Origin of the sequence: Sphingomonas baiyangensis, assembly GCF_005144715.1 — a bacterium.
Classification (GTDB): domain Bacteria; phylum Pseudomonadota; class Alphaproteobacteria; order Sphingomonadales; family Sphingomonadaceae; genus Sphingomonas; species Sphingomonas baiyangensis.
In genome coordinates, this window is the sequence record NZ_SWKR01000002.1 from 397,236 (window position 1) to 448,889 (window position 51,654).

At 64.2% G+C, this 51,654-nt stretch carries 80 protein-coding genes (2 of these 80 running past the window's edge); 44 read left to right on the forward strand and 36 right to left on the reverse strand.

All coding sequences use genetic code 11. The annotated features are described in order from the left end of the window. From FBR43_RS04985 to FBR43_RS05075, 18 genes are all read right to left on the reverse strand, one after another. A protein-coding gene (locus tag FBR43_RS04985; RefSeq protein WP_136942122.1) for a tyrosine-type recombinase/integrase crosses the window boundary here: on the reverse strand, positions 1–952 show its 5' portion. The gene continues 92 nt to the left of window position 1, outside the view; 952 of the gene's 1,044 nt are visible here — the first part of the coding sequence; its start codon is at positions 950–952; its stop codon lies off the left edge, out of view. Between the two features lie 219 nt (positions 953–1,171). Next, entirely contained in the window at positions 1,172–1,438 is a 267-nt protein-coding gene (locus FBR43_RS04990; protein ID WP_136942123.1) for a hypothetical protein, read from the reverse strand. A gap of 165 nt (positions 1,439–1,603) precedes the next feature. Further along, the gene (locus tag FBR43_RS04995) at positions 1,604–2,017 is read right to left on the reverse strand and encodes an A1S_2505 family phage non-structural protein (RefSeq protein ID WP_212611888.1); all 414 of its coding nucleotides are present in this window, start codon (positions 2,015–2,017) and stop codon (positions 1,604–1,606) included. Positions 2,018–2,172: 155 nt separating this feature from the next. After that, positions 2,173–2,811: a Lar family restriction alleviation protein gene (locus tag FBR43_RS05000; RefSeq protein ID WP_136942124.1), complete on the reverse strand. Its 639-nt coding sequence runs from the start codon at positions 2,809–2,811 to the stop codon at positions 2,173–2,175. Next, positions 2,801–3,178 carry a hypothetical protein gene (locus FBR43_RS05005; RefSeq protein WP_136942125.1) on the reverse strand — a complete coding sequence of 126 codons (378 nt, stop codon included), beginning with the start codon at positions 3,176–3,178 and terminating at the stop codon, positions 2,801–2,803. The genes FBR43_RS05000 and FBR43_RS05005 overlap by 11 nt, the downstream gene beginning before the upstream one ends. Continuing rightward, positions 3,168–3,521, reverse strand: coding sequence for a hypothetical protein (locus FBR43_RS05010; protein ID WP_136942126.1), 354 nt, complete (start codon positions 3,519–3,521; stop codon positions 3,168–3,170). The genes FBR43_RS05005 and FBR43_RS05010 overlap by 11 nt, the downstream gene beginning before the upstream one ends. Positions 3,522–3,785: 264 nt before the next feature. Further along, complete coding sequence (locus FBR43_RS05020; protein ID WP_136942128.1) at positions 3,786–4,223, reverse strand: hypothetical protein; 438 nt, start codon at positions 4,221–4,223, stop codon at positions 3,786–3,788. Continuing rightward, positions 4,216–4,596 carry a hypothetical protein gene (locus tag FBR43_RS05025; protein ID WP_136942129.1) on the reverse strand — a complete coding sequence of 127 codons (381 nt, stop codon included), beginning with the start codon at positions 4,594–4,596 and terminating at the stop codon, positions 4,216–4,218. Before FBR43_RS05025 ends, FBR43_RS05020 begins: the two co-directional genes overlap by 8 nt. After that, positions 4,596–4,862 carry a hypothetical protein gene (locus tag FBR43_RS05030; protein ID WP_136942130.1) on the reverse strand — a complete coding sequence of 89 codons (267 nt, stop codon included), beginning with the start codon at positions 4,860–4,862 and terminating at the stop codon, positions 4,596–4,598. The genes FBR43_RS05025 and FBR43_RS05030 overlap by 1 nt, the downstream gene beginning before the upstream one ends. After that, the gene (locus tag FBR43_RS05035) at positions 4,862–5,560 is read right to left on the reverse strand and encodes a hypothetical protein (RefSeq protein ID WP_136942131.1); all 699 of its coding nucleotides are present in this window, start codon (positions 5,558–5,560) and stop codon (positions 4,862–4,864) included. Before FBR43_RS05035 ends, FBR43_RS05030 begins: the two co-directional genes overlap by 1 nt. Before the next feature lie 11 nt (positions 5,561–5,571). Then, a complete protein-coding gene (locus FBR43_RS05040; RefSeq protein ID WP_136942132.1) occupies positions 5,572–6,324 on the reverse strand; it encodes a hypothetical protein in 753 nt (250 codons plus the stop codon). Then, positions 6,321–6,545: a hypothetical protein gene (locus FBR43_RS05045; RefSeq protein WP_136942133.1), complete on the reverse strand. Its 225-nt coding sequence runs from the start codon at positions 6,543–6,545 to the stop codon at positions 6,321–6,323. The genes FBR43_RS05040 and FBR43_RS05045 overlap by 4 nt, the downstream gene beginning before the upstream one ends. Beyond that, positions 6,542–6,796: a hypothetical protein gene (locus tag FBR43_RS05050; RefSeq protein WP_136942134.1), complete on the reverse strand. Its 255-nt coding sequence runs from the start codon at positions 6,794–6,796 to the stop codon at positions 6,542–6,544. The genes FBR43_RS05045 and FBR43_RS05050 overlap by 4 nt, the downstream gene beginning before the upstream one ends. Continuing rightward, positions 6,789–6,998 carry a hypothetical protein gene (locus FBR43_RS05055; RefSeq protein ID WP_136942135.1) on the reverse strand — a complete coding sequence of 70 codons (210 nt, stop codon included), beginning with the start codon at positions 6,996–6,998 and terminating at the stop codon, positions 6,789–6,791. The genes FBR43_RS05050 and FBR43_RS05055 overlap by 8 nt, the downstream gene beginning before the upstream one ends. Then, the gene (locus tag FBR43_RS05060) at positions 6,995–7,318 is read right to left on the reverse strand and encodes a DUF6197 family protein (RefSeq protein ID WP_136942136.1); all 324 of its coding nucleotides are present in this window, start codon (positions 7,316–7,318) and stop codon (positions 6,995–6,997) included. Before FBR43_RS05060 ends, FBR43_RS05055 begins: the two co-directional genes overlap by 4 nt. After that, positions 7,315–7,590 carry a hypothetical protein gene (locus FBR43_RS05065; RefSeq protein WP_136942137.1) on the reverse strand — a complete coding sequence of 92 codons (276 nt, stop codon included), beginning with the start codon at positions 7,588–7,590 and terminating at the stop codon, positions 7,315–7,317. Before FBR43_RS05065 ends, FBR43_RS05060 begins: the two co-directional genes overlap by 4 nt. A gap of 105 nt (positions 7,591–7,695) precedes the next feature. Continuing rightward, the gene (locus FBR43_RS05070; RefSeq protein WP_136942138.1) at positions 7,696–7,968 is read right to left on the reverse strand and encodes a hypothetical protein; all 273 of its coding nucleotides are present in this window, start codon (positions 7,966–7,968) and stop codon (positions 7,696–7,698) included. Next, positions 7,961–8,278 carry a helix-turn-helix domain-containing protein gene (locus FBR43_RS05075; RefSeq protein ID WP_136942139.1) on the reverse strand — a complete coding sequence of 106 codons (318 nt, stop codon included), beginning with the start codon at positions 8,276–8,278 and terminating at the stop codon, positions 7,961–7,963. The genes FBR43_RS05070 and FBR43_RS05075 overlap by 8 nt, the downstream gene beginning before the upstream one ends. 92 nt (positions 8,279–8,370) lie before the next feature. On the opposite strand from FBR43_RS05075, the gene FBR43_RS05080 reads away from it, so the two are divergent. The 10 genes from FBR43_RS05080 (at position 8,371) to FBR43_RS05120 (ending at position 12,682) form a co-directional block, all read left to right on the forward strand. After that, positions 8,371–8,610: a hypothetical protein gene (locus FBR43_RS05080; RefSeq protein ID WP_136942140.1), complete on the forward strand. Its 240-nt coding sequence runs from the start codon at positions 8,371–8,373 to the stop codon at positions 8,608–8,610. Continuing rightward, entirely contained in the window at positions 8,607–9,224 is a 618-nt protein-coding gene (locus tag FBR43_RS05085) for a GIY-YIG nuclease family protein (protein ID WP_136942141.1), read from the forward strand. Before FBR43_RS05080 ends, FBR43_RS05085 begins: the two co-directional genes overlap by 4 nt. Then, positions 9,221–9,793 (forward strand): hypothetical protein, encoded by a 573-nt coding sequence (locus tag FBR43_RS05090; protein WP_136942142.1) that lies wholly within the window; start codon positions 9,221–9,223, stop codon positions 9,791–9,793. Before FBR43_RS05085 ends, FBR43_RS05090 begins: the two co-directional genes overlap by 4 nt. Then, the gene (locus tag FBR43_RS05095) at positions 9,790–9,978 is read left to right on the forward strand and encodes a hypothetical protein (protein ID WP_136942143.1); all 189 of its coding nucleotides are present in this window, start codon (positions 9,790–9,792) and stop codon (positions 9,976–9,978) included. The genes FBR43_RS05090 and FBR43_RS05095 overlap by 4 nt, the downstream gene beginning before the upstream one ends. Continuing rightward, entirely contained in the window at positions 9,968–10,423 is a 456-nt protein-coding gene (locus FBR43_RS05100) for a hypothetical protein (protein WP_136942144.1), read from the forward strand. The genes FBR43_RS05095 and FBR43_RS05100 overlap by 11 nt, the downstream gene beginning before the upstream one ends. Positions 10,424–10,568: 145 nt before the next feature. Next, on the forward strand, positions 10,569–10,931 hold the full coding sequence (locus tag FBR43_RS05105) for a hypothetical protein (protein WP_136942145.1): 363 nt from the start codon (positions 10,569–10,571) through the stop codon (positions 10,929–10,931). Beyond that, positions 10,928–11,788: a DNA cytosine methyltransferase gene (locus FBR43_RS05110; protein ID WP_136942146.1), complete on the forward strand. Its 861-nt coding sequence runs from the start codon at positions 10,928–10,930 to the stop codon at positions 11,786–11,788. Before FBR43_RS05105 ends, FBR43_RS05110 begins: the two co-directional genes overlap by 4 nt. Next, positions 11,785–11,952: a hypothetical protein gene (locus tag FBR43_RS16060; RefSeq protein WP_169542498.1), complete on the forward strand. Its 168-nt coding sequence runs from the start codon at positions 11,785–11,787 to the stop codon at positions 11,950–11,952. Before FBR43_RS05110 ends, FBR43_RS16060 begins: the two co-directional genes overlap by 4 nt. Next, complete coding sequence (locus FBR43_RS05115; RefSeq protein WP_212611889.1) at positions 11,949–12,365, forward strand: hypothetical protein; 417 nt, start codon at positions 11,949–11,951, stop codon at positions 12,363–12,365. Before FBR43_RS16060 ends, FBR43_RS05115 begins: the two co-directional genes overlap by 4 nt. Beyond that, entirely contained in the window at positions 12,362–12,682 is a 321-nt protein-coding gene (locus FBR43_RS05120) for a GIY-YIG nuclease family protein (RefSeq protein WP_136942147.1), read from the forward strand. The genes FBR43_RS05115 and FBR43_RS05120 overlap by 4 nt, the downstream gene beginning before the upstream one ends. Here the strand turns inward: FBR43_RS05120 and FBR43_RS16280 are convergent. Continuing rightward, a complete protein-coding gene (locus tag FBR43_RS16280) occupies positions 12,679–12,831 on the reverse strand; it encodes a hypothetical protein (protein ID WP_212611890.1) in 153 nt (50 codons plus the stop codon). The genes FBR43_RS05120 and FBR43_RS16280 overlap by 4 nt on opposite strands. Positions 12,832–12,987: 156 nt before the next feature. On the opposite strand from FBR43_RS16280, the gene FBR43_RS05125 reads away from it, so the two are divergent. The 21 genes from FBR43_RS05125 to FBR43_RS05225 all read left to right on the forward strand — a co-directional run bounded on the left by FBR43_RS05125 (position 12,988) and on the right by FBR43_RS05225 (position 28,511). Then, entirely contained in the window at positions 12,988–13,236 is a 249-nt protein-coding gene (locus FBR43_RS05125) for a hypothetical protein (RefSeq protein WP_136942148.1), read from the forward strand. Between the two features lie 84 nt (positions 13,237–13,320). Beyond that, the gene (locus FBR43_RS05130; RefSeq protein ID WP_136942149.1) at positions 13,321–14,793 is read left to right on the forward strand and encodes a bifunctional DNA primase/helicase; all 1,473 of its coding nucleotides are present in this window, start codon (positions 13,321–13,323) and stop codon (positions 14,791–14,793) included. A gap of 171 nt (positions 14,794–14,964) precedes the next feature. Further along, complete coding sequence (locus tag FBR43_RS05135; RefSeq protein ID WP_136942150.1) at positions 14,965–15,540, forward strand: hypothetical protein; 576 nt, start codon at positions 14,965–14,967, stop codon at positions 15,538–15,540. Between the two features lie 245 nt (positions 15,541–15,785). Continuing rightward, complete coding sequence (locus FBR43_RS05140; RefSeq protein WP_136942151.1) at positions 15,786–16,193, forward strand: terminase; 408 nt, start codon at positions 15,786–15,788, stop codon at positions 16,191–16,193. Continuing rightward, positions 16,190–16,366 carry a hypothetical protein gene (locus tag FBR43_RS16065; protein WP_169542499.1) on the forward strand — a complete coding sequence of 59 codons (177 nt, stop codon included), beginning with the start codon at positions 16,190–16,192 and terminating at the stop codon, positions 16,364–16,366. Before FBR43_RS05140 ends, FBR43_RS16065 begins: the two co-directional genes overlap by 4 nt. After that, positions 16,363–17,706, forward strand: a complete 1,344-nt coding sequence (locus FBR43_RS05145; protein ID WP_212611891.1) for a phage terminase large subunit — start codon at positions 16,363–16,365, stop codon at positions 17,704–17,706. Before FBR43_RS16065 ends, FBR43_RS05145 begins: the two co-directional genes overlap by 4 nt. Before the next feature lie 46 nt (positions 17,707–17,752). Continuing rightward, positions 17,753–19,690, forward strand: coding sequence for an anti-CBASS protein Acb1 family protein (locus FBR43_RS05150; RefSeq protein ID WP_169542500.1), 1,938 nt, complete (start codon positions 17,753–17,755; stop codon positions 19,688–19,690). A gap of 86 nt (positions 19,691–19,776) precedes the next feature. Continuing rightward, the gene (locus FBR43_RS05155; protein ID WP_212611892.1) at positions 19,777–20,637 is read left to right on the forward strand and encodes a hypothetical protein; all 861 of its coding nucleotides are present in this window, start codon (positions 19,777–19,779) and stop codon (positions 20,635–20,637) included. Between the two features lie 804 nt (positions 20,638–21,441). Beyond that, positions 21,442–22,590, forward strand: coding sequence for a DUF2213 domain-containing protein (locus FBR43_RS05160; RefSeq protein WP_136942153.1), 1,149 nt, complete (start codon positions 21,442–21,444; stop codon positions 22,588–22,590). Next, on the forward strand, positions 22,590–23,030 hold the full coding sequence (locus FBR43_RS05165; RefSeq protein WP_136942154.1) for a structural cement protein Gp24: 441 nt from the start codon (positions 22,590–22,592) through the stop codon (positions 23,028–23,030). The genes FBR43_RS05160 and FBR43_RS05165 overlap by 1 nt, the downstream gene beginning before the upstream one ends. A 16-nt stretch (positions 23,031–23,046) precedes the next feature. Next, on the forward strand, positions 23,047–24,003 hold the full coding sequence (locus tag FBR43_RS05170) for a DUF2184 domain-containing protein (protein ID WP_212611893.1): 957 nt from the start codon (positions 23,047–23,049) through the stop codon (positions 24,001–24,003). A gap of 69 nt (positions 24,004–24,072) precedes the next feature. Then, a complete protein-coding gene (locus FBR43_RS05175; RefSeq protein ID WP_136942156.1) occupies positions 24,073–24,399 on the forward strand; it encodes a hypothetical protein in 327 nt (108 codons plus the stop codon). Continuing rightward, the gene (locus tag FBR43_RS05180) at positions 24,392–24,658 is read left to right on the forward strand and encodes a hypothetical protein (protein ID WP_136942157.1); all 267 of its coding nucleotides are present in this window, start codon (positions 24,392–24,394) and stop codon (positions 24,656–24,658) included. The genes FBR43_RS05175 and FBR43_RS05180 overlap by 8 nt, the downstream gene beginning before the upstream one ends. After that, positions 24,655–25,029 (forward strand): hypothetical protein, encoded by a 375-nt coding sequence (locus FBR43_RS05185; RefSeq protein WP_136942158.1) that lies wholly within the window; start codon positions 24,655–24,657, stop codon positions 25,027–25,029. Before FBR43_RS05180 ends, FBR43_RS05185 begins: the two co-directional genes overlap by 4 nt. A 323-nt stretch (positions 25,030–25,352) precedes the next feature. After that, entirely contained in the window at positions 25,353–25,568 is a 216-nt protein-coding gene (locus FBR43_RS16420; RefSeq protein ID WP_249276683.1) for a hypothetical protein, read from the forward strand. After that, the gene (locus FBR43_RS05195) at positions 25,568–25,975 is read left to right on the forward strand and encodes a DUF4054 domain-containing protein (RefSeq protein WP_169542501.1); all 408 of its coding nucleotides are present in this window, start codon (positions 25,568–25,570) and stop codon (positions 25,973–25,975) included. The genes FBR43_RS16420 and FBR43_RS05195 overlap by 1 nt, the downstream gene beginning before the upstream one ends. A gap of 23 nt (positions 25,976–25,998) precedes the next feature. Then, positions 25,999–26,337, forward strand: coding sequence for a hypothetical protein (locus FBR43_RS05200; RefSeq protein WP_212611894.1), 339 nt, complete (start codon positions 25,999–26,001; stop codon positions 26,335–26,337). Positions 26,338–26,885: 548 nt separating this feature from the next. After that, complete coding sequence (locus FBR43_RS05210; protein WP_136942163.1) at positions 26,886–27,326, forward strand: DUF3168 domain-containing protein; 441 nt, start codon at positions 26,886–26,888, stop codon at positions 27,324–27,326. Between the two features lie 23 nt (positions 27,327–27,349). Further along, positions 27,350–27,580, forward strand: a complete 231-nt coding sequence (locus FBR43_RS05215) for a hypothetical protein (protein WP_136942164.1) — start codon at positions 27,350–27,352, stop codon at positions 27,578–27,580. A gap of 44 nt (positions 27,581–27,624) precedes the next feature. Beyond that, positions 27,625–28,065, forward strand: coding sequence for a phage tail protein (locus FBR43_RS05220; protein WP_136942165.1), 441 nt, complete (start codon positions 27,625–27,627; stop codon positions 28,063–28,065). After that, complete coding sequence (locus tag FBR43_RS05225) at positions 28,065–28,511, forward strand: GTA-gp10 family protein (protein ID WP_136942166.1); 447 nt, start codon at positions 28,065–28,067, stop codon at positions 28,509–28,511. The genes FBR43_RS05220 and FBR43_RS05225 overlap by 1 nt, the downstream gene beginning before the upstream one ends. Before the next feature lie 141 nt (positions 28,512–28,652). Here FBR43_RS05225 and FBR43_RS05230 read toward each other — a convergent pair whose 3' ends face one another. Then, positions 28,653–29,066 carry a DUF2846 domain-containing protein gene (locus tag FBR43_RS05230; protein WP_169542503.1) on the reverse strand — a complete coding sequence of 138 codons (414 nt, stop codon included), beginning with the start codon at positions 29,064–29,066 and terminating at the stop codon, positions 28,653–28,655. Between the two features lie 10 nt (positions 29,067–29,076). Between FBR43_RS05230 and FBR43_RS05235 the strand changes: the two genes are divergently transcribed. The 13 genes from FBR43_RS05235 (at position 29,077) to FBR43_RS16070 (ending at position 41,476) form a co-directional block, all read left to right on the forward strand. After that, a complete protein-coding gene (locus FBR43_RS05235) occupies positions 29,077–31,854 on the forward strand; it encodes a tape measure protein (protein ID WP_136942168.1) in 2,778 nt (925 codons plus the stop codon). Positions 31,855–31,895: 41 nt separating this feature from the next. Further along, entirely contained in the window at positions 31,896–32,447 is a 552-nt protein-coding gene (locus FBR43_RS05240; protein WP_136942169.1) for a hypothetical protein, read from the forward strand. After that, positions 32,444–32,842 (forward strand): DUF6950 family protein, encoded by a 399-nt coding sequence (locus FBR43_RS05245; protein ID WP_136942170.1) that lies wholly within the window; start codon positions 32,444–32,446, stop codon positions 32,840–32,842. Before FBR43_RS05240 ends, FBR43_RS05245 begins: the two co-directional genes overlap by 4 nt. Beyond that, entirely contained in the window at positions 32,842–35,064 is a 2,223-nt protein-coding gene (locus tag FBR43_RS05250) for a hypothetical protein (RefSeq protein WP_136942171.1), read from the forward strand. The genes FBR43_RS05245 and FBR43_RS05250 overlap by 1 nt, the downstream gene beginning before the upstream one ends. A gap of 44 nt (positions 35,065–35,108) precedes the next feature. After that, on the forward strand, positions 35,109–35,786 hold the full coding sequence (locus FBR43_RS05255) for a hypothetical protein (protein WP_136942172.1): 678 nt from the start codon (positions 35,109–35,111) through the stop codon (positions 35,784–35,786). Further along, positions 35,783–36,184, forward strand: a complete 402-nt coding sequence (locus tag FBR43_RS05260; protein WP_136942173.1) for a hypothetical protein — start codon at positions 35,783–35,785, stop codon at positions 36,182–36,184. Before FBR43_RS05255 ends, FBR43_RS05260 begins: the two co-directional genes overlap by 4 nt. Next, positions 36,177–39,020 (forward strand): hypothetical protein, encoded by a 2,844-nt coding sequence (locus tag FBR43_RS05265; RefSeq protein ID WP_136942174.1) that lies wholly within the window; start codon positions 36,177–36,179, stop codon positions 39,018–39,020. Before FBR43_RS05260 ends, FBR43_RS05265 begins: the two co-directional genes overlap by 8 nt. 159 nt (positions 39,021–39,179) lie before the next feature. Then, positions 39,180–39,635 (forward strand): hypothetical protein, encoded by a 456-nt coding sequence (locus tag FBR43_RS05270; protein ID WP_136942175.1) that lies wholly within the window; start codon positions 39,180–39,182, stop codon positions 39,633–39,635. Next, positions 39,626–39,949 (forward strand): hypothetical protein, encoded by a 324-nt coding sequence (locus FBR43_RS05275; RefSeq protein ID WP_136942176.1) that lies wholly within the window; start codon positions 39,626–39,628, stop codon positions 39,947–39,949. Before FBR43_RS05270 ends, FBR43_RS05275 begins: the two co-directional genes overlap by 10 nt. A gap of 76 nt (positions 39,950–40,025) precedes the next feature. Further along, positions 40,026–40,634, forward strand: a complete 609-nt coding sequence (locus tag FBR43_RS05280; RefSeq protein ID WP_136942177.1) for a lysozyme family protein — start codon at positions 40,026–40,028, stop codon at positions 40,632–40,634. Next, complete coding sequence (locus FBR43_RS05285; RefSeq protein WP_136942178.1) at positions 40,631–40,915, forward strand: hypothetical protein; 285 nt, start codon at positions 40,631–40,633, stop codon at positions 40,913–40,915. The genes FBR43_RS05280 and FBR43_RS05285 overlap by 4 nt, the downstream gene beginning before the upstream one ends. Then, positions 40,912–41,304 (forward strand): hypothetical protein, encoded by a 393-nt coding sequence (locus tag FBR43_RS05290; protein ID WP_136942179.1) that lies wholly within the window; start codon positions 40,912–40,914, stop codon positions 41,302–41,304. Before FBR43_RS05285 ends, FBR43_RS05290 begins: the two co-directional genes overlap by 4 nt. Before the next feature lies 1 nt (position 41,305). Continuing rightward, entirely contained in the window at positions 41,306–41,476 is a 171-nt protein-coding gene (locus FBR43_RS16070) for a hypothetical protein (protein ID WP_169542504.1), read from the forward strand. A gap of 41 nt (positions 41,477–41,517) precedes the next feature. On the opposite strand, the gene FBR43_RS16075 is transcribed toward FBR43_RS16070, so the two are convergent. From FBR43_RS16075 to FBR43_RS05355, 16 genes are all read right to left on the reverse strand, one after another. After that, on the reverse strand, positions 41,518–41,691 hold the full coding sequence (locus FBR43_RS16075) for a hypothetical protein (protein WP_169542505.1): 174 nt from the start codon (positions 41,689–41,691) through the stop codon (positions 41,518–41,520). A 427-nt stretch (positions 41,692–42,118) separates the two neighbouring features. Continuing rightward, positions 42,119–42,295, reverse strand: a complete 177-nt coding sequence (locus tag FBR43_RS16080) for a hypothetical protein (RefSeq protein WP_169542506.1) — start codon at positions 42,293–42,295, stop codon at positions 42,119–42,121. Next, the gene (locus tag FBR43_RS05295; RefSeq protein ID WP_136942180.1) at positions 42,292–42,516 is read right to left on the reverse strand and encodes a hypothetical protein; all 225 of its coding nucleotides are present in this window, start codon (positions 42,514–42,516) and stop codon (positions 42,292–42,294) included. The genes FBR43_RS16080 and FBR43_RS05295 overlap by 4 nt, the downstream gene beginning before the upstream one ends. 12 nt (positions 42,517–42,528) lie before the next feature. Continuing rightward, a complete protein-coding gene (locus FBR43_RS16085; protein ID WP_169542507.1) occupies positions 42,529–42,705 on the reverse strand; it encodes a hypothetical protein in 177 nt (58 codons plus the stop codon). After that, positions 42,702–43,106, reverse strand: a complete 405-nt coding sequence (locus FBR43_RS05300) for a hypothetical protein (RefSeq protein WP_136942181.1) — start codon at positions 43,104–43,106, stop codon at positions 42,702–42,704. The genes FBR43_RS16085 and FBR43_RS05300 overlap by 4 nt, the downstream gene beginning before the upstream one ends. Then, entirely contained in the window at positions 43,103–43,348 is a 246-nt protein-coding gene (locus FBR43_RS05305) for a hypothetical protein (RefSeq protein ID WP_136942182.1), read from the reverse strand. Before FBR43_RS05305 ends, FBR43_RS05300 begins: the two co-directional genes overlap by 4 nt. A gap of 388 nt (positions 43,349–43,736) precedes the next feature. Continuing rightward, positions 43,737–43,937, reverse strand: a complete 201-nt coding sequence (locus tag FBR43_RS05310; protein WP_136942183.1) for a hypothetical protein — start codon at positions 43,935–43,937, stop codon at positions 43,737–43,739. A 306-nt stretch (positions 43,938–44,243) separates the two neighbouring features. Continuing rightward, positions 44,244–44,576 carry a hypothetical protein gene (locus tag FBR43_RS05315; protein WP_136942184.1) on the reverse strand — a complete coding sequence of 111 codons (333 nt, stop codon included), beginning with the start codon at positions 44,574–44,576 and terminating at the stop codon, positions 44,244–44,246. After that, complete coding sequence (locus tag FBR43_RS05320) at positions 44,569–45,111, reverse strand: GIY-YIG nuclease family protein (RefSeq protein WP_136942185.1); 543 nt, start codon at positions 45,109–45,111, stop codon at positions 44,569–44,571. Before FBR43_RS05320 ends, FBR43_RS05315 begins: the two co-directional genes overlap by 8 nt. 129 nt (positions 45,112–45,240) lie before the next feature. Next, entirely contained in the window at positions 45,241–45,690 is a 450-nt protein-coding gene (locus tag FBR43_RS05325; RefSeq protein ID WP_136942186.1) for a Na+/H+ antiporter subunit G, read from the reverse strand. Continuing rightward, positions 45,687–45,956 carry a K+/H+ antiporter subunit F gene (locus tag FBR43_RS05330; RefSeq protein ID WP_169542508.1) on the reverse strand — a complete coding sequence of 90 codons (270 nt, stop codon included), beginning with the start codon at positions 45,954–45,956 and terminating at the stop codon, positions 45,687–45,689. Before FBR43_RS05330 ends, FBR43_RS05325 begins: the two co-directional genes overlap by 4 nt. Next, positions 45,953–46,438, reverse strand: a complete 486-nt coding sequence (locus FBR43_RS05335) for a Na+/H+ antiporter subunit E (protein WP_136942188.1) — start codon at positions 46,436–46,438, stop codon at positions 45,953–45,955. Before FBR43_RS05335 ends, FBR43_RS05330 begins: the two co-directional genes overlap by 4 nt. A 1-nt stretch (position 46,439) precedes the next feature. Then, positions 46,440–47,957: a monovalent cation/H+ antiporter subunit D gene (locus FBR43_RS05340; protein ID WP_136942189.1), complete on the reverse strand. Its 1,518-nt coding sequence runs from the start codon at positions 47,955–47,957 to the stop codon at positions 46,440–46,442. Further along, the gene (locus tag FBR43_RS05345; RefSeq protein ID WP_212611943.1) at positions 47,954–48,310 is read right to left on the reverse strand and encodes a Na+/H+ antiporter subunit C; all 357 of its coding nucleotides are present in this window, start codon (positions 48,308–48,310) and stop codon (positions 47,954–47,956) included. Before FBR43_RS05345 ends, FBR43_RS05340 begins: the two co-directional genes overlap by 4 nt. Further along, entirely contained in the window at positions 48,310–51,159 is a 2,850-nt protein-coding gene (locus FBR43_RS05350) for a monovalent cation/H+ antiporter subunit A (RefSeq protein ID WP_136942191.1), read from the reverse strand. The genes FBR43_RS05345 and FBR43_RS05350 overlap by 1 nt, the downstream gene beginning before the upstream one ends. Before the next feature lie 122 nt (positions 51,160–51,281). Beyond that, positions 51,282–51,654, reverse strand: partial view of a hypothetical protein gene (locus FBR43_RS05355; RefSeq protein ID WP_136942192.1) — the 3' end only. 1,370 nt of this gene lie beyond the right edge of the window; 373 of the gene's 1,743 nt are visible here — the last part of the coding sequence; its start codon lies beyond the right edge, outside the window — the gene reads right to left on this strand; its stop codon occupies positions 51,282–51,284.

Consider the following 51,654-nt stretch of genomic DNA (forward strand, 5'->3'; position numbering starts at 1 on the left):
ACTCGTATATAGAGCCGCCGCTTTCGAGATATCGGATGGCGTACTCGTGCCGCAGGTCGTGGAAGCGCATACGGGTCAGCGTGCGCCCCTCGGCCTGTGCCATCTTTTGTGCCCTCAGCACAATCTCGCGCCACATTTCCGTTACCCGGCGATAAGGTGTCCCGGCAGCGGTCGCGAACAGCCATCCATCGGCATTGGCCTTCTGCCGCGCGACGATCGCCTGCGCTTCCTGGCATAGAGGCACAACGCGAAACTGGTGCTTCGTCTGCCATAGCTGCATCTTGCCATTGCGGGCGTCGGCGGCTTTCAGCGTTGCCAGTTCGTCCATGCGCGCGCCCGTCAGAAGCGCCATGCGGCACAGGTCGCCGAACGTCCCGCGCATCCTCGCGAAGTATGCCTCGATATCCTCGATCGGCGGGCGCACGTAGGACTGCCGCTTTTCGCGACGAGGCTTGCGCGGCATCAGCGATACCGGGTTCAACTCGGGCCAGCCCGGCAGTTCGCGCACATGATCCGCGATCCCCGATATCACCGACAGATAGCGGTTGATCGTCGCGGTGCCGGCGGTGCGTTGATACGGGCCTTTCGGCTTGCGCAGTTCGGTCGCCAGCCATTGCAGCCGGGCCTTGTCCACCTGATCCCAATAGAGTTCGCCGAGATAGCCATCCAGAACGCTCAACAGCTTGGCATAGCCGGTTAGCGTCTTGGGCTTCCAGTCGCCGGCATCGAACCACAGCGCCGCCGCCTCGCGGAAGGTATGGCGCACGGTGCCATGATAGAGCGAGCGGCTTTCTAGCCACGGGCCGAGACGCCTTTCAGCTTCCGCTCGATCGCGCGTTTTAAGGGATTCTCGCTGCTCAATCCCATTGACGGTGAGACGCGCATAGAAAACGCCGTTGCGCTGGTAGAGGTAGTCCGGTTCTCGTTTGCTGCCTCGCTTGCGGACACCCATGCGCGTAGTCTCTGCCTGTCGTAGGTCCAACGCTTGCCGAGCTTGGCAGCGCCCCAAATCTCGCCCCGCGCCGAAAGCGCCTGTAGCGTGCGCGCCGGCAGCCCCGTGATACGGTGGGCTTCATCGATCATGCAACGCTCGGGCTGCATCACCCGCACCTCATACGATAGCGACGTGCGCCCGGGCAGCTAAATAGCTGGGCTGCTGTCAGGAGGGCGATCATTGAACGGTTAGCCGGCCGTAGGCGCCCAGATACACCTCGTTGACATTGATTTCAGCGCAATATTGGCGGGCGCATAGCCAAGCTACAAAGCTACTCGGCTCGGCGCGATCCCAATCGTCCTTGGCTTTGAAGGCCTTTTTATAATCCTCGGCCAACGCGGCGAAGTCACACTCTTGCAGGGTGACAACATGTCCGCAATAGCCGTAGTCGCTGTATTCCCCTTCGGAGAACAGAACGATTTTACCGGGCGCGTACTTAGGCACCGCTTTTCTCCAAATGCTTCTTGACGATATCGCCGTTGTCCCACGCCCCGGCGAGCGGTCCCCGATAATTCCAGAACCTTGGATCATGCCCCGCTGCTGCTGCCTGTCTGGCTGCGAGTAGGGCAGGCGATGGCGTATCAGGGGTTTGCGGAGTGCGGGGGCTAGTCATGGACGATCCCCTTGCGGGGCCGCGCTGTCATCGCTGCGCGACGGCACTGCGTTGCCGCCCTGCGGGTTTCCATCGCTATCGCAAGATAGCCATTCGGGTGGCCATATTACATTTGGGGGCGCTCCAGCGAACATCGGCTCGATTTGCTCGCGACTATAGCCCGCAAGGCCGCAGCCAACCGGAGTAAGCTGAAACTGCCGCATCCAGTACTTGCGAGCGAAGCACAGGAACTCATCGATAAAACCCGCTATCATCCACAATGGTAGGGTTTGCAGCCGATGGTCCTTAGTTGGGATTGCATAGCTATCGTTTTGAATGCCATGCCCCTGTCCATAGATCGCGCCGCGATGCTGGCGCGCCCACAGTGCGGCGCCCTTGCCATGCCGCCCAGCAAGATTGCTGCCGAACACGAATACAGGTACGCGCGAGGGGGCGTCACCCGAATGGGCGGAGACGACTTGCTCGGCTCCGGTCGCGGAGCGACTAGCACCCGGTGCCACCGGCACGCGCCCACCATCCTCTATCTGATTACCCATTATCACCTCCAAGAGCGAGGATGGTTGCCTTAGTCATGGCTCACCTGTTCGGTGGAGAGAGCGGTGCGGGCTTTTTCGTCAGCAGCGAGGATTTCTCGGGCTAGGTTCAACCAAGCGGACCAAGAACCTTCCGCGAACTGGTTATCGTTGCGCGGCGACCACGGCACAAACCAACCATCAAGAATGCCGCGTTGAATGCCGCATCGCTTCGCTGCCCATATGGTGTCGGGGAGGTGTGGATCGAGATCATCATCGCTTGGTCGTTCCACCTCCCCCACAGCGGGCGGGTGAAGGGCGAGGATGGCCATGATGTAGTCGATCGCCCACTGCTCATTAGGGCCAAGCAATTTTTCCTCGCGCTTGAAGCGGTCGAGAAAATAGGCGGCGCGAGCTTTGCTCATTGAACCGGCGCAGCCGTCTCGCGATTGCCAGCGCGCGTCCCGCCCCACCGCAGGGGTTGAAGCGCGGGGCTGCTCGACTGGCGGGGCGGCGCGGGTGTTCCATGCGGTGATGGCGTCCGACCGATGCGTGAAATCGTTGAACGGCGCAGGATCGCCAATGATACACTGGTCGTTCAGGCACTGCACCATTGAGCTAGTCCCGCTGACTAGTTTCGCCTCACCTCCGCAAAACGGGCACGGCAGCAGATCATCGCTTCTATCCTGCATGGTGCACCTCGCTCTTTAACTGGCGTGCATAGACACCGAGCGCGACGGACAGCTTCGCCGCTTCGTTGCAAAGGATGGTCCGCAGTTGCTCGGCGTTCTCGGCGGCAACCATCTTTTTTAGATTGTGCGCCTCGCGGGCCTTTGTGGTCGCCCGTTCTGTTGCCTCTGCCATGACTTCGCGGATAGCGGTTGACGCAACGGCATCGACCGAGCGGCGATTATAGGAGTCTTTGTAAATCACCTCCATATTCGCGACCGCTTGAGCAACCTGTGGAACGGCGTGCTCGGCGGCGCGCACGGCATCGGCATCCTTCGCCAGCGCGTCTAGGATTTCTCGCAGACGTGCCCACGGCTTTTCATCCTGCATGGTGCTGGTCCTTGTTGAGATGGGCGCGGGCGCGGTCGATCCGGCGGACCTGTTCGGTAGCTTCCTGCCCAACAACCATGCCGGCGGTAATGCCGCCATCCGCGACAATTTCGTTCATGTCGGTGACGGTCAGCGATGCGATCCACTCGCGGGCATCTTTCAGCGCCGCCTCAAGCGCCTCTACACGCGCTGCCAGTGTGGCGGTTGCTTCGGCTTCAAAGCGGGCGAAGGCATAGGAAAGGTCTTCGGCGGGAAGCTGCAGGGCAAAGCTGCCCCACAGCAATTTCCATCGCCACGCCGCGTCGCGATGCTTCTGCTCAACGATCGCTTTGGTGTAGGTCATGCGCGTAGCTCCTCATGCTTGATGGAGACAGCGGTGGAGCAGTAGGCGCACTCGGCCATCGTGCGTCCGACATGCCAGTGCGAACGGCTGCAACCGGGGCAGTGGTTCACCGCGCCAAGCCGGTACAGAACCAGGTATCCCCGGCTCGGAATGTTCATCGCGGGCGATGCGGTTGCCATCATCCAAATCCCTTAAGGGCGGGCAACGCAGGGAGGGGGTGGCCCTGTACGTTGCCCGCACTGGCCAGTGGGGTGCTGGCGTAAGTCATGCTGCCTCGGCCTCGCGGCGAAGGTCGGTAATGTCGCAGCCGATCCACCCGGACAGCCGCGCCACGGTCCAGTCGATGAAAGCCGCGCGCTCGTGCTCGGCCATGCTGGCAAAGGAAATGCTGTCGTAATCCCAGTCGATGATCTCGCCGGTGCGCTTCGACGTGACTTCCTTCGCCAGCCCGTATTCGCGCTTGAGCCGGCGGTGCAGCAGCCGCGTGGACATGACGCCATCAACAGCATCCGAAAGCTGCTCGGACGCGATGCGCAGCAGCACCCAATAGAGCGACATGCGCTTCACGTTGCCCGACGTGCGCTTGATCTCGACGCGCACAGTCTGACCCGACGACGCCTTGACCGCTTCGGTTGCCGCTTCCGTTACTGGGCGCAGCACGCCCAGCGTGGCGCGGAACAGCAGGGGTTCGCTGTCAGCCATTGACCTGACCCTTTCCGTGCATCGCTTCCCAGATGGCTTCAGTCTCGGCCCACAGGCGGTTGCCCAGTTCCTCAAGGTCGATGCCATAGGTGGCGTGGAAGCCAGCGTGGCCGAGCGCCTCAACGGACGTGCGCGAGCCGTGCTGGTACATGTGATACTCAGGCGCCAGCGGCACCACGCAGCGATCAGAGCGAGTGATACGCCCGCCATGGATCGACGCGCTTACGTGGTGCAGCGTCGCCGGCTGACCGGACACGGCGCACCCCAGTTCCGCCACGCGATTGTGGTGAAACACGATCTTGGCGGGCTTGTAGCCTTTGCGCTTTGAACGCATCGGCTTGCCGCGCTTGAGAGGGGTGCGTCGGGCGAGCATCAGAAACCCGGCACTTCGTCATCCAGGTCGTTCCATCCGCCCGACTGCTGGCGAGGCTGCTGGCGCTGTCCGCCATTGCCGCCGCCGTCACGCTCGCGCGGCTCGAATAGCGACACGCTGCACCGCCCATCCGCATCGGGCATGGGCAGGCTGTCGAACACGATGTTGATGCCCTTGTCGCCCTCCCAAGCTGTTCCGACGCGATGCCAGAAAGTGCCGCCATCGTTCTTCTTGCGGGGGGTGAGGACGTCGAAACGCTTTGCCATCAGAATGCTTCCTTCTTGGTTTCTACGGTCACGCCGTCGATCGGGCGCTGTTTGAAGTTGCGGCGCACGTATTCCTCGACAAAGGCGGTGATGGCGTCGCGATCGTTCTTGGCGATCCAGTGCAGGGCGTCGCGGTGACTGTTGATCGCGTAGACCTGAACAGTCCGCATTCCCTTCACGGTGTCCTTGGCCGCTCGTGCGGCATCGCGTTGGGCTAGCTCGGCCTGCGCCAGCAGTTCGTCAGCGCGGCGCTGTTCTTCGATGCTGGCAGCGTTCGCAGCCTGATGTGCCCGGCGTGCTTCCTCGGCCTTCTCAGCGGCCGCACGTTCTGCCTCACGGCGCGCGGCTTCCTTCTTGGCGGCGAGCTTGGCTTTGTACGGCGCCTGAGCGGCAACGAGGCACTTCACCTGCCGATCAAGATCGTCCTGCGTCGGCTTCCACCGTGCGACCTCGGCCTTCCAGATTTCATGCAGCGGCTTCGTGCATTCGTCGCGGGCAGCATCCACCGCCTTGCGCGCCGCCTTCAGCTCCTTCAGCAGATCGTCGGTGGCCTTGAGCTGACCGTCGTTCTCGACCGTCGCCCCATCAAGCCAGTTGGCGACTTCCTCAAGGATTGGGCCATAAGGCTCTAACGCGACGTCGATCGGGTCCGGTGGATTGTTGCCGCCGATTACGGCGCGCGGGTTCGCAGCGTTCATGCTGGCGGCTCCTAGTAGGGGATTTCGTCGTCAAGGATTTCGCTGGCGGGCGCGGGGGCAGGCTTGAGCGGCTGCACCTTCTGGCGATTGATCCACGCTTTCGCTTCTTCGAATGCGTCGGCGGGCATTTCGGCAAGGCTTGCGATGCCGCCGAGCCGGCAAATCGTGGCCGCGCCGATGTTCTTGGGCGTGGCCAAGTCCGTCAGTTCCTGGCGCTGCGCATCCGTGATGAAGCGCGGCTTTTCCGGCTGCACATGCTCGACGGCTCGGGCATCATCCTGAAAGCCGCCGTCTGGTACTTCCTCGGCAGGCGTGGTCGCCAGCCCGGCGTTCATCATCACGACGACATGAGCGAACGCAGATCGGCACGCGCGGCTGATTGCGCGGGTTTGCGCCATAGCGCGGATGGCATAATCGAGGCGGCGCGGATGCACCTTGCCGCGATTATCCTTTCCGCCGAACCATACCGGCTCATCCTCGCCCACGAAGCCTTCGGCTACCGCAATCACGGCCCCGTCAGACATCCGGCGAACTTCGCCTGCAGCCCTAACACCGCCATCAACCTTCTCCACATCGCGCGCGCTCGCAGCGCAGCCATGGGCGACAGCGATAGCCTGCCATCCTTCAACGCAGACGTACTTGCGCCCTTGGATGTTCTTGGCAGTCTCGACCACGATCTGCTTGCAGATGCTCGCGGCGTTCGTGGACGCGCGATAGGCTTCGACATTGGCGCCATTGTCGATCACGGCGAGTGCTGCGCTCATTGGTTCAACTCCGGGTATTTCGCCCACACCTGTTCCCACAGGCGGCGATTGCGTTCGTTCTCGGCTGCGAGTCCGGCGGCGCGCTGCGCTTCGGTTTCCGCATCCAGCGCGGAGGCGAAGTCAGGCTCGCTCCAGTACCGGACCAGCCTTACCGCGATCGTGGTGATTGGCGCCTCGCCAGCGAAGTACGCAGCAGCGCGGGTGTTGCTGCCTACGGTCATGGCTGGGTGGCCTTGGCGATGGCGGCTCGGGCGGCATCTGCAACCGTATCGGGCAGCCCTGCCGCGAGGGCATTGGTCAGCGCCTTAAGCAGTTCGTGATGGGCGTTTACTGCGCGGACGCACAGGGCGGCATCTGCATTCATCAGATAGCCGCCGACATGACGATCGCGTCCCTCGCAGGTTGCCACGATCGCGGCCTCTTGGCGCGACCACGCCTGCACGCGCCAAGGTAGCGGCGTATGCTCACCCATGACGAATATCCTTGTGAGAGGAGCGGCCTTCGCGGTGCGTCATCACGATGCTGGTCACGCCGCACGCGAACATGGCGAGGGCGACAAGCAGGGTGGCGACGTTGAAGCCGAACAGCAGCGGAATGAGGACCATCAGGCCCAATGCGATCGCGCCAAGGTCGTCATGCTCGACGCGGCGAAGCGTGGCGATGATGCGGGTCACAGGCCCTGCTCCCGAGCCAGTGCTGCGGCCTCGCGGAGTTTCGCAACTACTTCGGCTTGCGTGCGGCCTTGGTGGTCGTTCCAATGTGGGATTACGCCGCCAATGGTCGCGCTGAAATTGCTCCAAGCGTCGTTCGGAGCATCACCGCCGTAATGCATGATCGCACCTGACGCGCACCAGCAGCAAGCATCAGCATCCCTTGGCAACACCATCCTGCCGTTCTCGTCCCGCGCTAGAGAGCCCTGCGTCCAAGCCCCTTCCGGCTCGATCAGCTTTGCCGCAGCTTCAAGCACGTCGGCGACTGTCTGAGGCGCGCTCATGCTGCCTTCCCCGCGAGACGTGCCTGAATACGAGCGTCCGTCAGCACGCCACGAACGCGCGGTGCGATGCCGTTCTCGCCGAGCATTCCGGCGTGCGGGCGCCAGAACTTAACCGCCCAGCGAATTTCGCCGATTTCAGCCATCAGCGGCTTGCGCATGATGCCAGCTCGCTCGGCATACTCCTGCGCCAGATCGAGCGTGGCGGTGTGCGATGCTACCAGCGCATCGGCGTCCGGCTTTGCGATCGCTGAAATTGGACTGGCTTCGGCCATCCCGGCCTCCTCGTCATCGCGAGGGGCCTATCCCCCTCGGTGTGTGAGGAGGGTTTGCACTACGCAAACTCATGCGTCAAGCAAAATGTTTGCAAAAAGCAAACGTCACATATTCAGGCGGTCCTCGATCGCCTCTAGGCGCGACTCCGCTTCGTCCGCCCGCATGTTCGCACGGATCGCCTGCCCTTCAATCTGGCGTATCAATTGTTGGCATGTTGGCTGACCATCGACGCCGTGGAGCTTGTCGATCAGCCATAATCGGTTCGGCCTGCATACCTGGTCGTCGCTAGGCAGCGTCGTCGCCCACAACACAACGAGCGCGACGATCCCGTACCAGATAAGCTTCCCCCATTCGCTGTCTGAAATGCGGTTAGCCATCCGTGCCTGTGCCGCGCGCTGCCTCTAGCTTGCCGCTGTGCTCCACAACCTCGATCGCATCCTTACGCAGACGGCGTAGTGCCATCGCGTCCTCGGGCTGCATGAGCAGCTCATAGGGGCGAACATTCAAGGCGTCCGCAATCGTCTGCACGATTGTCGGATCATAGTCCTGCCGTGCGTTTACCAGCAAGCTTATCGTCGTTTTCGACAGATCGGTCTTTCCTACAAGGTCTGCTTGGGACACACCGAGCGTGCCGAGCCATTCGCGCAGATACCAGTTGGTGAACCGCTTCGGGCGAGAGTGGGCCATGCGCCGGGAATAGCACTGGCGCGGGCGGAAGGCGTTTGCATTAGGCAAACTGCGTGCTTGATTTGTCGTTTGCGATATGCAAACACTGCGGCATGTCAAAGCCCATGCCCCCTTCGGAACTTGCGAGTGCGGCGGGTATCTCCGTTCCGTACGCGAGCCAGCTTCTCAGCCCGAACCCGGAACGCCAGCGCACGCCCTCGCGCCCGCTCGCAATCCATATCTTTCGGGCCACGGGATGGCGTCACCCGTCGATCGCTTCGCTGACCGACGAGCAGATCGCGATGCTTGAGCAGATCGAGCCGTACGAACCGGCAGCGGAGCGCGCGGCATGAAGCAAATCTATTTCCTGCGCCCGATTGGCAGCGTTGGACCGATAAAGATCGGGTGCAGCATCGAGCCTCGCAAGCGGCTGAACGTCATCGCGGGCTGGTCGCCCATTCCGCTTGAAGTCGCGGCCTGTGCGCCCGGCGGGCATCTGCAAGAAGGCGACCTGCACCACAGGTTCGCTCACCTTGCGCTGCACGGCGAATGGTTCGCGGTGGACGCCGAACTTGCCGAGCTGGTCGAGGAAGTCGCGCGCACCGGGCGCCTTCCCGAAGTCGAGGCTGTTCGCCGCCAGCCCAACAATCGCGTCGTGGCTGGGATCAAGTCGCAGATTACTCGCGCTGTTAGCGACGCCGAAAAAACGCATCTGGGCTATCGGATGAACCGCGGTTTTGGCCGTCCAGATGACGTGCGCGCAATCTTGGAGCGCATCAGTGGCGCAGAAGCGATGCCGCCAAGCCCTGCCGAGCAAGCCGTACTGGTCCGCTACGTGGCAGAGTTGCGGGCGCAACCGCGCGCTCACCGGACCTTCAACGATCGTTGGAGCGCGTGGATCGCATACCGTGATGGGCCGAATGGATTGCGCGCCCGCCCCACAAATACAGCGGAGGCGGCTGCGTGAGCGGGGCCGTCGCATATGTTGGCGCGCAGACGGTCGATCACGTCAATCGCGAGGCGAACGATTTTTATCCGACCCATCCCGGCGCGACGCGTGCCCTGCTGACGGTTGAGAAGTTCGACGGCGCGATTTGGGAGTGCGCGGCAGGCGAGGGCGACATGAGCCGCGAGCTTGAGGCCGCCGGTTATGCGGTAGTCAGCACGGATCTGATTGCGCGCGGATACTGCGCAGATCGGGTGGACTTCCTCATGGAGTGGCAGGCTCGCGCGCCTAACATCGTCACGAACCCGCCGTTCAAATTGGCTGCGCAGTTTGTCGATCACGCCCTCACGTTGACGACTGGCAAGGTCGCCATGTTCCTGCGGCTTGCCTTCCTCGAAGGGGTTGAGCGCGGCGCTTGGTTCCCGAACACGCCGTTGGCCCGCGTTTGGGTCATGTCGCGCCGAGTGCCGATGTGGCGCGGAGAGGTGCGCAACGAAATAGGTAGCGTCATGGCCATGGCGTGGTTCGTTTGGGATCACGCTCATAGCGGACCACCGACGATCGGCTGGCTTGATTGGAAGTCGGCATGACCGACACCGCCGCCATCCTCACGGACCTCGCCCGCGTCCGCTGCATCTTCCAGCTTCGCACCATCACCGCCGCCATGGGCGTGCACCCTGTCCGCCAGCACCAGCATGGCAACAGCGAGGCAGCCGCAGAGCGGGGCAGGGCGGTCGATCATTTCCATACGAAGGAACATAGCGATGCGCGTTGATACGTCAGCGGACGAAATCGGTCTGGTCAGCCCCGATCGCGTCCGATTGCTGGTCCAGGGCCTTCTGCGTGGCGCTCAGGCAAGCGGGTGGACTGATGACAGCCTTGGCGCTGCAACGGGTCTGAGCGCGCGCCGCATCAAGTCCTACCGCGTCGAGGGCAAGGAACCGTCGCTGTCCGCTGCGCTGTCGATCGGCGTAGTGCTTGGAACGTCGGCCATCAACGGACTGCTGGCGACGATCGGCTATGTCGCGCGGCCGCTCGATGAAGCTGAAGATGCCTGCGTGCGGATGCTCGCCGCCGACGCGATGGGGCACCTTGCCGTGATCGCTCGCAATGCGGCTGACGGGCGGATCGACCACACCGAGGAAGCGGAAACGCGCCTCGCTGCTGATGCGCTTATTGCGACGGTGCTGCCACTCGCCAGCGCGGGCGGTGCAGCGTGAAAACCGCGCACCCCTACACTCTGCATAAGCCCAAGACGAAAGTCGCTCACGATCCGTCGGCGATCATCGTCCATCGCGACCGGCGGTTCGCCTTCCACCGGGTGCTCAACCCCGTGAACCACTATGCGATCACGGAGGCGCGGCCATGACTGAATGGACCGAAGCCGACGATCGCATCCTTGTCGCTGCACGCGGCAACGGCATGAGCTGGCGAACTATCGTCACGACGTATTTTATCGACCACACCGAAAACGCGGTACGTCGCCGTTTCGAACGGCTTGAGCTAGGTCCGGTCGTCAACCGCGACACGGAAGCTCGCCCCGTCGATCGCAACCTCGACGCACGGCTTGGATCGGAGGCGCTGCATCGGGCCACGGAACGCATGTACGTGCGAGTGGCCCGTCGTCGCGGCATTTCGATTGAGGACGCCGCGCTACGCATTCAGCTTGGCGACGAGTTGGTAACGCGAGCCCGAGCACGCCATGCTGAAACGCGGAGGGCGGCATGAACGCGCTCGGCACCCCGCAAAACCCGTTCAAGCTGCTCGACCTGTTCAGCGGCATCGGCGGCTTCTCGCTCGGCTTGGAACGCACCGGCGGCTTCAAGACCGTCGCGTTCTGCGAGATCGAGGAGTTTCCTCGCCGCGTCCTCGCCAAGCATTGGCCGGAGGTTCCCTGCTACCATGACATTCGCGAACTTACCGGCGAGCGACTTGCTGCCGATGGAATTGCCGTTGACGCCATCTGCGGCGGGTTCCCGTGCCAGGATATCAGCATCGCCGGACAGGGCGCTGGGCTGGAAGGCGATCGATCCGTCCTTTGGTACGAATATGCCCGCCTTATTGGCGAACTTCGACCCCGGTACGTCATCGTGGAGAACGTCTCTGCGTTGCTTCATCGAGGGCTGGATGCCGTTCTCGGCTGCCTGGCCTCGCTCGGGTTTGATGCGGAGTGGCATTGCATACCAGCTTCCGCCGTTGGCGCTCCGCACGAACGCGATCGGATCTGGATTGTGGCCTACACCTACAACGGACAGCGGGTCGAACCGTTCGGGCACGTATGCGCAAGGCGGGATGCCGCTGGCGGCGGCGGTGAAGCTTTGGCCAACACCGACGAAGGTGACCGCCACCGGCGGGACGGCGCTTTGCAAATGGGGCGGCTCCCGATCGCGCGCGAAGTTGCGAACGATGGTTACGCCCGAAGAGCTCAATGGGGCGCTGAACCCGCAGTGGGTCGAGTGGCTCATGGGGTTTCCCATCGGGTGGACCGAGTTGGAAGCCTCGGCAACGCCGTCGTCCCCCAAATTCCGGAGCTAATCGGCAACGCGATCATCGCTGCACATCGTCAAATGGAGTTGGCAGCATGATCCACGCGCTTCTCTCTCGCCTATTCCACACCGATCACCATGACGATGCACGTATGCGTCGCATGGCTGAACGGGCGGTGCTGGCGGCTGACCTCGAAAAGCGCCTCGCCATCCGAAAGCAGGAGCGCAAGCACCGCAAGGCCGGGAGGCTGATGCTGCGATGATCTCGATCGAGCTTCCTTGGCCGTCATCGGACCTCTCAGGGCACCAGGACGGGCGCTGGCGTCGCAAGGCTGGCATCGTCGCCAAGCACCGCCAGTGGGCGCGTCACGCGATGCTGGCGGCGGGCGCGGGCACTATTGCTGGCGACGCTGACATTCGCGTGCACGCCACGTTCTATCCGCCCGATCGCCGGACCGATCGCGTCAACATGCCGAACCGCCTGAAGCCCTATTGGGACGGCATCGCCGACGCGCTGAAGGTCAACGATCGCCGCTTTCTGCCGAGCTTCGCCTTTGCCGAGCCGGTGAAGAATGCCTGCGTCGTGGTGCAGATCATGCCCGCCGAATTCCAGTCGTTTGGGGCGGTCGCGGCGCGCGTCGTGGACGAAACCGCAAAGCGCATGGAGACGCTATGAGCGAGCCGTCGGGTTATATCTACCTGATTGCCTGCAACAGCCCGTTGTCGGTTAAGATCGGGTACACTCGTAAAGACCCCCGCATTCGTCTTCAGCAACTTCAGACAGGGTGCCCCTCGCGCCTTGTGTTGCTTGGCTGGTTTCCTGGCGATCGTGCCGACGAACTCGCCTATCACGCAGAGTTGGCTGAGCATCGCCTGACGGGCGAATGGTTTGCGGTCAATGAGAGGTCGTCGCCGAAATTGGTGAACCCGCTCACCATCATGCGCATCAACAATCGCGTCTACGGTTACGAGCCGGAGCCGGTATGCATCTAGCGGATCTTATCCGGCGCATGGCTGCCGCTGGCGCCCCCGCTGAAGCTATCGCTATCGCCATCGAGGCCGTGGAAGCGGCTGAGGAGCGGCGGAAGGCCCCAGCTCGCGAACGCAAGCAGCGCCAGCGCGCCGCCGCGCGTGACCTTCACGCAGAAGGCGAGGGACAGTCACAGGACGAAAGCGTGACTGTCACGGGACAGGGGCGTGACACCCTTCCTACCCCCGCCCCTTCTTCCCCCCAGACCCCCCATCAACCCCACCCCCACCTACCCGAGAATAATAAATCCCGTGCGCGAGGAACCCGCTTGGCAGCGGATTTCGAGCTTCCGGACGATTGGCGCGAATGGGCAGTCGGCGAGGGCGGGCTGACAGTGGCGGAAGCCGAGGACGAGGGCGAGGCGTTTCGCGATTACTGGCACGCCAAGGCCGGCAAGGACGCTGCGAAAGCCGACTGGACGGCGACGTGGCGCAACTGGGTCCGAAACTCCCGACGACGAGCGCCGCCGAGATGGGGAGGGCGGGTCAACGGCCCACAGCCTGCGGTGCCGCTGTGACCGACTGGCTCCCCACCAAGCCCGGCAAGCAAACCTGCCCTGAATGCAGCCACACCCGCAAACACAAATCCGACAGGTGCCTCAATGCAACGCGAACCGACGAAGGATGGGTTTTCTTCTGCCACCACTGCGGGTTCGCAGGAGGCTCCGGCGCTGCACGAGCGTCACGCGGCGTGGATCGAAGCGCGCGGGATTTCCGCCGAGCTGGCACGCAAGCTGGGGCTGTGCACGGTAGAGCGTTCCGGGGCCAAATGGCTGGCGGTGCCCTACGTTCAGCGCGGCAAGACGATCAATCACAAGTACCGCCTGACCAGCGAAAAGCGGCACATGATGGACCCCGACGCGCCGCTCGCGCTGTGGAACCACGACTGCCTGTTGGAGGCATCCTCGCAACCGCTGGTGATATGCGAGGGCGAGTGGGACGCGATGGTCGCCCTCCAATTGGGCTGGCGGGCAGTCTCCGTGCCGAACGGCGCGCCCAAGGAGCAATCTGACGACCCGGCGAACGAACGGCGGTACGATTGCCTGTGGCAGGCTCGCGACCTGCTCAACCGCGTCGATCGCGTCATCCTGGCGGTGGACGACGACGGCCCCGGCCGTGCGCTGCGGGCCGACTTGATCGCGCTGCTTGGCGCCGATCGCTGCTCGTTCGTGGAATACCCGTTCCCGGCGAAAGACCTGAACGAGGTTCTGACCGAGTACGGTCCCGAGGCGGCAAATGCGGCGCTGCTCAATGCCAAGGCGGTCCCGGTCAAGGGCCTCTACAGCCTGAGCGACTTCCCCGACATGCCGAAGGTGCAGGGCTTCCCGGTGGGCATCGACGCGCTCGAAGGCAAGATCGAGATCGTGCCCGGCACGCTGACCGTGTTCACCGGCTATGCCAACATGGGCAAGTCGAGCGTGATGAACACCGTTTGCGCGCACGCCATCGCGCACGACATGACGGTTTGCATCGGCAGCTTCGAGACGCTTCCCAAGCCGATCCTGCGCGACGGCATCGCTCAGGCACTCATCGGCTGCTCATGGCACGAATACGGCAGCCATCCCCAGCGCCGCGCGGCCTTCGATACGATCGAGGAACACGTTCGCATCGTCACGAACACGCTCGATGAGGACATGGAGCTTGATATTACGGCGCTGCTCGACCTGTGCCGCATCGCTGTGCAGCGGGATGGCGCCAAGCTTATCGTCATCGATCCGTGGAACGAGCTGGAACACAAGCGGCGCAACGACGAGACGCTCACCGAATATGTCGGTCGCGCCATTCGCGCCGTGAAGCACTTTGCGCGGACGAACAATGTCGCTGTCTGGATCGTCGCGCATCCGACGAAGCCCCCCAAGGGCACCAACGCGATGCCGAGCCTGTACGATGTTTCGGATAGCGCGCATTGGTCGAACAAGGCCGACTACGGGCTCGTCTATCACCGCCCCGACAAGACGCAGAACATGGCGAACCTCGCAGTCGTGAAGGTCCGCATGGGCCTGCCCGGCGAGTGCTGCAACGTCGAGGTGAAGCTCGATCATCGCTGCGGGCGTATCCGCAGCCTGCACGCATGACATGCCGGCGAACAACGGCACGCGGCCACCGCTTGAGCGCGTCGATATCCGCCTCGCCAACGGATGGACCGCCCGCAACGTCGATCCAAGCAAATACGACTGGCGCCTTCCCCCTGACTGCGCGGGGATACCGATTACACACTGGCAACGGTCAGAATAGGGGATAGCGATATGGGGAAGGCACTCGCACTGATGGAAGCCGAGCACGTCGTCGCTACGACTATGCCGGCCACGCTACCGTTCAGTGATTGGCTAGGCATCGGGCGCGACCTGTTTGCCCGCCGCCGCGATATCGATTGGGCGATCGGTGATTGGGCGCGTCATGGACAAGCCCACTACCGCGACGACCCGCAATTCAAGCTGATGCTCGAAGGCATCGGCGTGGAGCCGAAGCGCATCGATCAGGCCGCGAAGGTAGCCGCCGCGTTCCCTGAGCACTGCCGAGCCAAAGGCGTGTCGTTCGACGTGCACAAGCACGCGCTATCGATCGATGCCGACGAACGCCTCCCGTTCCTTCAGCGCGCCGAGAAAGAGCACTGGACCGAGCGCAAGGCTCATCACGCGGTTGTCGAATGGAAGCACGCGCAAGGCCACCTGTTGGACGATGACGACGACGTAAGCCGGGAGGCGGTCGAGATCATTCGCGCTATCAACCGCGCCAGCCCTGAAGCCCGCGAATACGTGTTCGACCTGATGGAAGCCGCTGGCCGAGGAAAGCCGATCAACGAGGACCAGGCATATGCATAACACCGGCGCACTGAGGGCGTACTCGACGCACCGCATCAAGTCGCCGCCGCCGGAGTTTGAGGCGATGTTCATCGAAGGCGGATGGCCCCGCGTGAACAACATGTACGGCAAGCGCTGCGCCAATCGTTGGTTCGTGGCGCTTGGGGCAGACAGGCTACGTGCTGCGAGGAAAGATCGGGCGAAGGCGGCAGATGCGAGTGGCCACGCCGCTAATAGGCGCTGCCTGATGAGATCGGAGATGGCGAATGGCTAAACCCCATCGCACAGTCCGCACAGATCGCGCGCGCGAGACGTTCCTCAAGACCTTGCGTGAGACTTGCAATGTGTCGGAAGCCGCTCGGGCAGCGGGAATAGGTCGCCGCACCGCGTATGAATGGCGCGAGGCAGACGAAACGTTCGCGGCAAACTGGCAGGACGCTGAAGATGAAGCTGCCGACAAGCTCGAGCGGGAAGCGTGGCGCCGTGCGGTCGAGGGCACCGACAAGCCGGTAACGTTCCAAGGGGCCATCACGGCGACCTACAAGGAATACTCAGACCGCATGTTGGAAATCCTCTTGAAGGCGCATCGCCCTGACAAGTTCGTTGAGCGCTTCAAGGGCGAGGTGTCTGGCGGCGTTTCTATCACGGTGCTGCCCGAGGATGCAGGGTTGTGAGGGACATCGACGCCCCCGGCGAATTGGCAGAGATCGAAGCGAGGGCCTTGCTGAACTGGACGAAACGCGAAAACGGGTTCCCAGCCTTTACGCGCCTTCGATGGGCGGACGGAACGTTGAGCGCACGCATCGTCGCTATGCAGAAAGCGGCGCGTGAACTTGGCTATCTGTGACCGCCACCCTAACCCCCAAGCAGCGCGAGGCGAACCGCCTGCTGGCAGGCCCCGCGCGCAACATCATGCTGCGCGGCGGTTCGCGCTCGGGCAAAACCTTCCTGCTGGTGCGCGCGATCATCCAACGGGCGATCAACGCACCCGGTAGCCGGCATGTGATATTCCGGTTTCGCTTCAACCACGCCAAGACGAGCATATGGGCGGACACGCTGCCCAAGGTGCTCAAGCTGTGCTTTCCAACGCTGCGGGCGCGGTTCGACAAGACGGATTTCTACGTCGAGTTGCCCACCGGCTCGCAGGTGTGGATCGCCGGCCTCGATGACAAAGAGCGGGTGGAGAAGATTCTCGGCGCGGAATACGCCACGCTCTACTTCAACGAGAGTAGCCAGATACCATGGGGGTCGATCGAGACGGCCATGTCGCGGCTTGCGCAAAAGTGCGAGCTGGCACCGGAGATTGCGGCGGCAACCGGCAAGACGCATCTGGCGCTCAAGGCCTATTTCGACTGCAACCCGCCATCGAAGCTGCACTGGTCGTATCAGCTATTCCGGTCGAAGGTGAAGCCGGGCAGCCGCGAGCCGTTGCCCAAGCCCGACGACTATGCGGAAATGAAGGTCAATCCGGCTGACAACGCCGACAACCTGCCCGCCGAGTATTTTGAGGTGCTCGCCAGCATGTCGGCCGCGCGTCGATTGCGGTTCGAAGCGGGAGAGTGGGCAAGCGAGGTCAACGGGGCGCTGTGGTCGCTTGAGGACCGCACGGCGCATGACGGCAAGCCGATCCCAGGCATCGATAGCAGCCGCGTCGCCGATGCACCGCAGATGCAGCGTATCGTCGTGTCGGTCGATCCATCGGGCACGAAGGGCGACGGGCAGGGGGATGATATCGGCATCGTCGTGGCAGGGCTGGGCGTGGATGGCCGCGCCTATGTGCTTGAGGACGCGACGTGCCAGCTTTCGCCCGAGGGCTGGGGGCGGCGCGCGGTGGACCTTTACCATCGGTGGAAGGCTGATCGCATCATCGGTGAGCGCAATTACGGCGGTGACATGGTGCGCTTCACCGTCTCCACCGCCGATAGCAAGGCGTCGTTCAAGGAGGTCGTGGCGACGCGGGGCAAGGTAGTGCGGGCCGAGCCTATCAGCGCACTCTACGAACAGGGCAAGGTGTCGCACGTCGGCGTGTTCCCTGACCTTGAGGACCAGTTGTGCAACTTCACGCCATCGGGCTACGTCGGGGAAGGTTCGCCGGATCGCGCCGACGCGCTGGTGTGGGCATTGACCGAGCTGATGCTCGGCGGCGGCTACGACTATTCGAGCGCACTGAGCAGCGCCCGCCTTTGACGGCGGCAGATAATCGCCCGCCCTTGCGCATGGTGGCGGTATGGGCGTGCTCCGCAACATCACCGACAGCCTGACGAACGCGCTAACGGGGCTGGGCACCCGCTCGGATGCTCGCACGGCGCGCGTCTATCGCGCGTTGCAGCTATCCGGCCGACATATCGAGGAAGCCTTTGAGGGCAGCGCCATGCTGCGCAAGGCTATCACCATCCCGGCGACCGATCGCGTACGGGCATGGCGAGATTGGCAAGCGGACGGCGACCAGATCGAGGCGTTGGAAGCCGAGGAACAGCGGCACCAGATCAAGGCGAAGGTTCGGCAGGCCGAGGTGCTGCGCGGCCTTGGCGGGGGTGCGCTTATCCTGATTACGGCGGGCGACCCCATGCTGCCGGTCAACGAGCGCACTATCAGCAAAGGCGCATTGCAGGCCCTCAACGTCGTATCGCGCTGGCATCTGAGCGCGCACGACTGGATCGATGATCTCGCCAGCCCCGATTATGGCAAGCCGCGCTATTGGGAGATCAACACAACGGGCCGACGCACGCGACTGCATCCTTCGCGTGTCGTTTGCTTCACGGCCGAACCGCTGCCGTCGATCTACCGCGCATCGTATGAGGATCGCTTCTGGGGCAGGGGACGCGTGCCGTCACTGCTTGAGCCGGCGCAGAACCTCGATGAAGCGCTGGCGACGTTCGGCTCGCTTATCAAGGATGCGCTTAACGTCGATCTAGGCGTGTCGGGGCTGCTCAACCAGATCGCCACTGAGGAAGGTGAGGCGCTGCTCATGCGTCGCTTTGCTGCGATGCGCGCTGGTATGGGCGCCCTCAACGCCGTCGTGTACGACAAGGGCGACGCTGAGGGCAAAGGTGGCGAAAGTATCGACCGCCATCAGGTGACGTGGGCCGGCATTCCTGACATCATCCGGGTCTACGCCGAGGCGCTGTCCGCGGCATCCGATATCCCGGTCACGCGGCTGTGGGGCACCTCGCCGAAGGGCCTGAACGCCACCGGTGAGCATGACGACGGCAACTGGAACAAGATGGTCGAGACGGGGCAGGAGCTTGAGCTTCGGCCGTGCCTCGACCAGCTCGACGCGGTGCTGATCCCGTCTGCGCTCGGCAGCCGGCCCGCCGAAATCTGGTGGAAGTTCGCGCCGCTCGACGTGCCGAGCGAGAAGGCCGAAACCGATCGCTTCAAGGTGTGGGTCGATAGCGCCGAGAAGGTGCAGCTATCGGGCGCCATCCCCGATCGCGCGTTCGCCAAGGCGTACCAGAACGGCCTTACCGAAAACGGATGGATGCCGGGCCTTGAAGGCGCGCTGGCCGAGGAACCCAAAGAAACGCGGTTCGGCGGCATGCCTGAGGACGACGGCACCGATCCGAGCGAGATTGTCGCAGGGCAAGGAAGGGAGGTGATCGGAGATCTGCCGGGGGGCGGGGAACCCGATGGAAGCGACGTACCCGCCCGTCGTGCCGCGAATGACAGTAAGGGAGGTGGGCGACAGGCCGAGCCCCCTTTTCTGCATGACTACAACTCGCGTCAGCCGCGTGATCGCAACGGCCGATGGATAACCGGCGGCGCCAGAGGCTATGTCGCCGCAGCCGCTTCTAACCGGGCCGTAAAGCAGACTGAAATCGGCGATGTATCGGCGTCTACAGCCGTTCTAATCGGGCGCTTGGGGCACAGTGCTGGCGGAAAGGCCGTCGCGCTCGACCCTGGCTTCACACGGCATATCCTGAAAACGCATGGCGGCGCTTCCGAGAGAAAGCGCGGGCAAGTCCCGGTCACGCAGCGCGATATCGCCACGGTAACGAGCAAGCTGAACCGCGCCACCAATTTTCGGCGAGGCGAGCCGCCGACTGGGAGGCAAGGCAACCCCCGGATCGAAGCTATTTCAAGGACAAGCCGGATCGACACGCACATGGTATTCGAGGTGCGAAAGAAGCGCCTCGTTTTGGTGACCATGTACAAGAAAAGTCGGGGGTGACAGCATGCCAGATGTACAAGCCCCTGGCCAACGTCCGAAACCGACTGCTGCTAGCGTCAATATAGCGATGGCGGGGGCAAAAAGCAATGCGATATGACCTCGCCACACTGGTGCGCCGTCAACGCAACGTCCGCCGCCGCGCTATTCCCATCCGTGATATCGCCCCGCCTGCCACGCTGGCGTCGAGTCTGTACGCCAGCTACTCCCGCGTAGTGCAGCTATGGCAGCGCCGGGCCGAGCGTATCATCGCCGAATACGAGCGCACCGTCGACAGCATGACGACGGACAGCCCCGCCGATATCCAGGGCGAGATCGAGCAAGCGCAAAGCGAGTTCGAGCGGCTGTTCCTCGATATCGTGCCCGAGCTGCACGATTGGGTAATCAGGACCGAGGCGTGGACGCGAGGCCAGTGGCGCGGCGCGGTGCTGAGCGCGACTGGCGTTGATCTATCGACGCTACTTGGGCCCGAGGATGTTCGGGATACGCTTGAAAGCTATATCGCGTGGAATACTGACCTAATTCGAGATGTCTCGGCGCAAACACGTAAGAGGATTGGCGACCGTATTTTTTCCGGCTTGACCGAGCGGAAGCCTGCGCGGGAGGTCGCGCGCGAGATACGCGAGGCGGTGGCAATGTCTCGCGATCGATCGTTGAGAGTCGCCAGCGACCAATTGAGCAAGCTGACAAGCAACCTCGCCGCTGAGCGTCGCCGTGAAGCCGGTCTGTCGGTTTTTGAGTGGCGGCATTCACGCAAGCGCCATCCGCGAACAGAGCATCAAGCGCGCGACGGGAATTATTATTCTGAAGACCCGGCGCTGGTTGGCAAGCGCGTTGATGGGAAGACTATACGCGCGGACCCGCCACGTGGCGATCGTGCTGGAATGCCCCCATTCTGCGGGTGCCGAGAGCGATCGGTGCTTGTGTTTTCGTTCGACGGCGAGGGCTGATTCTGCTACAAACTTCGGGCCGATACGGGGGTCTAGACCCGCACCGGCCCTGACCAATACGCGATAGGAGCGCGACATGGCTAAGAAATCGATATTAGAGTTGCTCGGCGGTGTCACGCGGTTTGGAAGGCTTACTCTCATTGGAGAGGGCGAGCCATATCCAAGCGCGTCGCGCCCATTGAGGCGGGGACGGTTTCTCTGCGATTGCGGGCAGATCAGGGATATGATGCCCTCCAAAGTTCGCCAGGGCGTGTACATAAGCTGTGGATGCGCGCAGGCGGAAGCGTCGCGCAAACGGTTCACGAAGCACGGGGGCTATAGAAGCCCCGAATACAGATCTTGGAATGCGATGATGCAGCGATGCCACAACCCAAACAGCACTTCGTTTGGGCGCTACGGGGCGAAAGGAATATGCGTGGCTCCGGAATGGCATGGCCCCGAGGGTTTCAAGCGATTTGCGGTGTTTGTAGGCCCGCGTCCCAACGGGACAACCATCGATCGTATTGATGGAGAAAGGGGTTATGAACCGGGTAATGTGCGATGGGCGTCGCCAAAGGTGCAGCAAAACAATCGCGCTATATCGCGTCTGATTGAATTTCGTGGCGAGGCCATGAATACTAGGGACTGGTCCGCACGGCTCGGCATGGGAAAGAACACGATCGACGAGCGGTTGCGTAAGGGGTGGAGCGTAGAGCGGGCGCTAACGGAGCCCGTCCATCGGTGCGGCGGAAACGTCAGGAAGACGGCATAACCCCTTCCTGACGGCGGTAACAGCCATCCTCGCGGGCAAATACCGTCCCGCGCATGGCATTCCTCGCCGACCATCTGACGCTGGACGCCCCCCGCCGGACGCGCGAGGGGTTCCTTGCCGTGCGTGCCAAAGCCGCGCGCACAGGCGTTTACCAATATACCGGCGCCGAGGTCGATCCCACGAACGCGCACGGCCTGCGCGACAAGGCGATCGTCAACGTCCTTCGCGACGAAAACACGGTCTTCGATCGCGGCGCGGTGCAGTCGTTCATCGGCAAGCCCGTCACCGACGATCACCCCTCACAGCCGGTCACGAAGGACAATTGGCGCCAGCACGCGCGTGGCACCATCATGGGTGCCCTTCGCGATGGGGATTACGTCGCGTTCGATCTTCTCGTGACCGACGCCGAGGCGATTAGCAAGATCGAGGCTGGCAAGCGCGAGCTGTCGAACGGCTATGGCGCCGAGTTGGAGTTCGGCGAGTTCAAGGCGAAGGACGGCACGGTATGTGACGCTCGCCAATCCAAAATCACCGGAGGCAATCACGTTGCCTTGGTCGATCGGGGCCGCGCTGGCTCTGACTGCCGGATCGCAGACGCGCGAGCATTCGCGACGTGCGATGCCAATCCAGAGGCGGTGGCGCGCCTGTCAACCGAAGGAAAAGCAATGAAGAAGATCGTGCTCGACGGTCTGCAAGTCGATTTGTCGGACGCGGATGCCGTCAGCGCCGCGATCTCGAAGTTGCAGGCCCAGGTCGCTGACGCCGTAGCCGCGAAGGAAACCGCTGAAACCAAGGCTGTTGCCGATGCGGCAGCGGTCGTGGCGAAGGACACCGAAATCGCTGACCTCAAGCGCCAGCTCGCTGATGCGGCAATCACGCCCGCCAAGCTCGCCGACGCCGCCAAGGAATACGCCGACGTGCAAGCCAAGGCCAAGGCTGCTGGCGTGACGGTCGCTGCCGATGCCGACACTGCCGCGATCAAGAAGGCGGTCGTGGACGCGAAGATGGGCGAGGCCGCGAAGGCGTACACCGCCGACAACATCGCCATCGCGTTCGACGTGCTGACCAAGGGCGTTACCGTTGCCGACACGAAGGTGCATTCGATCGGTGCGCCGCTGGTCGCCGACACGGCAACGCTGCGCGACAAGGCGCGCATGGACTACATCAACGGCCTGAACGGCCAGAAGAAGGACGCTGCATAATGGCCGCTGTTCAGACCGCTTATGGCTCGCGCCTGCCCGCTCTCGCGCTGGGCATGATCGTCAACCAGGAACTGCACAACGCCACGTCGCGCGTGCTCGAGGACTCGACCGCGATCGGCTACGGCCGCGCGGTTTTTGCTGGCGCCGAAGATAACGGTGTGACCGCAACGCCCTCGGCGCTGTTCGAGGGCGTAACCATCAAGGATGTGACGGTCGTTGGCGACGCCGCTGACACGTTCGAGGAGGGCGCCACGCTGCCTCTCTGCCGGCTCGGCGTGATCGCAGTTCAGGCTTCCAAGGCCGTGGACAAGGGCGACCAGGCCTATGTGACCAGCGCGGGCGCGTGGACTGATGTGGCCACCGACAACACCGCGATCGTCGGCGCCACGTTCGACGGCACCACCAGCGCAGCCGGCCTTGTGCCGCTCCGCATCAAGTAAGGGGGCGAGCATGTACATGGACGCAAATCCGTTTCTGACCGATGCACAGGGCGCTCTCAGCTTCCTGTCGCAACAGGCGGCGTATGTCGAAACCGAGGTGTTCCGCACGAAGTACGAGGATATCCAGTATCCTCAGCTCGTGACGATCGACACTTCGGCGGGCGAGTTCTCGAAGGTCATCGAGTTCTATTCGATGGACGGCGTGGGCAAGGCCAAGTGGTTTAACCACCTGTCCAAGGATGTGCCGAACGCCGACGTCAATATGACGAAGTACACGCACGCTATCGAAATGGCAGCGATCGGCTATCGGTACACCACCGAGGAGCTGGGCTATGCTTCGCGTCTCGGTATCAGCCTGGACACGGAACGCGCCTCAATGGCTCGCCGCGCATACGAGGAGTTCATCGACGACATCGTGCGGGTCGGTGACACCGACAAGGGGATGACCGGGCTGTTCAACGACCCGAATGTCGATGACGCGCTGGTTGCGAACGATGGCACTGGTTCGACGCGCACTTGGGCAACCAAGACGCCAATCCAGATCCTTCGCGACGTCAACGAGGCGCTCACGGCGGTCTATGCCGGCTCGGGTCGTGTCGAGATGGCGAACACCATCCTGCTGCCCACCGCCGCGTTCACGCTGCTGGCGACCACGCCCATGTCGGCGGACAGCAACATGACGATCCTCGACTGGCTGATGCGCGGCAACGTGTACACGGCCACGACCGGTCAGCCCCTCACGATCCGCGCAGTCGGCGGCCTTGAGGATGCGGGTGCTTCGGGTGCGGGGCGCATGGTCGTCTATCGCAACACGCGCGACGTAGTGAAGCTGCATCTGCCGGTGCCGCTGCGCTTCCTCGAGCCGATGCGCTCGGGTCCGATGATCTACGAAGTGCCCGGCTACTTCAAAACTGGCGGCGTCGAAATCCGCCTGCCCGGCGCTGTTCGCTATCGTGATGGCATCGTCGCTTAACTGTTCGTCGCGGGGGTGAGGGAAGGGGCGGGCCAGCGCGGTTCGCCCCTTTTTGTTTGGAGAGAATAGATGGCCGATATCGAGTACATCGTCAGCAATCCACGCAAGACGCCGCGCACTATCTTTGTTGGCGCCACAACGTTTAAGTTGGCGCCGGGTGGCTCGCAGCCCATCACCATGTCGGACGGGCAAGCGGCTGACGAGCGCGCCGCCGGGATGACGGTAAAGCCGAACGTGCAGCCCGACACGCCGCAAGGTAAGGCTGACGACCTCCCCGGCCTGACCGGCAAGAGCAAGGCTGACTTGCTCGCCATCGCGGCCGACGAGGGCGTGGACGCCAACGACGACATGACGAACGCCGAGATCCGCGCGGCGATCGAGGCGGGCCGTGCCTGATTACGAGCTATACCGGGACAGCGCGGGCGTCGTTCGTGAGCGGCAGCGCGCAGCAACCGGCGGCGACGGCACAGCGAGCCTTGTCGAGCGCGACACGGACGGCAACCCGGTCCCGACGCACAAGGCGCACGCCTACACCTATGACAGCTCGGGCAACCTCCACACCGATACCGTGACCGATGGCGCGGATAGGTGGGTCCGCACGCTCGAATGGGGCAACGGCGTGCAGACTGGCGATAGCGGGTGGGTCAAGCAATGATCGTCGCCAAGAACGCCCCGTTTCGTCGCAACCTGAGCGTCAGCCCGATTATGGTTCCGGCGACCGACGAGCCGTCCTATGTCGCTGTGGGGCCGCTGCCGAATGGCGTGACGAGCTTCGGCGTGGTCAACTCGTATCCGGTCTATATCCGGCTGCTGGGCACGTCGATGGGCGACGAGACGCCGAACGACGCCGGCGAGGGGCTGGGCTGGCTGTTTCCGCCGGGGCATTTCGGCATCTACAGCACGCAGTTCCCGGCGGGCGTGTCGGCGATTGCGGTCGAGCGTCCCGGCTTCCCCATCCATGATGAGGAGGGCGCTTTGCTGTACCCGGAGGCCGCGCTTGAGTTGTTCTACGGGTCTGGCGCGTAATGGCGGTTCGTGCTCCCGGTTATGGACTGCCCGGCGCGAAGGGCGAGGCTGGCGCTACGGGGCCGCAGGGGGCCACTGGCGCGCAGGGCATGGCTGGACCCCAAGGGGCGACGGGACCGCAAGGCCCGGCAGGCGAGCGTGGTCCTCAAGGCGCAGCCGGCGCACAGGGGCCTGCTGGCCCGCAGGGCGCGACTGGTGCTGCCTCGACTGTCCCCGGCCCCCAAGGCCCTGCCGGCGCCAAAGGCGACACAGGCGCATCGAGTGCTACGCTGCTCGGCGCGGTCACACTGGCACAGACGGCTTTGGTATCCATCAGTGCAGGCGTGCGGCGTCTGTCCGTTACCGTACCGTCTGCATGGGGCGTCTCGCCGGGGCAAAACCTGCTGCTGTTCGCTGTGTCGCTGCCGAATGGCTCCTATGCCACGCACGACGTGATCGCGACGGCGGCGAACACGATCGAGGTAGGCGTTACCGCTCCGCTGCTGGCGATCGGCGCAGGCTATTCGATCAACGCCCGGCTTGTGAGGATCAACACCTGATGCCGTACATAATGCCCACCTATGAGCAGTTCGGCATTCGCTACCCGGCCCTTGCGGCCATTCCCGAGGCGAGGGTCGAATACTGGCTGACCGACGCGACGCGGTTCGTCAAAACGAGCTGGGCCGAGGGCGACTATCAGCCGGCTATCCTCGCCTATGCCGCGCACCAGATCTCGCTACAGGACAGCACGAGCGGCGGCGATGCAGTGCCGGCGGGCGTCACGTCGTTTCGCTCTGGTTCGTTCAGTCTGTCGCTGTCCGACGAAGCGGCTTCGATCGCAGCTCGAGGCGGCTATGGCGCTACCGAATATGGTCGCGAGTTTGAGGCGATGCTTCGCCGCAACGTCGGCGGGATGCGGCTTGCGATCGGCGTTCACGCGCCGGCAGGGTATGGTTGGGCGTGCTAGGCGGGGCCTATCGCAACATCGCCTTGGCGCTGTCCGCTCGCTACGGAGGGCCGTACCACGCGGCGACGGCATCGTGGCCGGGAACGCCTGTCATGGATGCGGGTGGTTCGATCGTCACGCCGGGCACGCCTGTAACATCGGACTGCTCGGCACAGGTCGATGCTGCCACGGAAGCCATGCGGCAGGCGGAAGGCTATGCGGAAGGCGACGCGCGCATTCTGGTGCTGGGGCTTGAGGCGCTCGACACCGATGCGCGGCTGACGATCGCCGCCGGCCCTCACGCGGGTACATGGACGCTGCAATCGGTCGAGCTGGACCCAATAGCCGTCGGATGGGTGTGTCGGGGCCGTCGTGCCGCTTAAGGGCCGCAAGCAGCACGTAGACCGGTTGCGGGCGTTGGCCGGCGGAACGATGGAGCGGCGCGTATCGCAAGCACTGTTCGCGGGTGCCGAGCGCATTGCAGTCGCGGCACAGATCAGCATCACGGCGGGCAGCGTTTCCGGCAGGGGCCATGTACCATCTGCCCCGGGCCAGCCCCCCAACCAGGACACTGGAGTTCTGGCAGGCAATATCGAAGCAACCCTGCCCGCGCCATTGCGAGCACAGGTGGCCTCAAGCGCCCCGTACAGTGCGCCGCTTGAGTTCGGCACCTCTCGCATGGCTGCGCGCCCCTTCATGGCCCCAGCGCGCGACCAGGAGCGTGCCGAGGTCGTGGCGCTGGTGACGAGGGCGGTAAACTCCGCCGTCAGATCATCGAAGCGTTAGCCCATGCCCCGCGTGTCCTTCACCGCCCGCTATCGGCACATCGAACGCGAACGCACGACGGTGTTTCGCGAAGGGTGGAACGGCAACGTCACTGCCGATATTGCCCGAGCGGCGAAGGAAGCCGGCGCATTGAAGGAGACGAAGCGTGGCCGGAAACCTGATCCGCGAAGTGCGACGGGCGACGCTGACGCATCTGGCGGCGAATGAGGGCCTTACCGCCCTTGTTCCGGCGACCTCAATCTATCCTTCAACGGTTCCGGCCAATCCCGCGTGGCCGTTCATCCGCTTCGATGCGCCCAACTCGCTGCCACTCGACGGGGCCTGCTATGCCGGCGCCGAGGTAACGTTCCTGCTGCACTGCTTCGCCAAGCCGCGCTACAGCGGCAGCGCCATGATCGAAACCGCCGAGGACTATGCGGCGCGCATCCTGTCGGCGATGCATCTGGCGGTGCATAACCATCGCGTTATTGTCTCGGGCACGTCGGCACAGCTTCGGGCCGTATCGTCGCGGCTGCTGATCGATGGGGCCGAGGCGGACGCCTATCACGGTATTCTCAACATGCGTGCGCGGGTGCTAGCAGCCTAAGCCCGATCGTGGCATAGCGAGGCATGGACGATGCGATGTTCCGCGCTTTCGCTATCGCTGGTTTGCGCACCGGCGACATAGACGAAGCGCAGATTGTCGCGGCGGCGGAATATGCTGACAGCAAGGGCGATGCCGACACGGCGCACCAGTTGCGGTGCCTGCTGATCCGCGCGGGCGAGCGCGATGTGGGCGAGGTCGAACGCGAGCAGGCCCGCAAGCGGCTCCACGTCATTGATGGCGGTAACGGGGCTTAGACCCTGCCCATAGGCTTCCGGCAATCTAGCCAGGAGCCTGCATAATGTCCGTGCCAGTCGAACCCGATTTCGCGATTGCCAAGATGGGGGATGGTGAGGACCCCGAAGTCTTCAGCATCATGTGCGCGTTGACGAACGTCGCGTTCAACCAGGCAGCGAACACGACCGATCGGTATCGGATCGACTGCACCAAGCCCGGCATCCCGCCCTCGCGCAAGGTATTCGTCACCGGCAAGCAGTGGGACGTGACTGCTTCTGGTGTGTTCAGCGTGGACGAAATCGACCGGTTCAACGCAGCGCTCGGCGTTCGCAAAAACTACGAGATCGAGTTTCGCCAGCGCGACGGCACAGACATGGGCATCCTTCTCGGAACCTACGAAGGCGCGGCGGTGATGACGGCGAATAACGTCACCGTAGGCGAGGAAGGCACGGCCGAAGTGACGCTCGCTGGCGAGGGTGAGGTCGTCTGGACCGTCGCCCCGTAATGGACGAAACCGCGATTACGCTCGATTTCGGGCGGGGCACCTATCGGTTCTGGCTGCCGATGCCGCGCATTATCGAGATCGAGCGCAATTGCGGTGATACGTCGATCGTCACTATCTACGAAAGCCTGAGCGACGGCATCGGGCTTGACCGCGAAACCGATGAGCCGCGCTTCCTCGGCACTGGCCCGGCGCGCATCTCGCATATCTCCGAAGTTATTCGCTGCGCTGCTATCGGCGGCGGGCAGGCCGAGATCGCCGGCGAGGTGGTCAAGGTCGGGCCGCTCGACGCGCAGCAGCTCGTGGCGGATTACGTGACCGGCAGGCCCTACACCGAGCACGCACCTGTTGCATGGGCGATCCTTCACGCCGCCATCATGGGCGTGAAGCTAGGCTCAAAAAAAAAGGCCGAAGCGGAAAGCGAGAGGCGTTCCGAAAAGGCAGCGTAATCGCGAATTGCGGCGTGCTGGGGCTTGAGTACGAATCCGCGTCGCTGTCTATGTACCTCGAAGCGTTGGAAGCGCATGGTGAGGCTGGCGAGCCATCCAAGCCCGAAGTATCAGACGAGTTCCGCGCGCAGTTTCAGCGTATCAAGGCTGCTGAGCGGGTTCATTAGGCTCGTTGCTTAGCCGCAGCGCGATATTCTCGCCATCGGCGCCCTGCTCAAGGAATGACGCCTCGTCTACCAATTGGAGATCGGCGCGCCCGCCGAGGAAGCCGGTTTTGACTTGGCAGCGAACGTAGCGGGTTTTCCCCGGTTGCACGCGGACCTCCACGCTCGACGTACGATTGGTCAGCACATAGTCGCCCGGCTCAACTGCGATCGTGGCGTACTTGCCGCGCCCTAGTTCGACCAGCTCGCGGCCCTCGTGTCGCACCGGGCATCCGATCGCCAAACCCCAAAGGCTTTTGCTGCGATAGACGACGATGGCGCTTTCTTCAGGAGCGGCTTGGCCGGGCAGCATGATCGCGATGGCGGCAAGAGCGCAGACGTGAACCGGCATTAGTGGTCGCATGGCCGAAGTCGATCCCGTCATTCTCGAATTGCGCGCGGAGCTTACGCGCTATCGCAACGAATTGCGAGCCACGACAACGATCGTTGATCGGTCGCTGCAACAGCAGGAGCGACGCGTCGTGTCGCTTGAGAGGCAATTCGCCCGATCCTCAGCGGAGATCGGCGGCAAGCTTCGGCTGCTGGCGGGTGCGTTCGCGGGAGCCTTTTCCGCGCAGCAGCTCACTGGCCTCGTGGATGGCTATACTCGCCTGCAAAACAGCTTGCGGGTCGCGGGACTTGAGGGCGAGAGCCTCGCCAGCGTTCAGGAGAATTTGCTCGGCCTTTCGTCGCGCTATGGCGTCAGCCTTGAGGCGCTGGCAGGGCTGTTCGGGAATGCCACGCAGGCCGGGCAGGAGCTTGGCGCATCGCAGTCGCAGATCCTTGGGTTGACCGAGGCCACTTCGCAGGCGTTGCTTATCACTGGCACGAGCGCAGTATCGGCATCGGGCGCTATTCTCGGCCTCAATCAAGCGCTGGCATCTGGCACGGTGCGTGCGGAAGAGTTCAACCAGATCAACGAGGGCGGCTTGCGTCCTCTATTGCAGGCCGCAGCCAATGCCGAGCGGTTTGGCGGGAGCGTCGCAAAGCTCCGTGCTGCCGTGCTCGACGGGAAGGTTTCGAGCCAAGAGTTTTTCACCGCTATCCTGAACGGCTCGGCGGCGTTGGAAGGTCAAGCAGCGAAGGCGACGCTTACGCTTTCCGGCGCATTCGAGGCGCTCAACAGCCGGCTCACTGTGTATGTAGGCCAGTCCGCTCAGGCGAACGGCGCATCGGCTGCGCTCGCGAACGGCATCAAACTGCTGGCAGACAACCTCGATCTTGTAGCGAATGCACTGGCGGTGATCGCGGCGGCTATCGTCGGCCGCTATGTCGCGGCGCTGGGCGCGGCAGCAGCCGGTCAGGTAGCCCTTGCCCGTTCCGCTGCCGGTGCAACGACGGCGCTTGGCACGATGGGCGCTGTTGCCGCAACGACGGGCAGGGCGTTGCTAGTAGCGTTTGGTGGGCCGGTGGGGCTGGCTATCACCGCCGTCACGATCGCGATCGGTTATGCGGCGACCCGAACGACCGAACTTGAGCGGGCGCAAGAATCGCTGACCCGCGCCACGGAAGCCGCTGCCGCCGTAGTGCGCCCCTATGCTGACGCTGTGGATCGGCTCGCGACGCTGCAAGGCAAAGCTCGCAACGCTGCGCTGGCAAATGCGCGGGCTTTGCGCGAGGAAGCTATTCAGGCGCGTGAGGCGGCACGCGCGGTTGCCGTTCTCGCGAAGGCTGAGGCGTTGCGTCTACAAGGGCAGGCCCGCCTAGCAGCCGAGCGCACGCGCGTAGCGGCGAACGATCCACGCTTGGCTCCCGGCATCGACAAACAGCGTATCGACCGAGAGTTCGCTGACGCGCGCGAAAGTTTTCGGCAGTCAGCCGACACGTTCAACGCAATCAATGCCGAGGTGCGCCGCCTCGACGCACAGCTTGCCGCTGGCGCACCCCCCGCTGTTTCCGGCGGCGAGGAAGCTGGCAAGAAAACGAAGACCCGCGCTGGCAAAAGCGCCGAGCAACTCGCAAACGAGGCGGCGCGCACCGAGGCGCAATTCCAGGACGAACTTGCCCGGTCGCGGGTGGAGTTGCTGCGCGCGCAAGCCGATCTAACCGGCGGCATTCAGGCACAATACGCGGCCACCATCGCCGCGATCGATGCTGATCGCGAAAGCTATCGCCGTCAGTTGCAGTTGGACGATCAGCTTACGCAGGCACAGCGTGACGAGCTTCTAGCCGCTCGCGATGCCGTGCTGGCGAAGCAGCGCCAGATTGCCGAGCAGGACTTGAACGCCGCCGAGGCGCAGCGCGCGGCGGAACTGGACCAGATCGCGCTCGACCTGCGCGCGCAGGAAGTGGCGTTGGCCGGAGAGTTTGTGGACAGCGCAAAGGGCCGCGCAGCCATCGAACTCGAGTTGCTCGATATTGCCGATCGCCAGCGCGAGATCGACCTTCAGCGCATCATCGAAACCGAGAAGGTCAACAGCGCACTGGCGCAGCGGGCGCAAGCGGAACTGGACGCATTACGAGCGTCGCGCGGGCAGCGTGAAGCCGCAGTGTTGGCGCGCAATGAAGGGCCGGCGGGTCGCTACATGCGCGAGCTTACGCGCAGCGCCGACGCCATCAACGAGGATATCGAGGCGATCTCGGTTCAGGCGCTCGACAAGCTCAACGATGGCCTTACCGAAGCGATCATGGGCACGAAATCGCTGGGCGACGTGTTCAAGGGCGTGGCAAACCAGATCATCGCCGACCTGATCCGCATCGCGGTACAGCAGCAGATCATTAAGCCGCTGGCAAACGCGTTGTTCGGCGGTGGTGGGGGAGGCGGCGGCGGTGGCGATTTATTTGCTGCGATCGGGTCGGCCATCGGCGGTCGCCAGTCTGGCGGGTACATGCCCCCCAATAGCGTGCGTCGCGTCAACGAGGGCCGGGGCAGCGGCGTGGAGTTGCTGCGCGTCGGCCCGCAGGGTGGCACTGTAATTCCGCTCGGGCAGGCGAACGCCGTTGCGAGGCCAGCGCAAGCCGCGCCGGCAGTCGTGCAGGTGGTAGTAGACGAAGGCGCATTGTTTCGCCCAACGATCCGGCAAGTGTCCGGCGACGTGTCGGTGCAGGTGGTGCGGCAGTCGGCGCCACAGATAGCCCGCGCTGGCGCTGATATTGCCATCACCGAGCAGGCAAAACTCAACCGCTACGGGTCCAAGTGACGGCGGTAAGGACGTGGGGCCTAGCAGCATAGCCTAGCCGCATGGCCCGCCGCTCCATCGTATTCCGCCTCGCGAGCGATCCAGTCTGTTATCTGTGGTCCGGGCATTTCGACTTGCCGGTGTCAGCGGATGCGCTTGATCCCGAAGGCGCGATCTACAAGGGCGCGGGCGAGTTGCTGTCCGTGCCCGCGCTCAAGCAGCTTATCAACGGCGCGGCCGATCGCCTCGATTTCGTCGTGTCGGGCGTGTCGGCCGAAACCATCCGCCTTGCCGGCGAGGACCGGGATAGCGTCAAGGGCGCGCTGGTGACCATCGGCTATGTCGAGTTTGACGCCGACTGGCAGATTGTCGGCCCGGCGTCGTGGGACTGGCGCGGCATCGCCGACACGCTGGCGACGTCCAATGAGCCGACTGACAACGGGCGCGAGCGGCAGATCATCCTTTCGGTGCGCTCGACCGATACGCGGCGATCGAACCCGGCGCCGGCCTATTACACCGATGCAGACCAGCGGAAGCGGTCGCCTACGGATGCGATTTTCAGCGAGGTCGCGGGCATATCGGTGGGCGTAACTCGCCGGTTCGGGCCACGATGACGGTCGCCGAATACATCGCGCACGCCACGACGCGGCGCTGGGAAGCCGGCATATGGGACTGCTGTTGCTTCCCGGCGGGCTGGGTGCTGGGCTGGGGCCTTGGCGACCCGATGGCCCGCTGGCGGGGGCGCTACAGCAGCGATGCGGAGGCGCTGGCCCTGATCGACGCGGCGGGCGGGCTTGAGGCGCTGTGGTTGCTCGGCATGGCCGACATAGGCTGCGCGCCGATTGGGGGTGAGCCGCAGGCGGGCGACGTGGCCGTGATTGCTTTGCCTGCTGCATACGCAGGCGATTGCATCGGGGCCATCTTCAACGGCAAACGGTGGGCGGCACTAGCGCACGGCGGGGTGGTGGTGGCCCGCGCCGAAGCACTGCGCGTGTGGAGGCGCCCGTAATGCCTCAAGCGCTCGCTCCCCTTATCATCAAGGCCGGTGCCGCGATCGGTGTGAAGATATCCGCTGCGTTGGCGTCGGTCATTGCGAGTACGGTCGTAGCGGTAGGTGTGCAGATCGGCACGAGCCTCGTGTTCGGAGGCCCACGCGGCACCGAACCGCAGGAAACCGAAACGTCGGTCAAGAACCCGATCCCGCCGCGCATCCGAGGCTATGGCCGCCGCCGCCTCTACGGCGCATCGCTGCTGTTCCGCACCGCGAGCGATGGCACTACGGTGGACGTGTGGGCCTTCCATGATGGGCGTATCGGTGGCGTGGTTGCAGTCTACCTGAACGACGACCTTGTGACCCTCTCGGGCAATATCGTGAACGCCGGGGCGGACAAGCGGTACCAGGGCGGCAACGTCAAGGCTGGCTACACGCTCGGCCTGCCCACCGAAACGGCGTTCGGGGCCGTCATCGCCAAGGTGCCCGATGTGTGGACGGTCGATCATCGCGGCGATGGCGTGGTGACGGGCTACCTTCTCAAGAACCCCGAGAAGGACAAGTATTTCCTCGAAACCTACCCGCAGGGCGACAACATCGACATGTCGCTGGTGATGGACCTCGCGCCGGTATTCGACTTCCGTGACGAGGCACAGGACGCCTATGATCCGGCAACATGGGTCCACAAGGACAACGCCGTCCTCGCGTTCCTGCATTACCTCATCACGCAGAGGGCGGTGGACTTCGACACGCAGATTTTGCCGCAGATCGCGCTATGGGAAGCCGCCGCCGACGATTGCGACGCTGCCGAGCCGCTTGATGCTGGCGGGACCGAGCCGCGCTACCGAACCGCCGTCGTCTATCGCGCGACCGAGCAGCCAGCCAACGTCATCGCCGAGCTGCTCAAGCCGTTCGATGGCTGGTACAGCTACAACGAGCGCGGCGAAATCCTGATCTACTCGGGGCGGTACTACGAGCCTACGGTCACGATCGGCGCCGATGAGATTGTCAGCTATCGCCACCAGGCATTTGTCGAAGACGAAAACGCCGTCAACGAGGTGACCATCACCTACGTGTCGGACCAGCACGACTACAACACCGTGGACGCACAGCCTTGGCGCGACGAAGCCGCTATCGCCGCCAGTGGCAGGGAGCCGTTGACCGCCTCGCTCGACGCGCAGACGCCTTCTCCCACGCAGGGCCGACGCCTTGCCAAGCGCAAGATGCTGCGCGCCAATGCCGCCCATCGGGGAGCATGTTCAACGACGTTCGCGGGCCGCACGATCATTGGGCAGCGTTACATTAACCTCGACCTGAGCGAGTCCGGCTTCTCCGGACCGGTCGAGATCATCTCGCTTGAGCGCAACACCGAAACCGGCGGCGTCAACTTCGAGTGGTTGTCGGTCGATGCCGATCCCGACGAATGGGTGCCCGGCGTCGATGATGGTGAGCCGCCGCCGCCTGTGGTCGATCCGGTGCTTGACGCACTGCCACAGCCCGTCATCAACGACATTACCGCGATCACCGATGAAGGCGACGTGGTGAACGGCTACCGGCTTGAGCTTGCCGTAACTGGCCCCGATCGCCCGGACCTGACATGGTTTGTGCGCCTCCTGATCGACGGCGCATATGGCCCGGCGCAGCAGTTCCAGGATACGGCGCCGGGGCCAAGCGTGCTGCTGGTGACTGACTCTGTACCGGCTAACACCCCGATCGGCGTCGAGGTATCCTACCGCACTGGCGATGGTCGCCCGTCGCCTTGGTCCGATACCGAAAGCATCACGATCGAGTCCGAGGTTGAGGACGTGACCTCGCTGCTCGATACCGACAAACTGCTGATCTCGCGGGACGGACTGAAATATATCGAGGCTCAGCTCACGGTCGAGTATTTCAAGGACAAGTTCGACCTTGAGTACCTTCAACTCGATCCTGCCGGGGCCTCGCAGACGGTGCTTGGTCCGGTCGTCGTGTCTGGCAACCTCGAAACCGGCGGGACGCTTGTCGCCGCCGGGACGGGCAGTTTCGGTGGCACACTCACGGTCACGACGGGCGGCGCGGCGATCACCGGAGACTCGTCGATTGCAGGCAATCTCGATGTGAGCGGCACGGTTAGCGCATCGGCCTATTCAGGCGGCGGCTTCCCGGCTTTCGGCGCAGCGGGGGCGGCTACAGGCGCGGACGTGACGGGCAGGGTGGTCCTGACCATCGGAGGCGCTTCCTACACCCTCGCCACGATATGACGGCGGTAAAGACACGCGTACCAGCACCATAGCGTGCTCGCGCGATGTATGTCCTTCCCACGCACCTCCTGAACCCCGACGACGTGACGGTTCGCGTTGATCGCAGGACGGTTTCGGGCGGCGTTGCATTGTCGGGCAGCGAGGACGCAATCGAGACTGACGGCGGCGGGCGCGTGGTTGTCACCTATGGCAACATGGCCGGGGATACGCCCGCGCTAGAGCGCCTGCTGAACGCATGGGACAGCTATTTGGCGGGGGGTGCGGTGGCTTGCCTCGTGCCGCTGGTCACGCTGCGCACCGCGCCTCGCCTGTGGATCGGCGGCAAGCCCAAGCCCGCACCCGATTTCGCCGGCAACGATCCGATTTTCCCGACGGCGGTAGGCTACCGCGTTCGCACTATCGAAGCCGAGACGGTGGGCGATGCCGCGTTGCGCGCGACGACGCTGACGATCCGCATGGTTCGCGGTTCCCCGGTCCTTGGCGGCGAATGGTTTTCGATCGGCGAGCGTGCGCACCGTGTCGAGCGCGTGCTGTCACGCGATGGACTCGATTACGAGTGCCGCATCAACCCGCCGCTGCGCGTCGCTGTCACTGATGGCGCGGCCGTCGAGTTCGAATGGCCGGTCGTCAAGGCGACGCTCGCGATCGGCGGCAGCCTCATCCCAACGCTGACCTACGGCCTCTACGGCGACGTGGGCGCAACCTTCGTGGAGGCACCATGACCCCGACGCGCGCCTATGATCTGTCGCAGTATATTAACGACGATTTCAAGTACGTGTTCGCCTTCATCGGGTTCGACATGACGGCGGCGACATTCTCGCTAGCCGTGGCGCTGTATCCCGGCGGACCTGTCCTGATCGACGCTGATGCGTTCGACTATTCGGTGCTTGAAGTCGCAACCGACGACGCTGGCTTTGCCATCAGCCAAGTCGAGGTGTTCGCGCCAAAGGCCACATTCCCGACCGTCTATGCGGACAACGCCGAAGACTACCCAACGGGGGCGCACGTCCCCCTCTACTACGACCTGAAGGTTTCGAGCCTGCCCGGCGACGTGGGCACCCCTGCCGAAACCACCCTGCTCTACGGCCAATTCATCCTGAAAGGCACAGTCAATGACTGACGCATTCCTCGATTTCGTCGGCCCCGGCGCTCGCCTTGCTGCGTTGCAGGCGGGGCGCGCCGAGGATGCGGTTGCCGATGCCGCCGCCGAGGTGGTGAACGCCGCCGCCGAAGTAGCCAAAGCCCAGGCATGGGCCAGCAGTCTCGGTATTCCCGATCCCGCAACGCCCACGCTCAAATCCGCTCGCGGCTATGCGATCGACGCGCAGGCCATCCTTGACGAGATCGAGGAAGGTTCTGACCCGCTTGTCGCTGCTCAGGTGCAGGCCGCTGCCGTATCCGCCGCCGTGGCACTGGTCGCAGCCGGTCCCAACTACGCCAGCACGGCAGCAGGACTAGCCGCGACCGACGAAGGCGATGCGTTCGCCGTGTTCGATGGCATCAACACGGTGACTATCTACCGCCACGATGCCGGGCCTGTGGCGACGGCGCTGCGATCGTTTCCGTTCGACCTCGTGTCGCGGCTTGCGGACCAGGAACAGCAGATCGCCAGCATCGTGTCGCCCACGGTCGCAGCGCTGCGGCTCGGACGCGAAAGCACCGCCGGCAATGCCGACGTGCAGGCGAAGGTCACGAGCTTTCAGCAGCCTATCGTGCACTCGCCATCGGTATCGGAGCGGTGGCGCGGCGTGGTGCGAGCAAACGGCCTGCACTTCCATATCCCGTATGACGCAACGACTGTCCTGGTTCACAACCCGGATACCGGCGAAGCGTGGCAGACGAACTTCGGGCTCGACCTCTCGGGCACGCAGAAGTGGCGCGATGCGGTCGTTGCCCGCAATGGCCTGATCTACTGCGTCCCGTATACGTCGCAATCGGTCCTCGTCATCGATCCGGTGGCGATGACAGCGACGCTCGACGTGATGGGCCTGCCTGCATCGGCATTGTCGGGCACGGCGAAGTGGGACGGCGGCTGTCTCGCCAATGATGGCCGCATTTACTGCGCGCCGTTCCAGTCCACGACGCTGCTAGTCATCGATCCGGCCAACAACACCGCGCAGACTTTCACCGCTGCGCAGCTAGGCATGGGTTCGACCGTGCTCAACGGCGGCACGAAATACAGCGGCATGGTTGCGGTGGGCGGGTTCGTCTACGCTACGCCATTCACGGCTGCCAACGTGCTGCGCGTCAACATCGCCACGATGGTCGCGACGCAGGAGACGTATAGCCTCACGCTGTCCGACAACAACAAATGGTCGCGGGCGATTGTCGTCGGCACGCTGATCTACTGCGTGCCCTTCACCGCCACCGACATTCTCGTCATCGACACGGTGGCATCGACTGGCACTCGGACGGCGATGGGTGCCACACTGACGGGCAGCAACAAGTGGCGCGCGATCGTGCGCGTCGGCCGCAAGCTGTACGGCATCCCCGGCGATGCAGGCGACTTCCTGCAAATCGATCTGGCCGACACGACCGGGAGCACCTTCGGCACGGCAACGCGGCAGACGTTCAACGTGTACGACGTCCGCACGCCGACGACTACTGGAACGCTGATTGAGCAGCTCAAATGGTCTGGCGCGGTCGTGCACAAGAACATCGTCTATGGGTGCCCCTGCGGGCTTAATCAGGCGGCGCAGGATATCCTGATCTTCGACCCTGCCGGCAATGCAGGTGCGGGACAGGCTTACCACACCGATCTGCGTGCGTTCCTGCCGACTGGCGTGAGCGGGGCGACAAAGTGGTTCGGCGGCGTCGCGCATCCGAACGGCTATGTCTACAGCATCCCGGCGACCGCGCAGGACTTCCTTATCATCCGCGACGTCGATGCGGCAAACGACAACCCCGTCGCGGTTCGCCATGCGCTCGGCGTCACGCTCGATGCCGTCAACCAGAAGTTTCAGGGCGGCGTCCTCGCGGGCGATATGTGCATCTACTCGTTCCCTCGCTCCGAGGAAACGCGGGTGCTGAAGATCGACCCGTATGATCTGACGGCATCGCCCTATGGCACGGCGATCCTGACCGATTGGGGCGGCGCACGCGATCGGGAAACCGGGCTGACGGGACAGCCGCTCGGCACTGGCGCTGTTGACGAGCAGAAGTGGCATTCGACCGTCGTCGGCATGGACGGCAAGATTTACGGCGTCCCGTACAACATCGACAAGGTGCTGATCCTCGACCCGAAGGCACCCGACGCCGACAAGCTCGAACTGACCAACTTCGGGCTCAACCTCTCGGGCATCGACAAATGGGTGGGCGGCTGCCTGCATCCGAACGGCAAGATTTACTGCGCGCCGCGCAGCGCCAACGACATGCTCATCATCGACACGAACCCGCTTTCGCCGACGTACAACCAGGCATGGCGCGAGACGTTCGGGCTCAACTTCAACACGCTAAGCAACGCGGGTCAGACGACGCTCAAATGGTCGTTCCCGCAGATCGGTGCCGACAGCCGCATCTACATGCTGCCGCGCACTGCTCGCAACGTGCTGGTCTTCGACCCGAGCGATACCAGCGTGCATCCGATGGGCCGCGTGACCTTCGAGACGTTCGGCCTCAACATGGACCCGTTCAGCACTCTCGCGGGCACCGGCTACACGATCGCGTCGAAGGCCGGCCCCGATGGGCGCATCTATGCCGCCAGCACCGGAGCGCCGCCCGCCGGGACGGGCAACTTCCTCATCATCGATACGATCCGCCACACTGCGACCTATGAGGAGTTCGGGCTGACGACGCCGCTACTGACGACCAACAAGGTTGCCGGCATCGTCCACACGCTCACGGGGCGGCTGATCTGCATTCCGCGCTCGGCGTCCTTCGCGATCATCCTGAAGCCCAAGGGCGTGCCCGCACTGCCGCCTGCTGCGGTGCTGGGACCGTATCTCAACAAGTGTTGAACCCCTCCGCACATCCTGTGCCGAGCCAAGGAGAGTAACAATGTCCCCGATCGATTTCGTGCCGCAGATGAGCGACGGGCAGGTAGGCCCGCCTCCCACGCCGACGCCATCGCCGACGCCAACCCCGAAGCCGCCCACGCGTCCTACCGGCGGCTGACGATGCTCAACCCGCAGTACGTATACTATCTGGCGATCGGCGCGGTCGTGCTGATGGAAGCAGGCTGCGGGTTGTTCGGGCGGCGCTGTTTCGGCCGCATGGCTTACGTGCTGGGGGCGGCCTTCGCTGCTTCCTACGCCGGCTATGCGATGGGCCAGTATCTGCCGGCGGTTCAGCTAGTTGTGCACATTGCCGGGTTCGCGCTCGGCATGGTCATTGCGCGCGGTCTGGCGGGTCACGTCATCGCCGGCATCTTCTTCCCCATGGTCACGGTGGACGCGCTGCGGCTTTGGGAACTGGTATCGCCCATGACGTGGTGGTGGGCGATCTACTACATGGCGATGGCGCAGCTCGTCGCCTTGGGGATGGGCGCAGAGTTTCACCCGCTTGGGCGCGCGATCCGCCGTCTGTCGGCGGAACTGCACGCGCGTTTCGAGCGGAGCATGGGATGGATCTGACCGGAAGCCACGGGGGCGTGGTGGCGGCTGCGGCAATGGCGTCGTGGGCTGCGGCAACGGCGTTCTGGATGGGCGTAGGCACCGTCATCTGGCGGCTGTTCTTCGAGCCCCGCATCAAGGCGCTGCAAGGCCAGCTAGAGGACGAACGCACGCGCTGCGACAAGGACGTGGAAGCGCTGCGCGATAGGATCAAGCAACTCGAATTGCTGCTGATGCTCCACGGCCCGCAATCGCTTCGCCAGCACATGCAGGCGGCATTGTCCGAGCACAGCATCGCCATGTCCGAACTCAAGGAGAACCGGGCAAATGACTGACGCAACCCCGCTACAGCGCCGTTTAGCGGCCCTTGGAGAGCCTATCGCCGTTGACGGGGTGTTCGGCCCCGCGACGATGGCAGCGGCCCTGAGGCGGCTTCCTGAGGCGGCTACGCGCTTCGACGCCGAGCCCTTCTATGCCGCCATCCGCAAGTCGCTGTTCGGCGGCACTATCAGCCCTAGCCAGTTCGAAGGCATAGAGGCGAAGCTCAAGGCGTTCGCCGGCCAACCGCTGGCCTATGTCGCATACATGCTGGCGACCTCCTATTGGGAGACGGCGCGCACGATGCAGCCGATCGCCGAGTTCGGGAAGGGCAAGGGGCGCAAGTATGGCGTATCGGGGCCGCACGGCGGGCAGGTGGCCTATGGCCGGGGCGACGTGCAACTGACGTGGCCCGACAACTACGCGCGCGCCGACAAAGAGCTGGGCCTGAACGGCAAGCTGATCGGCAACTACGACAACGCGCTCGACCCCGACATATCGGCAGCGATCATGCTGCGCGGCATGACGGAAGGCTGGTTCACCGGGAAGAAGCTGTCCGATTATCTGCCGGCTGCTGGCCCTGCCACGGAAGGCGGTTTCACCCCGGCGCGGCGCATTATCAACGGCACCGACAAGCAGCATGAGATCGCGGGCATCGCGCTCAAGTGGCAGACGGCTTTGCAGGCGGGGGGCTGGGCATGACTGAGGAACGCAGCACCTTCCGGCATAGCGTCGGCGCACTGGCGATCGGCGGCGGGTTCGCGTGCCTGGTCCCGCTGTATTTCGTGCCGATCCCCGAGGGCAATAAAGAGGCGCTGTTGCTGGCGATCGGCATCGTGCTGGGCTGGGGCGGGGCAATCATCAATGGCGAGTGGGGCTCATCCCCGGCGGGGCGGGCAGCAGCCTCGATCGGGCTGCGTGCACCGGATGCGCCCACCGGCAAGCCCGACGATCCTATCGCCACGAAGGAAGCGCAGCCATGATCGGGCTCGGCAACATCATCGACACGGCGCGCGCGAACATCTGGCCCATCGCCTTCGCGGTGCTGGCACTGTTCGCGGCTGTCTCGTTCGTGGGCTGGCAGCGCGAAAGTGCGAACGCCGAGGAACTGCGTATCGACCTCCGCCTTGCCGAAGCGGAAGCCGACGCAGCCGAGCGCCGCACGATGGTCCTCGAAAAGGCCGCTGCCGAACGTGCGATGGACACCAGCGATATTCGCGACCTTGAGGAAGGACTATCCGATGCGATCGACAAGGCTGCTGCCCGCGAACCCGTTGCGCCTGTTGGTGCTGCTACCCGCGCTTTGGGCTGCGAGCGCCTGCGACGAGCGGGGCAAACTACCTCCGCCCGCTATCGCGCTCAGTGCGGCTGACGTGGCCGAGGCGAACAAGGCCAAGCCGCGTCCGACTGACGACGTGCTGGCCGATGCCGGCAGCGCCCGCTACAGCGCCGAGCTAGAGCTGTGGGGCGAGACTGTCTCGCGTGCATGGGGGCGCATCTGCCGCACGCTGGCGGGGCAGGGCGTCACCATAGAATGCCGATAGCGGCGACCAGCATCAGCGCCACGATCGCCGCTGCCTCGACCTCAAGCCGGGTTGGCTTGCGCACGCTCGACCGCCCGCCGGCATAGCTCGTCGCGAGCGAGGATCGCCATTGCGTCCTCTTGGCCGGGAGGCTGGGCGTAGGCTTTGCCGCGCAGGTATTCGACGGATTCGCTGCGCATGTGGAACGCCCACATCGCCTTGTCGTGTTCGGTCATGCTGTCCTCCTGATTCGGGAGGACGTTGGCATGAGGGTGGGGTTGTAGGAAAGTGGGGCGGCTTATCCGGAGTTTCACCGGCCCGGGACAACCGTGGATGGGCTTTCGCTCAACCGTAGATGAAACCGTTCTTCTCGGGTCACCGCCCCATGCTGCGCTTGCTGGCCTTATCGCGCGATTGGCCAGGTTGCATTCGGGATTTAGGCTTGGACCCTAGCAGCATCATTCCCATACCACGCGACTCGCGCTCGTTCCACTGTTTTTGTTGCGGTCAAGGATAGAATGGGGTAAGGCGGTGGGGCTGCGGCGGCGTGGATGGACACGCAGAGAGCGACAAGGAAACCGCTCGAATGGCTCAGCCGAACTTCCGGTCGGCCGGCTATACGTCGATACACTGAGCAGCCGGTATCAAGCCCGGCCCGCAGTCTCACCCTGTTAGCCCGCGCTCCTGCATCACCTCGCCAAGGTCGTCCTTCGCATAGCTGGTAGCAGCCGCATATCGCTGGCGCAGTTCGTCATCGGATAGCTGGCGCAGCGCGTGCATGTGCTTGCCATGCTCCTCGATATTGACGCGGCGGATGCGAACGACACGATCCTCGCTCATGCAGCTTGGCCCCTCAAGGCTTGGCGAGCGCCTTCAACGGCGGCTTCTAGCTGAGCGGTAAGCATGTCATAATTCGAGGCATCGTCATAAGCGTCAACAACGGCCTCGACCGCCTCCCGATACCGCTTGAGCGTGTCGGCGGCTTCTCCGCACGCTTCGTTGGCCCCCATCGTGATGCGTTCGCTCAACTGCCGCAACCGGCGCTCCAGTTCCTCGCTCATACGTCGCCCCCGCTAGCCGATGCCGCGCCGCTGCATTTCGTCCCGATAAGCGCGCTTAACCCCAGCCTTCGCAGACGCCTCCCGCTCGCGCAGATCATCGCACGGCAATTCCGCCAGCCATTTCCGAGGCAGGCCATAGAAGCAGCCGTCGCCGCCATCCAGCAGGCCTTTCAGATTGTGCGTGCTCATACGTCGTCCCCACCTTCAAGCGGGAACACGACGGCCTTCTCGGGCGGCTCAGCATAGAGGTTTGCCGGAGCGACTGGCCTAGTCCATTTGTCCGGATGTGCCGGCGTGCGTTTGGCGTGATACATTTTATAGACGCCGTCTTTGAATTCCGCGTATGCAAAGCCGTTGTTTTCCGGTTTCGCCACAATCATGTAGTGTGTCGGCTCGTCTGCATTGAGATATGGAAAACCATAGGCGCCGTCGAACATGACGGGGTGCGTCCAGAACGACCCGCACCAGCAGAAATTAGTGGCCCGTCTTCCGCCGCTCGGATGCTCGGCATCCGGCGTCCAAAGGTCTATGATCGTACCATCCTTCGGCGCGTCTGCGATAGGCAACCATTCGTTGTAGATGATGCTCATACGTCGTCCCTTCGTGCACGGATAGCGGTGGCGATCATAGCACGGAAGATCGCGACAACATCCTGTCGAACTTCGCCGAAGCACTCCCAGTCGCCCGCCTCCACCATTTCCGGCGTGATGTTGTCGGCCAGTGCCTTGAGGGCGGCTCGGGCTAGGTCAGCATCCTCGACACTACCGTCCTCTGCCATCCATGCTGGTAGCAAGTCCTGAATGGCTTTGCTGACCGCCTCAATCGGGTTCATCGTACACCTTCCTTGGATGCGAGAGCGCGGAGGGCTGCTGCACATAGGGCTAGGGCAGGGGTGGCGGCAGTAGCGATGCCATCCGGTGTCCATCCGTCAACGTCGCCCACGAGGCATTGCCATGCCCCGCCTTGCGCCTCGTGGTCGTGCGAAAGGTCGAACGACGGGCGATCCCCGCACAGCGACATCGCGGCGTCCAAACTGGCCGTGTATGGAGGGATATGCTGCCGGTACAGCCGCTTCCCATCACGATACCAGAATTCTTCTCGCATCCATGTCAATTTATGCTGCCAGCCAAACGTTTCGACAATTTGAATTTCCAACCCCCGATCCGGCCCGCTCGCAGCCTCTACCCTCTCTGCCAGCCTCAACAGGGTGTTTGGGTCAGTCATGGGAGATGCCTCCGCCACTTGTTCTTGCCAGTGCGCGTTTCCAACGTGACCGTGCCCTCCTGCGAATACAGCTCGGCATAGTGAGACATTTCGGACAGCATAAAGCGCTTATCGTGGCAGACGCCGCCAGCGACCTGATAGCCGTCCTGCAAGATGCGCCACCGCCATTCGAACGGTCGATCTACAGCCTCAGTCATGCCCCCTCCCTCTCTGCGTCTGACTGTAGGAGGCGAGCGCGGACTCGTTCGCCGAGAGGGGTGAGCACTTGGCCGAGAATATGCACGTTTCGGCCAAAGGCGACATCCGGCGCTAGATCGGCCCACGTCATTTCGCAGCCATTGAGGCTTACGATGGTGTGTGTAAGCCCACGACGAAGCGACCAGTTCGCAGTGACGCCGTGCCTTGGGGCATAGGGGCGCTCGGCCTCGGCTACGGCGGTAAGATACGCCTTTTGCGGCTTTGTCAGGCCCGACGCTGTTTTCTCCACGATCGCATCAATCTCATTAGCCATTGTTAGATGCTCCTGAGGGGGTGAGGGCGGCGATCTCGTCGTCGGATAGGTCAACGCAGCGCCGAAAGCTGACCTCCATCTCGCCTGTCTCAAGTTCGCTCAGTGCCTGCGCGGCGCCTTCGGGTGAATTGACATCACAGGGCAGACCAAAAATCTTGTTGCATGGCCCGCGCACCTTTCGCTCCAAATCGGCGATCGTGTAGAGGTACGTACGCTGTGCATTGAATGGCTTGGTCAGGATCACGAACCGGTCGTTGCGAGCCATGATTGTGTATCGCTGGCGCTCTTCCCGGAACTTGATCTTAAGGCGTCCATCATCACCCATTAGACCCTCCTACGTTCTGTGGTGCGCGAGCACTGGTTGGTGGGGTGGGGGTGTTCAGGCGGGCTTCCTGAATCAGCACGAGGCGGTCCATGCGGGTAGTCAAGCCGTCGCGAGAGTGAGGCAGTAGCCTGTGGGTCGCTTCTGCGGCGATTGCGGCCAGAAGCTCAGGCGTCCGCTTAAACCATTCCCCGCCAAGCCGTTGAGCCGCGAACCGCTGGTGCCAGCGTGCTTCCGGTGATGCCTTCGCCAAGACCAGCCCGAACATCTTCAGCTTCTGTGAATTGCCGATCTGCATCGTCGCCAAGCGGCGGGCCGGGTCGGTTGTCGAACCAATCTTGATTGGCCCGCGCGGACCTTCGCTGACGAAGTAAGTGTAGCAGGGCATCTCGTAGAGATTGCGGGTTGCCATATGTGCCGTCTCCTGTGCCCGCATGTTCTTCGCGAACGGATGCGGAACGCGCGTGCTGCGGCGGCAGAAATGCTGGGGTCTGGCGGGAAAGCTGGTGTTGCCGATGTTCTCAGGTGCGGTTTTCAAGACCGCTGCCTTAAACCACTCGGCCACCCCTCCGGCGGCACGGCGTCCATAGCAGGGACGGGGGGCACCGCAAGCACGCCGGTGCGGGCCGCCAGGACCGCGACCGGTCGCGGCAGCGCGCGGACGCAGCTAGCGCTTCGGGCGATCAGCGGGCGATGGGTCCGCTTCGCTCGTCGCGGCGGGTGTGCCGGGGTGCGGCGCTTCGTACGTTGCCCAGTCTGCATCGCCGGGTACCGGCGGCGGCATGCCCGCCGCGCTCACCGCTTCGGGGTTCTCGCTCGCGCGCAGGCGATGAAGATGCACTTTCGCGATGAGGTTCGCCGCCACCGGCGCGGTGAGGAACAGGAACAGCGAGATGAGCAGCTCATGTGCCGACCATGTTCCGCGGCTGAGCTGGAAGAACAGCATCGAGCCCAGCAGCATGCCTCCCAGCCCCAGCGTCGTCGCCTTGGTCGGGCCGTGCAGTCGCTCCATCAGCGTCGGCAGGCGCACCAGCCCCCAGCTGCCGATGAGCGCGAAGGACGCGCCGATTACCAGCAGTAGCGCGCAGATCGCCTCGACGAGGTGTTGCGCGCTCATTCGACGATGTCTCCGCGCAGCATGAACTTGCAATAGGCGACGGTACCGATGAAGCCGACCATGGCGAGCAGCAGCGCCGCCTCGAAATAGATCTGGCTTTCGAAGGCGATCCCGAACAGCACGATGAGCGCGATCGTGTTGATGACCATCGTATCGAGCGCGACGATGCGGTCGCCCGTCGTCGGCCCCTTCAGCAGCCGCCACAGGTTGAGAGCGAGCGCGAGCGCGAGACACGCAAAGGCGTAGAGGATCGCCGCTTCGATCACAGGAATACCCGCTTCAGCCGGGCTTCGTAGCGTGCCTTGATGCGTGCGACCTCGGCGGCGGGATCGGGCGCGTCGAGCGCATGGACCAGCAGATGGCGCCCGCATGCCGATATGTCGGCCGTCACGGTGCCCGGCGTCAGGCTGATCGTGCCGGCGAGCACGGTGATCGCCTCGGGCGTCGTGAGGTCGGTGGGGACGACCAGCCAGCACGGGCGCAGATCGCGGTTGCGGCGGAATAGGATGAGGCGCGCGACGTCGAAATTGGCGATCACGATATCCCACAGCACCAACGCGCAATAGGCGATGGCGGCGCGATAGCGCACATCGGGACGGCCGGGCCAGAAGGGTGCCGTGTAGATCGGCAGCGCGATGCCGATGACGATGCCGATCAGCAAACCGCCGAAGCTCAGGCTGTTCGCCATCAGCAGCCAGATGACGACGAGCAGCACCGAGAGGCCGGGATGAGGTATGAGGCGCCGCATCTCAGCGCGGCTCCATCACGGCGGCAGCGTTGGCTGCGGGATCGAGCAGTTGCGCGGCGGCCTGTCCGGCGAAGCGGGTGGCAGGACCCGCGCCTGCCGCCAGTGCGACGAGCAGCAGGATCGCGGCGAGCGGTGCGGCAAGATCGGCATTGGCCGTGCGGGCATGGCCGTGCGCGACGCTTTCGCCATCGTCCTTCCAGAAGATGGCGCTGCCCGCGCGCGCAAAGCCGATGACGCCGAGCAGCGTCGCGCCGAGGATTACGGCCCAGCTCCATCCCCAACCGGTAAGGCCCGCGACCGAGCGCAGCACCAGCAGCTTGCCGATGAAGCCCGACAGCGGCGGCAGCCCGGCAACGGCGATCGCTGCGGCCATGAAAAGGAGCGCCGTCGCCTGCCTTCCGGCAAAGGCGGGGCCGGGGGCTGTGGCATCGCCATGCCCCGCGCGGCGCCGCGCGACGACATCGGCGACAAGGAACAGCGCAGCACCCGCAAGCGTCGAATGGATCATGTAGTAGATCGCAGCGCCCAGCGTTTCAGGCCGCCAGGCAGCGATCGCGATCATCAGCGTGCCGGTCGAGCCGATCACCGCATAGGCCGCCTGTTCGGACAGCCGGCGCGCGACGAACACGCCCGCGAACCCCAGCGCGGTGCTGAGCAATGCGGCGGGCAGCAGCCACGGGGCGGGCGCCCATGCCGCGGCGCCCGCATCGGCGCCGAACACCTGCGGCACGACGCGCAGCAGCGCGTACACGCCCACCTTGGTCATGAGCGCGAACAATGCGGCGACCGCGGGTGTGGTGACGGCATAGGTGCGCGGCAGCCAGAGATGCAGCGGCACCAGCGCCGCCTTGAGCGCAAACACGCTCGTCAGCAGCAGTGCGGCGATGCGCAGCAGCCCCTGGTCGCCGGCGGGAATCGCGGCGACGCGCGCGCCCATGTCGGCCATGTTGAGCGTGCCCGTCAGCGCATAGAGCAGCCCGAGCGCAACCAGGAACAGCGACGATCCGACGATGTTGACGATGACGTACTGCACGCCCGCCTTGAGCCGTGCCGGCCCCTGGCCATGCAGCATCAGGCCGTAGGAGGCGATCAGCAGCACCTCGAAGAACACGAACAGGTTGAACAAGTCGCCGGTCAGGAACGCGCCGTTCAGCCCCAGCAGTTGGAACTGGAACAGCGGATGGAAATGCCAGCCCTTGCGATCGGTGCGGGTGACGACGGCATGGACCATCGTGATCAGCGACAGCGTGGCGGCGAGCAGCAGCATGATGCCCGACAGCCGGTCGATCACCAGCACGATGCCGAACGGCGCGGGCCAGCCGCCCATGGCATAGCTGCGTACTGCGCCGCCACCCGCCTGCGCGAGCAGCGCCAGAGCCGTCACAAGCATCGCGACGCACGCAGTCAGCGACACCGCGACGCCCAGCCGTCGCTTGCGGCGCATGACCAAGAGCGCGACGGGTGCGGCGAGCGCGGGGATCGCGATCGGCGCGATCACCAGATGCGCAGCGATGCTCATGCCTCGTCTTCCTGCGACGCGGGACACGCCTCGCCATCCACCTGATCGCTGCCCGATTCGAGAAAGGCACGGAGCATCAGGATCACCGCCAGCGCGGTCATGCCGAAGGTGATGACGATCGCGGTGAGCACCAGCGCCTGCGGCAGCGGATCGGCATAGTCGGCGACGGTCTTCGACCAGATCGGCGGCCGGTCGATCTTGAGGCGGCCTGAGGCGAACAGAAAGAGGTTCACCGCATAGGAGAACAGCGTGAGCCCCAGCACGACCTGGAACGTGCGCCCGCGCAGCACGAGGTAGATGCCGCCGGCTGCAAGCACGCCGATCGCGCTGGCGACGAGCAGTTCGAGCGTTATCATGGCGCCGCCTCGCCCTGATCGGCAGCGAGCGCGGCATGGGCACGCGCGGCGCGCTGCGCGATGTGGCTGAGCTGCGCCAGCGCAAGCATCACCGCGCCGAGGACGACGGCGAACACGCCAAGATCGAACAGCATCGCGGTCGCCAGCTCGAACTCGCCGACCAGCGGCAGCGTGAAATAGTCGAAGCTGCTGGTAAGGAAATTGCTACCGAATGCGAGCGAGCCAAGCCCCGTCGCCAGCGCGACGAGCACGCCCCAGGCGATGAGGAAATGCTCGCCGATGCGCCGACGCGCATCGGTCCAGTCGAAGCCCGACGACAGATATTGCAGAAGGAACGCGATGGCGAACACCAGCGCGGCGATGAAGCCGCCGCCCGGCTGGTTGTGCCCGCGCAGGAAGATGTAGATCGCTGCCGCGAGCACCAGCGGCAACAGGATGCGCGTCGCCATCACGAACATCACCGGATGGCGCTCGGGCGAATGCGGCATGTCCTCCTGCCACGAGCGGAGCCGGGCGCCGGCGGCGCCGCGCTCGGTAGTGTCAAGCAGCGCGTAGATGACGAGGCCGGCGATGCCGAGCACGATGATCTCGCCCAGCGTGTCGAACGCGCGGAAATCGACGAGCGTGACGTTGACGACATTGGTGCCGCCGCCGCCCGAATAGCTGTTGGCCAGATGATAGGCCGAGATCGGATCGCGTGGATCGCGCGTCAGCATCGCCCATGCCGCACCGCCGATGCCGATCCCGCCCGCCACCGCGAGCGCGGCATCGCGCCAGCGGCGCGGCGCTCGCGACAGCAGCGGGGGCGACTTGGGCAGGAGGTTGAGCGCCAGCAGCAGCAGCAGGATCGTCACCACCTCGACCGCGATCTGCGTGAGCGCCAGATCGGGTGCCGAGAATTGCACGAAGGCCAGCGCGATCACGAGGCCGATGACGCTGACATAGATGAGCGCGCGGAAGCGCTGGCGCTGGGCGTGGAGCGTCGCAGCGGTGGCCGCGACAAGCAGCAGCCACGCGAGGATCGCCGGGGCCGACGCGGGAATCCCCGCGCGCGTGCCGGCGAGCGTGCCGCCGCCGGTGAGCGCGCCATCGGCGATGGCAAGCAGCACGACGGCGAAGGTCGCGAACAGCATCCGCTGGAGCGAGGGGCGGTGCATCCAGGCGATCATGGAGCGCACGCGGTCATCCGCCACCGCCAGCACCGTCATGAAGACGGCCTTGGCATCGACATGGCGCCTGCTCTCGTAGCGCGTCAGCAGCGCGCCATGGCGCCACAGCATAATCGCGCCGATCGCGACGGCGGCAATGCTCATCGCCAGCGCGGCGTTGACGCCGTGCCACAGTGCGAGATCGGGCACGGCCACCGGCACGCCCGCGATCGCGGCGGCTACGGGCGTCACGATCGGCGCGGCAAGCATCATCGGGGCGAACCCAAGCAGCACCGCAAGCGCGACGAGCAACGCGGGGGGCAACCACATGCCCGCGCCCGGATCATGCGCGCGACCATGCGGCTCGGCTGCGCGCGGCGTGCCGAAGAACAGATGCACTGCGAAGCGCAGCGAATAGCCCGCCGATAGCGTCGCGCCGACCAGCGCCAGCGCCGGCACGAGCCATGGCAGGCCGAACAGTGCGACGTGCAGCGTCTCGTCGAGCATCATCTCCTTCGAAATGAACCCTCCCATCGGGGGCAGCCCCGCCATTGCGGCGGCAGCAAGCGTTGCGAGCAGCGCGGTGACGGGCATCACGCGCGCCAGCCCGCCCAGCCGGCGAATGTCGCGCGTGCCCGTCTCGTGATCGACGATGCCGGCGGCCATAAACAGCGCCGCCTTGAACGCGGCGTGATTGAGGATGTGGAGTACCGCGGCGACTACGGCCATGCGCAGCGAGAAGCCCAGCAGCATCACCAGCAGGCCGAGCTGGCTGATCGTCGAATAGGCGAGGATCGCCTTCAGATCGTGGCGGAACAGCGCCACCCAGGCGCCGAACACCATCGTGACAAGGCCCGTCGTCGTCACCAGCACCGTATAGAGATCGGTGCCCGCCAGTACGGGCCACAGCCGTGCGAGCAGGAACACGCCCGCCTTCACCATCGTCGCCGAGTGGAGATAGGCGCTCACCGGCGTCGGCGCGGCCATCGCGTGCGGCAGCCAGAAGTGGAAGGGGAACTGCGCCGACTTGGTGAAGCAGCCGATGAGGATCAGCACCAGCATCGGCGCGTAGAGCGGCGATGCGCGCACGACGTCTCCACGCGCCAGCACCGTCGCGAGATCGAACGACCCCGCCGCGAGCCCCAGCAGCAGCATGCCGGCGATCAGCACCAGCCCGCCGCCGCCGGTGACGGCAAGCGCCATGCGCGCGCCCTGTCGCGCATCGGCACGGTCGCGCCAGAAGCCGATGAGCAGGAACGACGACAGGCTCGTCATTTCCCAGAAGACGAGCAGCAGCAGGATGTTGCCCGAAACGGCAATGCCCAGCATCGCGCCCTGGAACAGCATCAGGCTGGCGAAGAACCGAGCCGTCGCCTCGCCCGTGGCAAGGTAGAAATGCGCGAATATCACCACCAGCAGCCCGATGCCGAGGATGAGCAGCCCGAACAGCAGCGCCAGCGCATCGACGCGCAGCGACAGGTCGAGACCGATCGCGGGCACCCAGTCGATCACGATACCGGTGCTGCCGCCGTCGAGTGCCGGTCCAGCCACCGTGAGCAGCAGCGCAAGCCCGGTGGCGCTGGCAATGGCGGCAATTCCCGAATGCACGCCACGCGACCGTCCGCGCGCTGCTGCGATGAGCAGCGAGGCGATGAAGGGCAGCGCAACGAGCGCACAGAGAATCGGTCCGGTCGCCATCGGCTGGTCGCGATCACCCCTGATTGCGCGGTTGCCGCAGGCGGGCGCCTGCACCCACCCCTTAGGTCAGCCCGTCGGCGCTAGACAACCAAAACCGTCCCCGACGGGCGGCCATGCCAGCGTCAGCCGCGTTCGGCGCGGCCGAAGCGGCTGCGCTCGAGCCACCACAACAGGCCAAGCGTGACGAGCAATGCCGCGAACCACGGCCATGGCGATCCCGGCGCGGTACGCGCTGGCGCATCGGCACGAACCTGCCGCGACGCGGCTGCAAGCGCGATAGTGGCCGCGTGTCGGTCGCTGCGTGCCACGGCGACAAGCGCGCCGGCGGGATGGACGTAGAGCGCCGTTTCGCGACCCTCGCCGTTGCGCAGGCGGTGCCATCCCTCGGCGCGTGGCCAATAGGCGGCGCAGGCATGCACGCCGCTGGCGGGATCGACGACGAGCGGCGTGGCGCGACCCTCAGGCGCGTCGATCGTCGCCGCGCCGGACAGGCCG

Bases quoted from the DNA above. Each gene is read 5' to 3' on its own strand.
- FBR43_RS05000 (WP_136942124.1), bottom strand. From the start codon at position 2,811: ATGCAGGATAGAAGCGATGATCTGCTGCCGTGCCCGTTTTGCGGAGGT.
- FBR43_RS05005 (WP_136942125.1), bottom strand. From the start codon at position 3,178: ATGCAGGATGAAAAGCCGTGGGCACGTCTGCGAGAAATCCTAGACGCG.
- FBR43_RS05010 (WP_136942126.1), bottom strand. From the start codon at position 3,521: ATGACCTACACCAAAGCGATCGTTGAGCAGAAGCATCGCGACGCGGCG.
- FBR43_RS05020 (WP_136942128.1), bottom strand. From the start codon at position 4,223: ATGGCTGACAGCGAACCCCTGCTGTTCCGCGCCACGCTGGGCGTGCTG.
- FBR43_RS05025 (WP_136942129.1), bottom strand. From the start codon at position 4,596: ATGCTCGCCCGACGCACCCCTCTCAAGCGCGGCAAGCCGATGCGTTCA.
- FBR43_RS05030 (WP_136942130.1), bottom strand. From the start codon at position 4,862: ATGGCAAAGCGTTTCGACGTCCTCACCCCCCGCAAGAAGAACGATGGC.
- FBR43_RS05035 (WP_136942131.1), bottom strand. From the start codon at position 5,560: ATGAACGCTGCGAACCCGCGCGCCGTAATCGGCGGCAACAATCCACCG.
- FBR43_RS05040 (WP_136942132.1), bottom strand. From the start codon at position 6,324: ATGAGCGCAGCACTCGCCGTGATCGACAATGGCGCCAATGTCGAAGCC.
- FBR43_RS05045 (WP_136942133.1), bottom strand. From the start codon at position 6,545: ATGACCGTAGGCAGCAACACCCGCGCTGCTGCGTACTTCGCTGGCGAG.
- FBR43_RS05050 (WP_136942134.1), bottom strand. From the start codon at position 6,796: ATGGGTGAGCATACGCCGCTACCTTGGCGCGTGCAGGCGTGGTCGCGC.
- FBR43_RS05060 (WP_136942136.1), bottom strand. From the start codon at position 7,318: ATGAGCGCGCCTCAGACAGTCGCCGACGTGCTTGAAGCTGCGGCAAAG.
- FBR43_RS05065 (WP_136942137.1), bottom strand. From the start codon at position 7,590: ATGGCCGAAGCCAGTCCAATTTCAGCGATCGCAAAGCCGGACGCCGAT.
- FBR43_RS05070 (WP_136942138.1), bottom strand. From the start codon at position 7,968: ATGGCTAACCGCATTTCAGACAGCGAATGGGGGAAGCTTATCTGGTAC.
- FBR43_RS05075 (WP_136942139.1), bottom strand. From the start codon at position 8,278: ATGGCCCACTCTCGCCCGAAGCGGTTCACCAACTGGTATCTGCGCGAA.
- FBR43_RS05080 (WP_136942140.1), top strand. From the start codon at position 8,371: ATGTCAAAGCCCATGCCCCCTTCGGAACTTGCGAGTGCGGCGGGTATC.
- FBR43_RS05085 (WP_136942141.1), top strand. From the start codon at position 8,607: ATGAAGCAAATCTATTTCCTGCGCCCGATTGGCAGCGTTGGACCGATA.
- FBR43_RS05095 (WP_136942143.1), top strand. From the start codon at position 9,790: ATGACCGACACCGCCGCCATCCTCACGGACCTCGCCCGCGTCCGCTGC.
- FBR43_RS05100 (WP_136942144.1), top strand. From the start codon at position 9,968: ATGCGCGTTGATACGTCAGCGGACGAAATCGGTCTGGTCAGCCCCGAT.
- FBR43_RS05105 (WP_136942145.1), top strand. From the start codon at position 10,569: ATGACTGAATGGACCGAAGCCGACGATCGCATCCTTGTCGCTGCACGC.
- FBR43_RS05110 (WP_136942146.1), top strand. From the start codon at position 10,928: ATGAACGCGCTCGGCACCCCGCAAAACCCGTTCAAGCTGCTCGACCTG.
- FBR43_RS16060 (WP_169542498.1), top strand. From the start codon at position 11,785: ATGATCCACGCGCTTCTCTCTCGCCTATTCCACACCGATCACCATGAC.
- FBR43_RS05115 (WP_212611889.1), top strand. From the start codon at position 11,949: ATGATCTCGATCGAGCTTCCTTGGCCGTCATCGGACCTCTCAGGGCAC.
- FBR43_RS05120 (WP_136942147.1), top strand. From the start codon at position 12,362: ATGAGCGAGCCGTCGGGTTATATCTACCTGATTGCCTGCAACAGCCCG.
- FBR43_RS05130 (WP_136942149.1), top strand. From the start codon at position 13,321: ATGCAACGCGAACCGACGAAGGATGGGTTTTCTTCTGCCACCACTGCG.
- FBR43_RS05135 (WP_136942150.1), top strand. From the start codon at position 14,965: ATGGGGAAGGCACTCGCACTGATGGAAGCCGAGCACGTCGTCGCTACG.
- FBR43_RS05140 (WP_136942151.1), top strand. From the start codon at position 15,786: ATGGCTAAACCCCATCGCACAGTCCGCACAGATCGCGCGCGCGAGACG.
- FBR43_RS05155 (WP_212611892.1), top strand. From the start codon at position 19,777: ATGCGATATGACCTCGCCACACTGGTGCGCCGTCAACGCAACGTCCGC.
- FBR43_RS05160 (WP_136942153.1), top strand. From the start codon at position 21,442: ATGGCATTCCTCGCCGACCATCTGACGCTGGACGCCCCCCGCCGGACG.
- FBR43_RS05165 (WP_136942154.1), top strand. From the start codon at position 22,590: ATGGCCGCTGTTCAGACCGCTTATGGCTCGCGCCTGCCCGCTCTCGCG.
- FBR43_RS05170 (WP_212611893.1), top strand. From the start codon at position 23,047: ATGGACGCAAATCCGTTTCTGACCGATGCACAGGGCGCTCTCAGCTTC.
- FBR43_RS05175 (WP_136942156.1), top strand. From the start codon at position 24,073: ATGGCCGATATCGAGTACATCGTCAGCAATCCACGCAAGACGCCGCGC.
- FBR43_RS05185 (WP_136942158.1), top strand. From the start codon at position 24,655: ATGATCGTCGCCAAGAACGCCCCGTTTCGTCGCAACCTGAGCGTCAGC.
- FBR43_RS05195 (WP_169542501.1), top strand. From the start codon at position 25,568: ATGCCGTACATAATGCCCACCTATGAGCAGTTCGGCATTCGCTACCCG.
- FBR43_RS05215 (WP_136942164.1), top strand. From the start codon at position 27,350: ATGGACGATGCGATGTTCCGCGCTTTCGCTATCGCTGGTTTGCGCACC.
- FBR43_RS05220 (WP_136942165.1), top strand. From the start codon at position 27,625: ATGTCCGTGCCAGTCGAACCCGATTTCGCGATTGCCAAGATGGGGGAT.
- FBR43_RS05225 (WP_136942166.1), top strand. From the start codon at position 28,065: ATGGACGAAACCGCGATTACGCTCGATTTCGGGCGGGGCACCTATCGG.
- FBR43_RS05230 (WP_169542503.1), bottom strand. From the start codon at position 29,066: ATGCCGGTTCACGTCTGCGCTCTTGCCGCCATCGCGATCATGCTGCCC.
- FBR43_RS05235 (WP_136942168.1), top strand. From the start codon at position 29,077: ATGGCCGAAGTCGATCCCGTCATTCTCGAATTGCGCGCGGAGCTTACG.
- FBR43_RS05240 (WP_136942169.1), top strand. From the start codon at position 31,896: ATGGCCCGCCGCTCCATCGTATTCCGCCTCGCGAGCGATCCAGTCTGT.
- FBR43_RS05245 (WP_136942170.1), top strand. From the start codon at position 32,444: ATGACGGTCGCCGAATACATCGCGCACGCCACGACGCGGCGCTGGGAA.
- FBR43_RS05250 (WP_136942171.1), top strand. From the start codon at position 32,842: ATGCCTCAAGCGCTCGCTCCCCTTATCATCAAGGCCGGTGCCGCGATC.
- FBR43_RS05255 (WP_136942172.1), top strand. From the start codon at position 35,109: ATGTATGTCCTTCCCACGCACCTCCTGAACCCCGACGACGTGACGGTT.
- FBR43_RS05260 (WP_136942173.1), top strand. From the start codon at position 35,783: ATGACCCCGACGCGCGCCTATGATCTGTCGCAGTATATTAACGACGAT.
- FBR43_RS05265 (WP_136942174.1), top strand. From the start codon at position 36,177: ATGACTGACGCATTCCTCGATTTCGTCGGCCCCGGCGCTCGCCTTGCT.
- FBR43_RS05270 (WP_136942175.1), top strand. From the start codon at position 39,180: ATGCTCAACCCGCAGTACGTATACTATCTGGCGATCGGCGCGGTCGTG.
- FBR43_RS05275 (WP_136942176.1), top strand. From the start codon at position 39,626: ATGGATCTGACCGGAAGCCACGGGGGCGTGGTGGCGGCTGCGGCAATG.
- FBR43_RS05280 (WP_136942177.1), top strand. From the start codon at position 40,026: ATGGCAGCGGCCCTGAGGCGGCTTCCTGAGGCGGCTACGCGCTTCGAC.
- FBR43_RS05285 (WP_136942178.1), top strand. From the start codon at position 40,631: ATGACTGAGGAACGCAGCACCTTCCGGCATAGCGTCGGCGCACTGGCG.
- FBR43_RS05290 (WP_136942179.1), top strand. From the start codon at position 40,912: ATGATCGGGCTCGGCAACATCATCGACACGGCGCGCGCGAACATCTGG.
- FBR43_RS16075 (WP_169542505.1), bottom strand. From the start codon at position 41,691: ATGACCGAACACGACAAGGCGATGTGGGCGTTCCACATGCGCAGCGAA.
- FBR43_RS16080 (WP_169542506.1), bottom strand. From the start codon at position 42,295: ATGAGCGAGGATCGTGTCGTTCGCATCCGCCGCGTCAATATCGAGGAG.
- FBR43_RS05295 (WP_136942180.1), bottom strand. From the start codon at position 42,516: ATGAGCGAGGAACTGGAGCGCCGGTTGCGGCAGTTGAGCGAACGCATC.
- FBR43_RS16085 (WP_169542507.1), bottom strand. From the start codon at position 42,705: ATGAGCACGCACAATCTGAAAGGCCTGCTGGATGGCGGCGACGGCTGC.
- FBR43_RS05300 (WP_136942181.1), bottom strand. From the start codon at position 43,106: ATGAGCATCATCTACAACGAATGGTTGCCTATCGCAGACGCGCCGAAG.
- FBR43_RS05305 (WP_136942182.1), bottom strand. From the start codon at position 43,348: ATGAACCCGATTGAGGCGGTCAGCAAAGCCATTCAGGACTTGCTACCA.
- FBR43_RS05310 (WP_136942183.1), bottom strand. From the start codon at position 43,937: ATGACTGAGGCTGTAGATCGACCGTTCGAATGGCGGTGGCGCATCTTG.
- FBR43_RS05315 (WP_136942184.1), bottom strand. From the start codon at position 44,576: ATGGGTGATGATGGACGCCTTAAGATCAAGTTCCGGGAAGAGCGCCAG.
- FBR43_RS05325 (WP_136942186.1), bottom strand. From the start codon at position 45,690: ATGAGCGCGCAACACCTCGTCGAGGCGATCTGCGCGCTACTGCTGGTA.
- FBR43_RS05335 (WP_136942188.1), bottom strand. From the start codon at position 46,438: ATGCGGCGCCTCATACCTCATCCCGGCCTCTCGGTGCTGCTCGTCGTC.
- FBR43_RS05340 (WP_136942189.1), bottom strand. From the start codon at position 47,957: ATGAGCATCGCTGCGCATCTGGTGATCGCGCCGATCGCGATCCCCGCG.
- FBR43_RS05350 (WP_136942191.1), bottom strand. From the start codon at position 51,159: ATGGCGACCGGACCGATTCTCTGTGCGCTCGTTGCGCTGCCCTTCATC.